The organism is Agromyces cucurbitae (assembly GCF_058349945.1).
Genome location: NZ_JBYRES010000003.1, coordinates 114,204 through 170,081, shown reverse-complemented (window position 1 = coordinate 170,081; position 55,878 = coordinate 114,204). Strand labels below are relative to the sequence as shown.

Here is a 55,878-nt window from a genome sequence, read left to right as displayed (position 1 = left end):
CCGCGGCGCGAGGTCAGTCGCGTCCACGGGCCGGTCTCGAAGAGCCGCACCGGGTCGTCGCCGAGGAACCCGAGGCTGAACGCGGCGAACGCCGCGCCGGTCGGCACGTACTCGAGTCCGTCGACGCCGCGGCCCCACACCTCGGAGCGCACGCGCTGCACGAGCTGCTCGCCCGTCCCCTCGGGGATGGCCTTCGCGACCTCGTCGATGCCGGCCCTGGCGGCGGCTTCGAGCCGCGCGGCATCCGTCTCACCGAGCGCCCGCCAGCCGCCCCTGGGCGGCGAGATGCCGGCCCAGGTGACGGTATTCACCTCGGGCGGGCGCGACATCGTCACCGGGCGGGACTCGTCCTCGTCGGCCAGTTCGCCGCGGGCGCGCACGATGCGCTCGACCAGCGAGCGCATCGGCACGACCGAGTCGAACTCCTCGTCGTCGGCGAGGGCGAACGTGCGCAGGCCGAGCACGGTCGGGCTCTCGTCGAGGATGCCGCGCGGATAGAGGATCGCGGTGTAGACGGCGAGGATTCCGGAGCCGGCGACGAGGCGCACCGACCCGTCTTCGACGCGGCCGGCCCGCTGCAGGTACGTGTGCAGGTCGCCGAGCGACAGGCTGTCGGCGAGCGTGAGTCGTTCAACCATCTCGTGTCTAAACTACCAAGAGCGCGGGCCGCTCTCGGCCGGCTTCCACGGCGCCGGCGGCGGCCGCCCACCGACACGGAGGACCGATGAACGGACCGATCGACGGCCTGCTGAGCACCCTCAACCTCACCGACACCGGCGCCCGCACGACCGAGGACATCTTCACGGGCCCCTCGCAGTGGATGCCGCTCGGACGCGTCTTCGGCGGCCAGGTGCTCGCCCAGTCGATCGTCGCCGCGTTGCGCACGGTGCCCGAGGACCGCAACATCCACTCGATGCACGGCTACTTCCTGCGGCCCGGCGACGTCGCGCACCCCATCACCTTCTCGGTCGACCGCATCCACGACGGTCGCTCGTTCTCGACGCGGCGCACGCAGGCGTACCAGCACGGCGAGCCCATCCTGTCGCTCATCGCATCGTTCCAGACCCACGACGAGGGCGTGGAGCACCAGCTCGAGATGCCGCACGACCTGCCCGACCCCGAGTCGCTGCCGTCGACCGCCGACGTGCTCGGCGAGTTCGACCACGATGTCGCCCGCTACTGGTCGAACGAGCGGGCGTTCGACGTGCGCCACGTGCCCTCACCGATCTACCTGTCGGTCGAGGGCGAACGGTCGCCGCGCCAGGCCGTGTGGATGAAGGCGTTCGGGCGGCTGCCCGACGACCCGAAGCAGCATCGGGCGGCGCTCGCCTATGCGAGCGACTACTCGATCCTCGAACCCGTGCTGCGCGCGCACGGCGTGGCGTGGGCGACGCCCGGTCTCAAGGTCGCGAGCCTCGACCACGCGATGTGGTGGCACCGCGACGCTCGCGTCGACGAGTGGCTGCTCTACGTCCAGGAGTCGCCGTCGGCCGGCGGCGGGCGCGGCCTCTCCCTCGGGCGCATCTACACGCGCGACGGCCTGCTGGTGGCGAGCGTCGCCCAGGAGGGCATGGTGCGCGTGCCGCGGCCTGCCGAATTCGACTGAGCGTCCGCGCTGAATCCGGGCGCGCCGCGCCCCCGTGGCCCACAATGGGGGCAGGGGCGCCGATCGGCGCCCGACGCGGACGAAGGGGTTCGGCGATGACGGTGCACCACGATCTCACCCGGCGCGCGGCGATCACGATCAGCACGGCGGGTGCCGCGGCCGGCGCCCTGGCACTGGCGGGATGCGCAGACGTCTCGGGCGACGGCTCGGACGACGGGGCCGGTTCGTCGCCCGTCGCGCCCGACGACTCGTCCTCGGCCGAGCCGCCGGCGGCGGGCGAAGAGGTCGCCGCGACCGCCGACGTTCCCGTCGGCGGCAGCATCGACGCGAAGCTCGGCGCCGACCCCGTGCTGGTGGCGCAGCCGACGCAAGGCGAGTTCGTCGCCTTCAGCGCCATCTGCACCCACCAGCAGTGCGTCGTCGCGGCGGCGGGCGCCGAGTTCCACTGCCCGTGCCACGGCTCGATCTACGATGCCGCGACGGGCGAGGTGCTGTCGGGCCCGGCACCCGAACCGCTCAGTCCGATCAAGGTGGTCGTCGCCGGCGACCAGGTCGTCACCGCGTCCTGAGATGGACTACGAGTTCGCCGGCCTGCCGGCGCACGTGCTGCTCGTGCACGCGGTCATCGTGCTGACCCCGCTCGTCGCGCTGCTGCTCGTCGTGATCGCCGCGTGGCCGGCCGCGAGGCGCGTGCTCTGGCTGCCGCTGCTCGCCGGAGCCGCGGTGCTGCTCGCGATCGGACTCCTCACCGTCGAGGCCGGGAAGTGGCTCGAGGTCCGCCTGCCGCCGGCGCCGCTCATCCAGGAGCACACCGCGATGGGCGAGGACCTCACGCCGTGGCTCGTCGCCATGCTCGTGGTCGCCGCGGCGAACGCGGCGTGGGCGCTCGTCGAGCGCGCCGCGGCGAACCGCACGCCCGCCGGTGAGCAGCGCGGACGCCCGACGCGCGGGCCGCGGCTCGCGATCGGCGCACTGCTGACCGTCGCCGCCGCGATCGTCGCCGTCGGGGCCACCTGGACCCTCGTGCAGATCGGCGAGGCCGGCAGCCGTGCCGTCTGGGAGGGCTCGTTCAGCGAAGACCCGGTCGATCGCTGACGCGACGGCGACACCGGGGCCGATACCGCCCCGGTCGCGTCGATCCGGCCCGTCAGCGCCGGCGGAACTCGATCGTGGGCTCGAGGTACGGCTCCCACGCGGCCCGCTCGTCGTCGCTCATGCGGCGGGGCCGTTCGGTCGCCGCATCGACGAGCACGATCGTCGTGACCGCCCGGGTGTACAGCACGCGCGGTTCTGCGCCGACCGGGGAGAAGACCTCGTAGCAGACATCGAGGCTCGCGCCGCCCATGTGACCGATCCAGAGCTCGATGTCGAGCGGCAGGCGCTGGTACGGGATCGGCGCGAGGTACTCGACCTCCTGCCGCGCGATGAGCGTGACGGTCGTCGACCCCGGCGTCGCGTCGAGCACGGCGGTCGAGGCGCCGACCGCGTGCTCGGCGGTGCCGTCGTCGTTCACCCAGAACGCCTGGATGCGAGCCTCCTCGAGGAGGCTCAGCATCCGGGCGTTGTTGACGTGCCCGTAGGCGTCGAGGTCGCTCCAGCGGAGCGGGGTGGGCACGTGCAGTCGCATGTCAGTCTCGCGTGAGCTTGCGGTAGGTGGAACGGTGCGGCTTCGCGGCGTCGGCACCGAGGCGCTCGACCTTGTTCGCCTCGTACGCCTCGAAGTTACCCTCGAACCAGTGCCAGTTGGACGGGTTCTCGTCGGTGCCCTCGTACGCGAGGATGTGCGTCGCGATGCGGTCGAGGAACCACCGGTCGTGGGTGATCACGACGGCGCAGCCCGGGAACTCGAGCAGTGCGTTCTCGAGGCTCGAGAGGGTCTCGACGTCGAGGTCGTTGGTCGGCTCGTCGAGCAGCAGCAGGTTGCCGCCCTGCTTCAGGGTGAGCGCGAGGTTCAGCCGGTTGCGCTCACCGCCCGAGAGCACCCCCGCCCGCTTCTGCTGGTCGGGCCCCTTGAAGCCGAACGTCGACACGTAGGCGCGACTCGGCACCTCGGTCTTGCCGACCTGGATGTAGTCGAGCCCGTCGGAGACGACCTCCCACAGCGACTTGTCGGGGTCGATGCCGCCCCGGGTCTGGTCGACATACGAGATCTGCACGGTCTCGCCGATCTTCACGTCGCCGCCGTCGGCCGGCTCGATGCCCACGATCGTCTTGAAGAGCGTCGTCTTGCCGACGCCGTTCGGCCCGATGATGCCGACGATGCCGTTGCGGGGCAGCGAGAAGCTGAGCCCGTCGATGAGCACACGGTCGCCGAAGCCCTTCTTGAGGTTCTTGACCTCGAGCACGATGTCGCCGAGGCGCGGACCTGCGGGGATCTGGATCTCCTCGAAGTCGAGCTTGCGCGTGCGCTCGGCCTCTGCGGCCATCTCCTCGTACCGGGCGAGACGCGCCTTCGACTTGGCCTGGCGGCCCTTCGCGTTCGAGCGGACCCACTCGAGCTCCTCTTTCAGGCGCTTCGCGAGCTTCGCGTCCTTCTTGCCCTGGACGGTGAGGCGCTCCTGCTTCTTCTCGAGGTACGTCGAGTAGTTGCCCTCGTAGGGGTAGAGCCGGCCGCGGTCGACCTCGCAGATCCACTCCGCGACGTGGTCGAGGAAGTACCGGTCGTGGGTCACGGCGAGCACGGCGCCGGGGTACTTCGCGAGGTGCTGCTCGAGCCAGAGCACGCTCTCGGCGTCGAGGTGGTTGGTGGGCTCGTCGAGCAGCAGCAGGTCGGGCTTCTGCAGGAGGAGCTTGCAGAGCGCGACCCGGCGCTTCTCACCGCCCGAGAGCACGGAGACGATCTCGTCTCCCGGCGGGCAGCGCAGCGCGTCCATCGCCTGCTCGAGCTGGGAGTCGAGGTCCCACGCGTCGGCCGCGTCGATCTCCTCCTGGAGGGTGCCCATCTCCGCGAGCAGCGCGTCGAAGTCGGCGTCGGGCTCGGCCATGAGCAGCGAGATCTCGTTGAAGCGGTCGAGCTTGGCCTTGATCGGGCCGACGCCCTGCTGCACGTTCTCGAGCACGGTCTTCGATTCGTCGAGCTCGGGCTCCTGCATGAGGATGCCGACCGAGTAACCGGGGGTCAGCTTCGCCTCGCCGTTCGACGGCTGGTCGAGGCCGGCCATGATCTTCAGGATCGTCGACTTACCGGCGCCGTTGGGGCCGACCACGCCGATCTTCGCCCCGGGGAGGAACGCCATCGTCACGTCGTCGAGGATGACCTTGTCGCCGACCGCCTTGCGGGCGCGCACCATCGAGTAAATGTATTCAGCCAAGTCTTTTCCTCACCGCGTTCGGCGGCCGCCGAGCACGGGCCGCCGCATGTCGGCTACCAGTCTATGGGTCGCATCTGCCCGATGAGGCAGCCGCCCGTGCCGAGCGCGGGGCGCACCGCGCCGTGGTAGCCGCCCGACTTGGGGCCGTACTGGCCGACGAGGCACTCGTCTTGGAAGAGCACGGCGAACTGCACCGAATCGGCCGGCTTGCCCTCGGTCGTCTCGTCGGACGTCACCTGCATCGCCGCCTTGTCGAACCCGGCGGCGACGAGTGCGTCGATGAAGTCGCGACCGCCGGCCTCGGCGTTCGCGGCGACGACCGCGGCGTTCACGGCGTTGAAGTAGTCGAGATTCTCACCCGCTGAGAGCTCGGGCCGCAGGGTCGGCGGCGCGGCGGGCTCGGTGGTCGACGGCGCCGACGCGGACGGACCGTCGGACGGCGAGGGGCCCGGCGTGGGGTCGCCGCCGAAGGTGCACCCGGCGAGTGCGAGCGCCGTCGCCGCCGCGACGAACGCGAGCGTCGCCCTCATGCCGATCCGCCGTGCCATGCTTCCCCTCACCGCGGTGTCGACCGCCCGAGCCGAGTCTATGCGTTCACTCCCGGCCCGAGCGGTCATGCGGGCTCAGTCGCGCACCGAGTCTGCGTACGCGACCTGCTCGAGGTCGTCGCCCGCCGTGGAGCGCTCGACGTCGTCGCCGTCGAAGGCGCCGGCTCCGTCGTCGCGCCCGACGTCGTCGCCGCCGGCGATCGCGGTGATCTCCCCCGTCGACAACGACAGCCCCGACCAGTCTGCGCCGCCCTCGAAGGCGGTCGCGGAGTCGGAGGCGTCGGGAGCGTCGGGAGCGTCGGCTCGACCGTCGGGATCGGCGGACCGGGATTCGGAGGGGTGGCGCGCGTACGACGAGATGCACCAGGCCATGTCGTGCCCGATCGCGTCGGCCTCGATGTCGACCGACGTGCCTGACTTGCCGCCCGCCTCCCACGCGCGCACGCGCAAGCGCCCCTGCACGATGACGTGCTGGCCCTTGCGCACCGAGAAGCCCGCGTTCTGCCCGAGCTGGCGGAACGCCGAGACGGTGAACCAGTTCGTCTCCGTGCTCTCCCATGAGCCCCTCGCCTTGTCGAAGTACCGCCGGTTGGACGCGAGCCGGAAGGTCGTGATGACGACGCCGTCGCCGATCACCTTCTGGGTCGGATCGGTGCCGACGATGCCGGTCACCGTGATGCTGTCGGTCATGTGCTCTCCTCGATCGATCACCGTCGCGAGTCGACGGCTCGTGGCTCCGGAGCGGCCTCGTGCCGGAACGCCGCCCCGGAACCACGTGCCACCAGCGTGTCCTCGCCCACGAGGCATCCACGTCGATCGCGCGGATCTGTGGACGCGCCCTGACCGGGCGCACCTGTCGAGGACGAGTGCGCACGGTCGGCCCCGAGTGCGCGCGCGTCTCCCTCCCGCGATGTCGGCGGGCGGACGTACGCTCGCCCCATCACCCGCGCAGGGCCGGCTGCGGTATCGAGAGGAGCATCATGACGACCATCACGGCCGACCTGCGCGAACCCTTCCCGCTCACCGTGCCCGGCCTCGCGATCGTGCCCGCCGGCCCAGGACTCTGGCGCGTCGCACGTCCCGGCGGAGCCGTACTCGGGCACGTCGAACGTCGCGGCGACGGCGCGGCCGCCCGGTTCGCCGCCCGACGATTCGCACCCGGCGGCCGGCCCCCGGTACCACTCGGCGAATTCTGGTCGCCCGAATCCGCGATCGAGCTCTTCCGGTGACCCGGCATGCGAATCGGGCCACGCCGTCGACGAACGGCGGCGGCGCGAGCCCCCCGCGCTAGCCTGCGGCCATGCAGTGGTGGAACGACTTCATCTCCTGGCTCTCCGAGAGCACCTCGCAGTCGACGGTGTTCACTGCGGCCGTGCTCTTCGTCGCGGTCCTGATCGCCGGCCTGCTCGCCGCGTGGATCTCGAGCGCCTCCGTCCGCCGCGTGGTCGCGCAGCGCGACCGGGAGGCGAAGGCCGCGGCGATCGCCGCGCTCGTGGATGCCGCGACCGAGGCATCCGTCTGGAACTCGCTCACCCCCCAGGAGCAGGTGCTGGCCGACCGAGCGGTCGGCCAGGCCGACATCGTCGTCCGGCTGCTTCCCATCCGCGGCTCCGACGTCGCGGCCAACTGGGCGGCGCACCAGCTGCACGAACTCAAGCGAGCGTCGGCGACGTTCGGCTACCAGCTCGACCCTGCGGTCGTCGAGTTCCGCGACCGGCTGCTCGAATGGCAGCGGCATCCCGGTCGTACCCGGCGACAGTTCCAGAACGACCTCGATCGCTGGCGCACGCAGCGGCAGGAGCCCGACCAGGGCACGATCGACGCGCAGGACACGTGGGTCGCCGAGCAGCACCACGACCGTTACCGCGGCGTCGGCGACACCGCCGATCCCGAGACCGCACCCACGCAGACCGTCGCGACCGAGCCGACCGTCCCGACCTCGGCGATGCCCGAGGCCGAGCCCCGGCGCTGAGCCCGACTGAGCGGGAGCTCCTCGCTCAGCGCCACCACTCGTCGTGCGGCGAAACCGGCACGGTGCGCTTGTGCCGCGTCGCCAGGTAACGCGCCTCGATGCGGTCGGCGACTCCGGCGTCGATCTCGTGACCCTCGAGGTAGGCGTCGAGGTCGTCGTAGCGAAGCCCGAGGTTCGCCTCGTCGGCCTGCCCGGGGTCGCCGTCGAGCAGGTCGGCGGTCGGCACCTTGAGGTACAGGCGCTCGGGCGCACCGAGCGCCTCGAGGAGTGCACGGCCCTGACGCTTCGTGAGTCCGGTGAGCGGCACGAGGTCGGCCCCGCCGTCACCGAACTTCGTGAAGAATCCGGTCAGCGCCTCCGCGGCGTGGTCGGTGCCGACGACGAGCAGGCCGTCCTCCCCCGCGAGCGCGTACTGGGCGATCATGCGCATGCGCGCCTTCACGTTGCCCTTGCCGAAGTCGCTGATGGGCGTGCCCACGGCCTCGGCGAAATCGCCCGCGAGCCCGTCGACCCCGCCCTTGATGTTGAAGACGACCGTCTCCTGCGGGTCGATGAACCGCAGCGCGAGCTGCGCATCGGCCTCGTCGTGCTGCACGCCGTAGGGCAGGCGCACCGCGACGAACCGGGCGTCGACGCCGTCGTCGACGAGCTCCGCCACGGCGAGACGGCAGAGACGGCCCGCGAGCGACGAGTCCTGGCCGCCGCTGATGCCGAGCACGAATCCGCGCGCTCCCGTCGTCACGACGTAGTCCTTCAAGAAGTCGACACGACGCCGCACCTCGGCGGCGGCGTCGATGTGCGGACTGACGTGGAGTTCGTCGATGATTCGCGCCTGCAGGTCTCGCATGCCCCGACGATACCGCCGTCGTGTTTCGCGGAGGAAACACGCGCGCTCCGTTAGCATCGCCGCAGGACGCTCGTCGCGCAGGAGGCCACGTGGAGTACTCGATCAGCACGATGGTGCTCGTCCCGGCGATCGCGGTCGCCGCACCGCTCATCGTGCGCGGTCTCGGGCGCTGGGTCGCGATTCCGCTCGTCGTGTTCGAGATCGTGCTCGGCCTCGTCCTCGGCCCCTCGGTGCTCGGCTGGGTGGTCCCCGAGGAGTTCATGGGCATGCTCGCGGAGTTCGGCCTCGCGATGCTCTTCTTCCTCGCCGGCAACGAGATCGACTTCCGCGCGATCCGCGGACGCCCGCTCAGCCGTGCGGCGATCGGCTGGATCATCTCGCTCGCCGCCGGCGTGGGCATCGCGGCGCTGTTCGCCCCGGATCTGCCGGCTGCGGCGTTCATCGGCGTCGCGCTGACGTCGACCGCGCTCGGCACCCTCATGCCCGTGCTGCGCGACTCGGGCGACCTGACCACGCCGTTCGGCCTGTCGGTACTGGCGATCGGCGCGATCGGCGAGTTCGGCCCGCTGCTCGCGATCTCGCTCTTCCTGAGCGGACGGTCGCCGCTGGTCGCCGCGATCGTGCTGCTCGTGTTCGCAGTCGTCGCGGGCTTCGCCATCTGGCTCGCCGCCAAGGGGCTCGGCAAGCGGATGCACGCGATCATCACCTCCACGCTGCACACGAGCGGGCAGTTCGCCGTGCGGCTCGTGATCTTCATCCTGCTCGCACTCGTCGCGCTCAGCATCGTGCTCGACCTCGACATGCTGCTCGGCGCATTCACCGCGGGCGTCCTGTATCGACTCGTGCTGAGCGGCGCACCCGAGCGCGACGCCGAGGCGATCGAGTCGAAGCTCGAGGCGGTCGGCTACGGATTCCTCGTGCCGGTGTTCTTCATCAACACGGGCGTCACGTTCGATCTCGAGGCGCTCTTCGCCGACGGCCGCACGATCGCGCTCCTCCCGATCTTCCTCGTCCTGCTCCTCGTCGTCCGCGGGCTGCCCTCGATGCTGGCCGCCCCCGCGGGCTCCAGTCGGCGCGACCTCGCCGCGACTGCGCTGTTCGGCGCGACCGGGCTGCCCATCATCGTCGCGGTGACCGCGATCGGCGTCGATGTCGGCGACCTCACGAGCGGCACGGCGGCGGCGCTCGTCGGCGCCGGCATGCTCTCGGTGCTGCTCTACCCGCTCATCGCGCTCCTGCTGCGACGCGGCGGCGGATCGTCGCGAGAACGCGCCGTGAGCGACGACGTGCACGTGCCGACCGAGGGCTGAACGTGCGGCACCGGTATGCTTGCCACGACCGCCCCCGTAGCTCAGCGGATAGAGCAGGAGCCTTCTAATCTCTTGGTCGCAGGTTCAATTCCTGCCGGGGGCACCGATGACCTGATGCCACGTCGATCCTCCGATCGGCACTGTCGGCGCCGCCGGATAGACTCGCCGCATGGCTTCATCGAGCGACAGACTGGTCTGGATCGACTGCGAGATGACCGGGCTCGACCTCGAGGTCGATGAGCTGGTCGAGATCGCGGTCGTCATCACCGATTACGACCTCCGCCCCGTCGACGGCGGCCTGAGCATCGTCATCAAGCCCGACTCGAGCGCGCTCGAGTCGATGGGCGAGTTCGTACGCCAGATGCACACGACCTCAGGGCTGATCGACGAGATCCCGAACGGCGTCTCCGTCGCAGAAGCCGAGTACCAGGTGCTCGAGTACGTGCTGAAGCACGTACCCGATGAGCAGAAGGCGCCCCTCGCCGGCAACTCGATCGGCACCGACCGCGCATTCCTCACGAAGTACATGCCTCGGCTCGACGCCCACCTCCACTACCGCAACGTCGATGTCTCCTCGATCAAAGAGCTGGCCAAGCGCTGGTTCCCCCGCGCCTACTTCAACTCGCCGCCGAAGAACGGCGGGCACCGAGCCCTCGCCGACATCCTCGAGTCGATCCGTGAACTGCACTACTACCGTCGCGCGGTCTTCGTCGCCGACCCGGGTCCCGCGAGCCACGAACTGCAGGCGCTCGCCGCCGAGGTCGTCGCCGAGTTCGGGGAGAGCTCGAACGTGTAGTAGGCTCTATCCGTTGTCCTGATCGCCTCGGCGATGACGACACATGGTGGGTATAGCTCAGTTGGTAGAGCGCCTGGTTGTGGTCCAGGAGGTCGCGGGTTCAAGCCCCGTTACTCACCCCAAGAGCGCCTGGTCGCGGTACTGGTTCAGACGCAGGGTCGCGGGTTTCAAGCCCCGTTACTCACCCCAAGCTGGCGAAGCGCGGGACCGGAAACGGCCCGCGCTTCGTGCATTCGCCCCGCTGGACGTGCAGATGGGAGAAGCCGTGGAACTCGATGCGGAAGCGTTCGAAGCGCTCGTGGTCGATGAGCTCGACCAACTGCCCGACGACATGGTCGACGGACTCGATAATGTCGTCTTCGTCGTCGAGGACCGCCCCGAAGACGGGTCGCTCGACCTCCTCGGCCTCTACGACGGCTGGGCATTGACCGAGCGCGACCGCTACGGCTTCGGCGAGATGCCCGACCGCATCATCCTCTACCGCGAGCCGCTCCTCGCCATCTGCGAGGACGAGGACGAGCTCCGCGACGAGATCCACGTGACCCTCGTGCACGAGATCGCGCACTTCTACGGAATCGACGACGACCGGCTGCACGAACTGGGCTGGGCGTGAGCTCCGCCGAGATACCCTGATCGTCATGAGTCTGTCCCCCGGCCGCATCGTCGGCATCGCCCTCGGCGCGGTCGCGATCCTCGCGGTTGGCGTCTACGGGCCCGCCATGCTGCTCGGTCCACTGCCCGCGGCGAAGATCCGCGTGTCTGCGGCCGACGCCACCCCGGCTGCGGCGGCGACGCCGATCGCGCTCCCCGACGACGGTGCGAGCGCCCTCGCCCTCCTCGACGACGACGGCACCACGTCGACGCTCGCGACTGCCGGTGAGACGGGTGTGGTCCCGATCGGCGGCGCGGCGAAGCTCGTGACCGTGCTCGCGACGATCGACTCGCTGCCACTCCCCGATGACGGCGGTCCCGGCCCGTCGATCAAGATCGGACCGGCCGACTACACGGGCTACCTCGACCACGCCAAGGCGGGCAATCGCACGCTCCAGGTCTCCCCCGGCGACAGCTGGACGGAGCGCGACGTCGTGCGAGCGACCCTCTTCGCCTCGAGCAACAACCACGCAGACACGCTCGCCCGATGGGCGTTCGGCAGCCTCGACGGCTACGTCGACGAGGCGAACGCGTGGCTGGCCGAGCAGGGCTTCGAATCGACGCGCGTCGCCGACGCGACCGGCCTCTCGGCCGACAACGTCGGCACCGCAGCAGAGCTCGCCCGGCTCGCCGGACTCGCGCTCGCGAACCCGCAGCTCGCCGCGCTCGTGGCCGACCCCGAGCGCAGCGACCCGACCTCGCGCAACGTGCCCGATGTGATCGCCCATCTCGGCGACCACGGCCTGCGGGCGCTCTCGCGCAGTTACACCGACGAGGCCGGCGTGTGCTACATCTTCACGGCGACCGTTCCGGGCGATGGCGACGAGCCGCGGGTCGTCGTCGGCGCGATGACGATGATGCCCGACTACGACACGCTCGACGCTGCCGCCGTCGCCGCGTACGACTCGGTCACGGCGTCGGCGGAGCCCGTCACCGTCATCGCGGAGGGCGCCAGCTACGGCACGGTGGAGACGGCTTGGGGCGACCGCGCCGACCTGCTCGCCCGCACTGAGCGGAAGGATGCCGCGTGGGGCAGCGATGCCGGGGAGGCATCCGTCGTCGTCGAGCCGTTCACGACGGCGCGCGCCGGTCGCACCGTCGGCACCGTGACGGTGCCCACGGCGAGCGGAGACGTCGGCAGTGAGCTCGAACTGTCGGCAGACATCGGTGATCCCGGCCCGCTGTGGCGCCTCGCGAATCCGTTCGTGCTGATCGACGCGTTCATCGACGGCCAGTCGAGCTGACCGGCTGACGGCCCGACGGATCGGCGGGTGCCCCGATCAGCCCCGCCGCTCGTCAGTCGTTCTCGTCGTCGGACTCGACCGGGTCGGAGTCGTCGGCGTCGAATCGGAACCGCACTCGGAGCTCGCCTCCGACCTCGCGCTCGTCGACGGCGTCGTACCAGAACAGCGACTCCAGTCCGTCGACGGCGGCCACCATCCCGACGCGCTCCTCGGGCTTGCCGCCGACGAGGGCGCGGTGGTCGAACTCGCCTTCGAGCGGTCCATCGATGAACTCTGCGACGTACTGGGCGCCGACCGAATCTGCACTCATAGCACTACCGTAGCCCTCGGGGTGCGGCCTCGGGCAGTGCCAGCACGAGGTCGGCCGAACGCAGCGGGGACGTCCGGCGCACATATCGACGCCACTCGGTCTCCCAGAGGTCCCAGTACGGATCGAATCCGCCCGCGTCGCGTTCGAGGGCCCGGCGCTTGCGCTCCGCATCCGGAGCGCGCAGCCAGACCCGCACGACCCCGTCGCGCCCCGCGGTAGCCTCGAAGGCGCCGCAGCCCTCGATGATGATCGGGTGCCCCGGCGCGATGATCGCCCGGTCGGCGGGGCGGTCTCCCGCCCAGTCCCAGCGGCGCCACCCGCCGGGGACACCGCGCGCGAGCGGGGCGACCAAGGTGCGGTCGAGCGAGCCGGATGCCGCGGCGAGACCATGCCAACCGGGATAGACCTCGTCGAGTCCGACCACGACGGCGCCCGCGTGCCTCCACGCCTGCGCGAGTGCGTCGGCGAAGGTGGACTTGCCGGCGCCGCTCGGTCCGTCGATCGCGACGACGACCCCGACCGGCGCCGCGTCGCGTTCGCGGATCGTCGCGAGCACCCGGGCGATCGCGGCCGTCGCCGCGCTCACGCCCACACCGGGTGGAACGTTCCGGCCCACATCGCGGCGGCCACCGCGGTCAGCGCGACGGCGATCGCGATGGCGACGAGCACCCAGTCCGGTCGGCCGACGCGCGACTCCCGTGCCCAGGTGCGCGGCGCGTCGTTGCCGAAGCCGCGCGCCTCCATCGCGGTGGCGAGCTTCGAGCCGCGCCGGATGGCGAGCACGAGCAAGGCGAACGCCATGGTCGCGAATCGGCGCAGCACGAAGGTGTCGCCGATGCCACGGGCGCGACGGCTGAGCGCCATCGCGCGCCAGTCCTCGATGAACAGTCCGATCAGGCGGGCCCCGGCCAGCGCGCCGAGCACGAACCGGCTCGGCAGCCGCCACACCTGCGCGAGGCCGTCGGCGAGCTCGGTCGGGTCGACCCGCAGGAACAGCAGGACCGCCGGCAACCCGATCGCGAGCACACGCACCGTCACCGCGATCGCGAGCTCGATCGAGCCGTCGGTGATACGGGCGAGCCAGAAGCTCCAGTACTGCTCCCCCGACGGTCGCCCGTAGAGCAGCATGCTGACGCCCGCGATCGGTGCAGCGATGAGGATCGGCCAGGCACGGCGCACGAGCATCCCCGGCCGCACCCCCGCCGCCGCGAAGAGCACGAGCTCGATGGCGAGGGCGGTCGCGGCGCTCACCCAGTCGAGCGTGAGGAGGAGCGGCACGGTGAGCAGCATCGCCGCCGCGAGCTTCGTGACGGGGTTCACGCGGTCGATGAGGTGCAGGCGCGGCGCATCCTCGATGCCGATCGCGCCGGTCATGCGAACTCCCGTTCGCCGGCGGTCTCGAGCCGGATGCCGCGGTCGCCGAGCGCCGCGATGTACGCGGCGTCATGGGTGACCGACAGGAGCGTGAGCCCGTCGTCGACGAGCCCGCGGAGCAGGGCGGTGAGCTCGAGCCAGGTCAGGCGGTCCTGCCCGAACGTCGGCTCGTCGAGGATCAGCACCGACGGCCGCGCGACGAGCACGGCGGCGACGGAGAGGCGGCGCTTCTCACCTCCCGAGAGCGTGAAGGGGTTCGCCAGGGCGATGCGATCGAGCCGCAGCCGGGCGAGCATCTCCTCCACCCGATCGGCGGTCTCGCGTTCACCCAGTCGCAGCGCCCGCGGCGCGACCTCGAGCTCGGCGCGCACCGTCGCCGTGACGAACTGGTGCTCGGGCTCCTGGAAGACGGTGCCGACGCGAGTCAACAGGTCTCGCGAACGCCATGCGATCGGGTCGCCGCGGAGCCCGGCGGTCAACTCGGGAGACGCTTCCACGCGACCCTCGATCGGCCGCAGGAGCCCGCCGAGGGTGAGCGCGAGCGTCGACTTGCCCGCACCGTTCGGCCCCGTGAGCACGGTGCTCGCCCCGCGAACGAGCGAGTGGTCGATCCCCCGCTGCACGGCTGTCCCGGCTCGGCGCCCCACCGCGAGCCGACGGGCCGCGAGGGCCCACTCGCCGCGTTCGTCCATCGCGGGACGCGATCGGGCGGGCGTCGTCGCCAGCGCGTCGGGAACCCAGACGCCCGCATCGAGCAGGGTCGCACGCTCCCGGGCCAGCACCACGTCGGGGGCCCCGTCGGCGACCAGGCGGCCGTCGTGGCCGAGCACCACGATCCGATCGACGAGTTCGCTCCACACGTCGACGCGGTGCTCGATCACCACGAACGTCGAGCCGTGCCGGTCGAGCACCCGCTCGACCGCGGCCCTGACCTCGCGCACCCCGTCGGGATCGAGGTTCGCCGTGGGCTCGTCGAGCAGCAGCAGTCCCGGACGCATCGCGAGTGCCCCGGCGAGTGCCAGCCGCTGCTTCTGTCCGCCGGACAAGGCGGAACTCGGGTGCTCGAACGGCACGTCGAGACCGACCTCGTCGAGCGCCTCGCGCACGCGGGGCCAGATCTCGTCGCGCGGGACGCCGAGGTTCTCGCAGCCGAACGCGACGTCATCGCCGACCCGCGCGAGGATGACCTGCGAGTCGGGATCCTGGAGTACGAGGCCTGCCCGACCACGGGCACGAACGGGGTCGACGCCGTCGACGAGGAGCTCGCCGAACGCCTCCCCCTCGTCGTCGCCGCCGTGCACGCCCGCCATCGCATGCAGGAGCGTGGACTTGCCCGCGCCGCTCGGGCCGAGCAGCAGCACCCGCTCGCCCGGCGCGATCACGAGGTCGAGGTCCTCCACTGCCGGCCGGAGGCGTGACGCATGACGCCAGCCCCAGCCGCGCGCCTCGACGGCGGCCGGGGTCGGCGATGCTGAACGGTCGGGCACGGTCAGACCCGTCGCGACGCTTCCTGTCCGGCAGCGAAGCGACTGAGCGCACCGGTCGCCGCGAGTGCACGGACGATGAGCCAGCCGAGCGCTCCGGCGAGCACGGCGCCCGAGATGACGACGGTCGCGAAGTAGAGCCCGAGGAACTCAGCGGACTTCTGCAGGTTGCCCGACGTGAACAGCTCGAGCGTCCACGCGCCGGCGCCGGCCGCCGCGCCCGCGAGGACCGCCTGCAGCAGTCCGAAGCGGCGATACATGAAGAGTGCGAAGACGAGCTCGGCGCCGAGGCCTTGGGCGAGTCCCGACAGCAGCACCTCGGGTCCCCAGACGTTGCCGATGATGGCCGAGACCATGGCTGCGACGAGCTCCACGAAGAGGGCGGCACCCGGCTTGCGGATGATGAGGCCGCCGAGCACGCCGCCGATGAGCCAGATCCCGACGGCGATTCCGCCGAGGCCGGGCGTGACCGCATCGGCGGCCATGAACCATGCGTAGCCGACGTTGTTCCAGAAGAGGAACAGGAGGCCGGTCGCCACGCCGACGACCGCGCCGACGACGATGTCGACGACGCGCCAGCGGAGATTGCGCTTGGGTGCGGCGCTCGCGGCGGACGAAGCGGTGGATGGTGCGGTTGCGTGCACTGTCGTGCCCTTTCGATCGTTGGAAAGAGGCACGGGATATTGAGATCGATTGCCCTCCCTGCGCTGGCATGACCCAGATCAGGTTCGACGGTCGAAGGTTGAGAACCTTCCTCTCAGCCCGGCTCACCGGACTCCCGTGTTCACGGTCGAGTATACGCGCGGCGAACGGGCATGACGGCGGGTGACGGACGGGCGGCGCCCGCGTCGCCGGAGTCAGTGCTTGAGCGCGCGGATCACGGCGCGGAGCGCCTTGCCGGTCACCCAGATGAGCGGCGTCGCAACGAGGAGGAGCCCGATCAGGTTCGGTTCGAAGCGCACGTCGCCGCCGCGCCCGACGTATGCGCCGAGCGGAATGGAGAGGCCGCCGCCACCGCCGCCACCGGCCTGGTCGCCGCCCGAGTCGCTGCCGCTGCCCGCGCCGAACCCGTAGTAGCCGAGCGCGACCGGCACCACCTTGGTGCCGTCGAGGTCGACCGTCTCGCCGTAGGAGGTCTTCACCCCGACGCCGGCGACGGTCTCTGCGAGTTCGAGGACGAGATCAGCCATGAGGGCCACGCTACCCGCCGAACTGCGTTCGATCCACCCCCGCGCGACCCTCTGCGGCCTCGGCCGCGGCCGCCGCCTCCCGCTCCCGCGTCGCCGCGTCGGCCGACCTGCGCCGCATCGAGTCGACGCGCGCGGCCGCCTCGCCGGGTCGCACGAGGGCGGCTGGGCGCACGGCACCGCGGCCGAAACGTGCGGTCACCTCGTCGATCGCGCGCTCGGCCTCGCGCCACTCCTCGTCGGGGTCCCAGAGCGCCGCGCCGCCGCCGGACGCGCGGAGCTGCTCGGCTCGGACACCGATCAAGCGGATACGGGCCCCGTCGCCGACGAGTTCGCCGAGCGCGGCCGACGCCTCGTCGTAGATGCGTCGTGCGACGTCGGTCGGCTCACCGAGCGTGCGCGACCGGGTGACGGTGCGGAAGTCGCCGTAGCGGAGCTTGAGCACGACCGTGCGGCCGACCACGCCGGCGCGGCGGAGGCGGACGGCGACGTCGTCGGAGAGTCGCAGCAACTCGCGACGGATCTGCTCGGGGTCGGTGAGGTCGTGATCGAAGGTGACCTCGTGCCCGATGCTCTTCTCGGACCTCGTGGTCTCGACGTCGCGCGGGTCGATGCCGTTCGCGAGGCGCGCGAGGCGTGCGGCGAGGGCCGGGCCGACCGCGCGCTCGAGCGCGTCGGCCGGCATCTCGGCCACGTCGCCGACGGTGCGCAGCCCGAGCCGCGTCAACGACTCCTCGGTGACCCGGCCGACCCCCCAGAGCGCGGAGACCGGGAGCGGGTGCAGGAAGGCCAGCGTGTCGGCCGCCGGCACGACGAGCATGCCGTCGGGCTTCGCACGGCTCGACGCCACCTTGGCGACGTACTTCGTCGCCGCGACGCCGATCGAGCACGACAGGCCCGTCTCATTGCGGACCCGCTCGCGGATCGTCCGGGCGATCTCGGCGGGGCTGCCGTGCAGCCGCCTGGCGCCGGAGACGTCGAGGAACGCCTCGTCGATCGACAGGGGCTCGACGAGCGGGGTGATCTGCTCGAAGATCTGCATGACCTGCTTCGAGTACCGGGAGTAGCTCGCGTAGTCGCCGCTCAGCACGATCGCGTTCGGGCAGCGCTGGAGCGCGATCGACATCGGCATGGCCGAGTTCACGCCGTACCGGCGCGCCTCGTAGCTCGCGGCCGACACGACGCCGCGCCCCGCAGCGCCGCCGACGAGCACGGGCCGGCCACGGAGCTCAGGACGGCGCAGGAGCTCGACGGAGACGAAGAACGCGTCCATGTCGACGTGCAGGATCGGGGTGGCCGAATCGTCGACCGGGCCGGTCGTGACCTGGCGCGACGAGCCGTCCTGCTTGCTCATGATGCGACCCTATCCCGGTCCGCCGACGTCGCCGGCGCACCGTCCCTGCGCGCGAACGCATCGGGCCGCATCGCGGGTGCCGCCGGATCGGGCGGGCACGGGTCAGAACCCGAAGTCACCGCCGAAGTCGCCGCCGAAGTCACCGCCGCCGAAGTCACCGCCGAAGCCGCCGAAGTCGCCGCCCGTGTCGCCCGCGGCCTCGACCGAACCTGCATCCGCCGCGCCGGGGTCACCGGCCGCGTCGAACGAGGCGGGGTCGGGCAGGATCGCGTCCGCGATCGCCGTGCCCACGACGACGCCCGCGATCGATCCGAGCAGCGAGCCGCCGAACATCGAACCGAACGACGGACCGGTGCGGCGCGGCGCGCCGGGCTGGCCGCCGGGGGCGCCGGCGTTCGCGAAGGCGCGCTCCATGCTTCCGGGCGCCCGGAGCTCCTGCCGGGTCGCCGCCCGGGCGAGGGCGCTCGGCTCGTCCGAGACGAGGCGCTCCCCCGCCGGCGCCTGGTCGGCGAGCGCACGGTAGACCTGCTGCCGCTGCTCGGGCGTGAGCTTCGCGAACGCTTCGGCGTGCACCTGCTCGATCGCCTCGGGCGGAGCGGTGCGCAGCAGGTAGCGGTAGCGCTCGATCGCGAGTTCGTCGTCGGTGAGCGGTCGCGCCGGAGCGGGTGCGGGTCGCTGCGGCTCGGGGGCGCCGAAGAGTCGATCGAAGAATCCCATGGTGTCCTCGCAGGTCGTGAAGGTGTTACCTGCATTCTCACTGCGCCCGCCTTGAAACGGCTGAGAGCCGGGCAGCGGCATCCGCCTGCCGCCCGGCTCTCGACCGGCGAGAAGCGCTACGCGTCGGTCGCGGCGGCCCGCTCGAGCACGAGCTCGCGCACGCGGGCGGCGTCGGCCTTGCCCTGCATCGCCTTCATGACCGCTCCGATGACGGCGCCGGCGGCCTGCACCTTGCCGTCGCGGATCTTCGCGAGCACGTCGGGCTGCGCCGCGAGGGCCTCATCGATCGCGGCGATGAGCGCGCCGTCGTCGGAGACGACCGCGAGACCGCGGGCGTCGACGATCTCCTGCGGCGAGCCCTCGCCCGCGACGACGCCCTCGAGCACCTGTCGCGCGAGGCGGTCGGTCAGCGTGCCCGCGTCGACGAGTGCGGCGAGCTCGGCCACGTGCTCGGGGGTTGCGAGCCCCGAGGCATCCGTCTCGCTCGCGTTCGCGAGCCGCGTGAGCTCGCCGGTCCACCACTTGCGGGCGGCGGCGGGCGTGGCACCCGCCTCGATCGTCGCGGCGACCTCGTTCAGAAGTCCGCCGTTCACGACGTCCTGGAACTCGAGGTCGGTGAAACCCCACTCGGTCTTCAGCCGGCGCCGACGGGCGGCCGGCGGCTCGGGCAGCGCAGCGCGCAGCGACTCGACGAGCTCGGCCGACGGCACCACGGGCACGAGGTCGGGCTCGGGGAAGTAGCGGTAGTCGTCGGCGTCGGACTTCGGTCGACCCGGGCTCGTCGTGCCCGTGTCCTCGTGCCAGTGCCGCGTCTCCTGCGTGATCGTGCCGCCCTTCGCGAGGATCGCGGCCTGGCGCTGGATCTCGTATCGCACCGCGCGCTCGATCGAGCGGAACGAGTTCACATTCTTCGTCTCCGTGCGGATGCCGAGCTTCTCGGCGCCCCGAGGGCGGAGCGAGACGTTCGCGTCGCAGCGGAGGTTGCCGCGCTCCATGCGCGCCTCCGAGATGCCGAGCGCGAGCGCGATGTCGCGGATCGTCGACACGTACGCCTTCGCGAGCTCGGGGGCGTCGCCCTCGGCCCCGAAGATCGGCTTCGTGACGATCTCGACGAGGGGCACGCCGGCGCGGTTGTAGTCGACGAGCGAGTACTCGGCGCCCTGGATGCGGCCGGTCGCGCCGCCCACGTGGGTGAGCTTGCCCGCGTCCTCCTCCATGTGGGCGCGCTCGATCGGCACCTGGAAGGTGCGACCGTCGGCGAGCTCGACCTCGACGGATCCCTCGAATGCGATCGGCTCGTCGTACTGCGAGATCTGGTAGTTCTTCGCGAGGTCGGGGTAGAAGTAGTTCTTGCGGGCGAAGCGGCTCGACGCGGCGATCGAGCAGCCGAGTGCGAGGCCGAGCGAGATCGACTTCTCGACCGCCTCGCCGTTCACGACGGGCAGCGAACCGGGCAGGCCGAGGCACACGGGCGAGACGAGCGTGTTCGGCTCGGCCCCGTGGTACTTCTCGTTGGCCGGGTTCGGCGCCGGCGAGAACATCTTGGTCTCGGTGTTGAGCTCGACGTGCACCTCGAGGCCGATCACCGGCTCGAAGAGCCCGAGGGCCTTGTCGTAGTCCATCAGTTCGACGCGCGCCATCAGAGTGCGCCCTCCTCGGTCGCGGTGAGCTCATGGGTCGAGAGGTCGGGCGCCTTCGCGAGGATGGGCCCGCCCCACTCGGCGACGAGCAGCTGCTCGAGCGCGCCGCCGACGTTGTAGAGGCGTGCGTCCTCGCGCGCGGGTGCGAGGAACTGGATGCCGACGGGGAGGCCGTCCTCGGGCGCGAGTCCCGACGGCAGCGAGATGCCGGGGACGCCCGCGAGGTTCGCCGGGATCGTCGCGACGTCGTTGAGGTACATCGCGAGCGGGTCGTCGAGCTTCTCGCCGAGCTTGAACGCGGTGGTCGGCGCGGTCGGGGTGGCGAGCACGTCGACCTTCTCGAAGGCCGTGTCGAAGTCGCGCTGCACGAGCGTGCGCACCTTCTGGGCGCTGCCGTAGTAAGCGTCGTAGTAGCCCGCCGACAGGGCGTAGGTGCCGAGGATGATGCGGCGCTTCACCTCTGGGCCGAAACCGGCCTCGCGCGTCGCCGCCATGACCTGCTCGACCGTGCCGCCGCCGTCGGGGGTCACCCGAAGGCCGAATCGCACCGAGTCGAACTTCGCGAGGTTCGACGAGGCCTCGGCGGGCAGGATCAGGTAGTAGGCGGCGATCGAGTACTCGAAGTTCGGCGCGGAGACCTCGACGATCTCTGCGCCCTGGCGCTCGAGCAGGTCGAGCGACTCGTGGAAGCGCTGGCGGACGCCCGCCTGGAAGCCGTCGGAGTCGAGCTCCTTCACGACGCCGATGCGAAGGCCCTTCACGTCGGCGTTGCGCGCGGCCTCGGCCATCGACGGCCACGCCGTCGGGATCGAGGTCGAGTCGTGCGGGTCGTGGCCGGCGATGACGTCGTGCAGGAGCGCGGCGTCGAGCACGGTGCGCGTGACGGGACCGATCTGGTCGAGGCTCGAGGCGAGCGCGATCGAGCCGTACCGGCTGACGGCGCCGTACGTCGGCTTCACGCCGACGGTGCCGGTGACGTGCGCGGGCTGGCGGATCGAGCCGCCCGTGTCGCTGCCGAGCGCGAGCGGCGCCTCGAACGCGGCGACCGACGCCGCCGAGCCGCCGCCGGAGCCGCCGGGGATGCGGTCGAGGTCCCACGGGTTGTGGGTCGGGCCGTACGCCGAGTGCTCGGTCGACGAGCCCATCGCGAACTCGTCCATGTTGGTCTTGCCGAGCGGGATGAGTCCTGCCTCGCGGACCTTGCGGACGGGCGTCGCGTCGTACGGGGGGATCCAGCCCTCGAGGATCTTCGAGCCCGACGTCGAGGGCATGCCCTCGGTGACGAGCACGTCCTTGATCGCGATCGGCACGCCGGCGAGCTCGCCGAGCGACTCGCCGGCCGCGCGGGCGCGGTCGACCTCGGCGGCCGCCGCGAGGGCGCGCTCCGAATCGACGTGGAGGAAGGCGTGCACGGCGCCGTCGACGGCGGCGATGCGGTCGAGGTGCGCACGAGTCGCCTCGACGGACGAGACGTCGCCGGCGGCGAGGCGGCCGGCGAGGTCGGCGGCGTTCAGCCGGATGAGGTCGTCGGCGTGGCTCACTGCTCCTCCCCCAGGATCGCGGAGACGACGAAGCGGTCGCCGTCTCGCTCGGGAGCGCCGGCGAGCGCCTGCGCGGGAGTGAGCACGTCGTCGGTCACGACGTCGGCGCGGAAGACGTTCTGCATCGGGATGGGGTGGCTCGTGGGCGGCACCTCGGGGGTCGCGACGCGGTTCACCTGCTCGACGGCCTGCATGATCTGGCCGAGCTCGGTGGTGAGGTGCGCGATCTCCTCTTCGGTGAGCGCGATGCGAGCGAGGGTCGCGAGATGCGCGACCTGCTCGGCACTGATTTCAGGCATGCTGCTCCGAACGTGTCGTGACGGGATTCACCGATTCTATCGGGGCGCGTTCGGTCAGGACGCGCCGAAGAGCCCGCGCCCGTGGCGCTCGAGCACGTCGAGCGCGTCGGCGTAGGTCTCGGGCACGGGCTCGTTCGGCGCGTACTTCGCGAGCAGGAGTCCGAGGAGTCCGCGGGCCGGCGGGCTCAGGGGGCGATCGGGATGCCTCGTCGCCGGGTGGCCCCCGGCCTCGGGGTTCGGCGGAACGAACTGCGGCGTCGGCGACGGCCAGGTCTCGGGCGCTCGGGGGTCGTCGAGGTTGATCGCCGCCTCGAGCCGCCGTGCGCCCCGGTCGCGGTCGGTGAGCTCGTCGAAGCCGTACTCGTGCGCGAGGGTCGCGACGAGGGCGGCGTGGTGGAACTCGTCGTTCACGACCGTACCCGCCCGCGTGTAGGCCGAGACCGCGACCGCGGGGACCCGTACGCCGAGCCGGTCGAACTCGAACCCCATCTCGCCGGGCTCCCGTCGACCGGGCGGCGTCGCGCGGGGCGGGGCGACGTGGTCGTAGGTGCCGCCGTGCTCGTCGAACGTGATGAGCAGCAGGGTGTTGAGCGCGTTCGACCCGGTGGGCGACGATGCGTTCTTCACCGCCTCGTAGACGCGGTGCACGAGGGCGTCGCCGGCGCGCACGTCGGAGATCGCGCTGTCGATGACGAGCTCGCCGTCGGCCTCGCCTTCGCGGAGGCGCCCGACGGGCGGGTGGAAGTCGTTGTGGTCGTAGACCATGCGGGGCTCGATGAAGGCGTAGACGGGCAGCGTGCCGGCAGCGGCATCGCGCTCGAAGTCGGCCATCGTCGCGAAATGCTCCGTGCGCCAGTAGCGCTCGAGCGCAGGCGCGTGCAGGAATCCGGTGAACGAGATGAGCTGCAGTTCGTCGAAGTAGACGCGCCAACTGAGCCCCGCCGCTTCGAGCCGGTTGAAGACCGTCGGCGACGCCGGCGCATCGAGCCACTTGCGGTACCCGCCGTTCTCGACGTTCGTCACGAAGCCGTGCGACGTCGAGGCATGGAAGAACGAGCGGTTGCAGAACGTCTGCGACGGGACCGCGCAGTGCCAGTGGTCGAAGACCGCGAACTCGCGCGCGAGCGTCGACAGTACGGGCAGCATCTCGGGCGAGAAGCCGCCCATGATGCGCTGCACCTCGGCCTCGCTCGGCTCAACCCCGCGCCGGAGCGCCAGGAGGTGCGACCGGTAGTCGCGGACGAAGCCGCTCATCGCGGGCGCCGTCAGGTCGACCGGCGCGTTGTACGGCGGCCGCATCGCGCCGACCTCGGCGCCGTCGTTGGCCACCGGGTCGATCACGTCGAACAACTGGGTGTTGACGTGCGGATACTCCTCGCCCGGGTCGGGATCGGGGCTCCCCATGACGACGTCGGTCGGTCCGTCGTAGACATGTGCGGGGATGCTGCGACCGTCGCGGTCGCGGTTCGCGTAGTCCCCGAACGCCAGGCCGTCGAACCGGCCGTCGGGTGGCTCGTCGCCCGGCTGGTACAGCCGGCCGAGCAGGTTGTCGAACGAACGGTTCTCGCCCATCAGCACGACCCAGTGGGCGATCGGGCCGCCCGACGGCCCGCGCTCGGCACGGTCGGTCGCCATTCCCTCACCGGAGAGGCCCGCGGCGATCGCCGCCCCCGCGGCCCCGCCGACCACGGCACCAGCCGCGGCCGCACCACCGAGCTTCAGGAAGTCGCGCCGGCTCGCCGACCGCGCGTCACCGTTCGCATCATCCATCCGCTCCCCCTCTGCAGACGCCGCGGGCGACGGTCACCCGTCGAGAGCGCCCGGCCCCTCGGTCACGAGCACCGCGAACTGCGCGGCGTCGAGCACCCGGATGCCGAGCTCTTCGGCCTTCGCGAGCTTCGACCCCGCGCCCGGCCCGGCCGCGACGAAGTCGGTCTTCTTCGACACGCTCGACGCGGCCTTGCCGCCCGCGGCGATGATCGCCTCTTGGGCGCCCTCGCGCGTGAAGCCGTCGAGCGAGCCCGTGGCCACGACGGTGAGCCCCGCCAGGACACCGCCCGCCTCCGCCGCGGCGCCGGGCCCCGGGTGCCCCGGCGTCGACCACTGCACCCCCGCCGCCGACCACCGATCGACGATCTCCCGGTGCCAGTCGGCCTCGAACCAGTCGATGAGCGAGTCGGCGATGATGCCGCCGACGCCGTCGACCTGGGCGAGCTCGTCTCGGCTCGCCGCGCGGATGGCGCCGAGCGAGCCGAACCAGTCGGCGAGCGCGCGAGCCGCCACCGGACCGACGTGACGGATGTTGAGCGACACGAGCAACCGCCAGAGCGGCTTCGTCTTGGCCTTCTCGAGCTCGGCGAGGAGCTTCGTCGCGGCCTCGGACGGGCCGAGCTCCCGGTGGTCCTTCTTCACGCCGGCGGCGCGTCGCTCGGCGGCCGTCAGCTGCTCGGTGCCCGGCGGGTAGGTGATGCGCACCTTCTGGAACGGCGCGCGCTTCACGGGCACGCCGGTCGACTCGTCGACCTTCGGTTCTCCGGTCTCGGCATCGCGGACGACGACCTCGATGGGCACGAGTTCGTCGATCGTGAGCTCGAACAGCCCGGCCTCGGTCGGCAGCGGCGGTTCGGCCGGGAACGAGGGCTGCGTGAGCGCCGCCGCGGTCACCTCGCCGAGCGCCTCGATGTCGAGCCCCCCGCGCGAGCCGATGTGCTCGATGCGGCCGCGCACCTGCGCTGGGCACGACCTGGCGTTCGGGCAGCGCAGGTCGATGTCGCCCGCCTTCATCGCCCGCAGCGGCGTGCCGCACTCGGGGCAGAGCTCTGGCATGTGCCACTCGACCTGAGTGCCGTCGCGCAACTGCTCGACCGCTCCGAGGATCTCGGGGATCACGTCGCCGGCCTTTCGGAGCACGACGGTGTCGCCGATCATGACGCCCTTCGCGCGCACGACCTGCTGGTTGTGGAGCGTCGCCTGGCGAACGGTCGATCCGGCGACCTTCACGGGCTCCATCACCGCGTACGGGGTCGCCCGACCGGTTCGCCCCACTCCGACGACGATGTCGAGGAGCTTCGTGTGCACCTCTTCGGGCGGGTACTTGTAGGCGATCGCCCACCTGGGTGCGCGGCTCGTGGCGCCCAGCTCGCCGTGCAGGTCGAGCTCGTCGACCTTGACGACGATGCCGTCGATCTCGTGCTCGACCGAGTGGCGGTGCTCACCGCGTTCGGCGATGTAGTCGGCGACCTCGTCGACCGCGTCGAACACGCGGGAGTGGGGTGAGACGGGCAAACCCCAGCCGGCGAGCAGGCCGTAGGTCTCGGACTGGTTGCGGACATCGGGGTGAGCCCACGCGCCGATGCCGTGGAGGTAGAGCGCGAGTCGCCCCAGCCGCTCGCGCATCAGCTCGAGCTCGAGCCCGGTCTTCTTCTCGCGGCGCTGCCGCAGGCTGCCGGCGGCGGTGTTGCGCGCGTTCGCGAACTCGGGGTACTTCGTGGGGATCTGGTCGGCGGGCCGCCCCTTGGCGAGCTGATCGGCCTCGTAGGCGGCCTGGAGCTCGTGCTGGCGCGCGTTGAGGGCCTCGAAGTCGGTCGTGCGCAGGAACACCTCGCCGCGCACCTCGAAGAAGTCGGGATAGCCATCGCCGGTGAGTCGGCGCGGGATGGCCGGGATGAAGTCGACGTTCTCGGTGATGTCTTCGCCGACCCGGCCGTCGCCGCGCGTCGTCGCCGTCTCGAGCACGCCGTTGCGATAGGCGAGGCTGATCGCGAGCCCGTCGATCTTCAGCTCGGACAGCCAGCGCACGGGTCGCCCCGCGGCCGCCTGCGTCTTCGCGGCCCAGTCGCGGAACTCGTCGATCGAGAAGACGTTGTCGAGGCTCAGCATGCGCTCGGCGTGCTCGTGCTCGGGGAACCCGGCCGAGACCACCGCGGCACCGACCTGCTGGGTGGGGCTGTCTTGACCGGCGAGCTCGGGGAACGCCCGCTCGAGCGCCTCGAGCCGATGGAAGTCGGCGTCGTACTCGGCGTCGGACAGCGGCGAGTCGCCGTCGCCGTAGTAGGCGACGCGGGCCCCCTCGATGCGCGCGGTGAGCCGATCGGCCTCGGCGCGGGCCGTCTCGAAATCGGTCGGAAGGTCGTTCTCGGCGGGAGTCTCGCTCACAGGCCAATCCTAGAGAGGCCGACCGACAGCGGTGCGTGCGATCGACGGCCCCGGCGCGCCGCCGGCTCCTGCGCCCGGCACCCGATGCCGGGCCGGGCGCAGGGACCGATCAGGCCCGGGGTCCGCTACGCGTCCAGACCGAACGCGTCGACGCGTCGGTGGTACCGGACGCCGACGGCACCGCCCAGGAGGGCGCCGCCCATGGTCACGAGGACGAGGGCCACGAGGGCGACGATGCCGGCGAGCGTCAGCAGGTCCTCGGGGAGCGGGAGCCGCGGGAGGGCGTCGAGGGCGCCGAGCACGGCGCCGCTCGTCGCCGGCACGAGGCCGACCACGGCGACGACGATCGCCGCGAGGAGGGCCCAGGCCCAGACGGCGAGTCCCTGCACGAGCCCGCTGAAGCGGGCCATGCGACCGGCGACGTACCCGCCGCAGTAGAACGCCGCCAGCAGCAGGGCGAGCAGCGCTCCGACGCCGATCCACACGACGACGTCGGCGTCCATCGGGAAGTCGCGCGACAGCGCCTCGGGGCTCTGCGTCACGTCGAGCCCGATCATCGACCCCGTCGCCGCGGCGAGGCCGACGACGATCAGCGGCACGGCCATGGCGATGATCCAGCCGAAGAAGGCGGAGCCCACCTTGATGCCGCCGAATCGCCGGCGCTGGCGGTCGACGACCTCCTCGATCGTGAGGACGTCGGGATCGGCGGGGTCGTCCCACGCCGCGGGGCGGGCATCGGCGGCCGTCAAGGGGCTCGTGATGGGCCCGGTGTCGAGGTTCCGGAAGGGGCTCGCCGGGTCTTCGCCGGCGGCCGCCCGGTAATCCATGGGGTCGATAGAGTCACGTGGGTAGGACACGGAGTCTCCTCATCATTCGGACGGCGCCGGGGGTAGCGCCGCCGAGGCGAATCTACGTGAAGCCCGTCGCGAGGTCGAGGGAGGACGCCTACGCGTCGACGGGGACGGCGCTCACCGTGCGGTCGATCGTGAACTGCCCGAGCACGCGCGGGCCGACGTAGATCACCGCGGTCTGCCCCGGGGCGACGCCGCCGAGCGGCTCGGCGGGCGTCACGACGACCTCGCCGTCGATGACGACGGCGACGGCCGGAACCGGGTCGGCGTGCGCGCGGATCTGCACGTCGCACGGGAACGACTCCCCCGGTGCCGCGATGATGCCCGAGGCCACCGGATCGAGCCCGGCCCACGAGAAGCGGGAGCCCGCGATCTCGGCGACCGCGAGGGCCGCCTTGGGCCCGACCACGACGGTGTTCTCCTTCGGCCGCACCTCGAGCACGAACCGCGGCTTGCCGTCGGCCGCGGGGGTGCCGAGGCGCAGGCCCCGTCGCTGGCCCACCGTGTACGCGTGCGCGCCGTCGTGGGAGCCCACCACCGCCCCCGTGCGATCGACGATGTCACCGGTCGCGGTGCCCACCTTGTCGGCGAGCCAGCCCTTCGTGTCGCCGTCGGGGATGAAGCAGATGTCGTACGAGTCGGGCTTCTGCGCGACGCTGAGCCCCCGCCGCGCCGCCTCGTCGCGCACGAGCTGCTTGGAGGCGGTGTCGCCGAGCGGGAAGTACGCGTGGGCGAGCTGCTCGGCGGTCAGGACGCCGAGCACGTACGACTGGTCCTTCGCCTCGGCGTTCGCCCGGTGCAGCTCGAGCGCACCGGAGGCGCCCGTGACGACCTTGGCGTAGTGGCCGGTCGCGACGGCGTCGAACCCGAGGGCGAGCGCCTTCTCGAGGAGCGCGGCGAACTTGATGCGCTCGTTGCAGCGCATGCACGGGTTCGGGGTGCGTCCGGCCGAGTACTCGGCGATGAAGTCGTCGACGACGTCGGCCTTGAACCGCTCGGAGAAGTCCCACACGTAGTAGGGGATGCCGAGCACGTTGGCGGCGCGTTGCGCGTCCATCGAGTCCTCGATGGTGCAGCAGCCGCGGCTGCCGGTGCGCAGCGTGCCCGGCATTCGACTGAGCGCGAGGTGCACGCCGACGACGTCGTGCCCGGCTTCGACGGCGCGCGCCGCCGCGACGGCGCTGTCGACGCCGCCCGACATCGCTGCGAGGACCTTCACCCCTCCAGTGTAGGCAGGGCTGCCTGAACGGATGCCCCGGGGCGGGGCGTCAGCGGTCGAACGAGGTGGCCCGCCCGGCGAGCCCCGCCTTCGCCGCCTGGGCGTGCGCCGCCGGCAATGCGGCGAGGAACGCCTCGACATCGGCCTCGGTCGAGACGTGGCCCAGCGTGATGCGGAGCGCGCCGCGCGCGTCGGCCTCCGACCGCCCCATGGCCATGAGCACGTGCGACGGCTCGGGCACGCCGGCCTGGCATGCCGAGCCCGTCGACACCGCGACCCCGGCGGCGTCGAGCAGGAACAGCAGCGAGTCGCCCTCGCAGCCCGGGAACGAGAAGTGCACGTTGCCCGGCAGCCGCGCGCCCGGTCCGACGTCGCCCGAGAGCCGCGCCGACGGCACCGCGTCGCGCACACCGGCGATCAGGCGGTCGCGGAGACCCGCCATGCGGGCGGCGTCCGCGTCGAGTCGCGCGGCGACGGTCTCGGCCGCCGCGGCGAAGGCCGCGGCCGCGGCCACGTCCTGCGTCCCGGAGCGCACCTTGCGCTGCTGGCCGCCGCCGTGGATGAGCGGCTCGACGGCGGCCGACCGGTCGAGGACGAGCGCACCGATGCCGGCCGGCCCGCCGATCTTGTGCGCGGAGACGCTGAGCGCGACGAGGCCCGCGCCGCGCGGGGCGTCGCCGGCCCGGCGCAGGGCGCGCACGTCGATCGGCACCTGCCCGTACGCGGCGATCGCGTCCACGTGGAGGGGCACGCCGGCGCGCGCGGTGAGCCGGGCGACCTCCTCGACGGGCTGCACGGTGCCGACCTCGTTGTTGGCCCAGAGCATCGTGACGAGCGCGATCGACGATGCGTCGGCGAGCTCGCGCTCGAGCACGTCGAGCCGCACCCGGCCGACCTCGTCGAGCGGGATCACGACGACGTCGGCGCCCTCGTGCTCGGCGAGCCAATCGACCGTGTCGACGGTCGCGTGGTGCTCGCCGGCCGGCACGACGATGCGCCGCCGCTCGGCACCGGTCGCCGCATCCGAGCGCCGCTGCCACCACAGGCCCTTGATCGCGAGGTTGACCGCCTCGGTGCCGTTGCCCGTGAACACCACCTCGATGCCGTCGACGCCGAGCGTCGCGGCGACGCGCTCGCGCGACTCCTCGAGCAGTCGCTTCGCCTGCTGCCCCGCGCTGTGGATCGACGAGGGGTTGCCGACCACGGCGAGCGCGGCGGTCATGGCCTCGATCGCCTCGGGCAGCATCGGCGTGGTCGCCGCGTGGTCGAGGTAGACCATTCGCCCGCCTTCCTGATCGTTCGCTGCCGGTCGGATGCCGCGGCGCGCCGCCTGCACGCGCTTGCAGCCGTCTCGTCCGCAAGAACTACTGTAGATCGCATGTCTGCGCCCGATCCCCTCGACGAGCTCGGCGTCCGCGCCGACGCCGACGGCGGGCGCATCCGGGTCTGGTCGGAGCATGCGACGAGCGTCGACCTCGTCGTGTTCGATGCCGACGACCTCGACTGGGCCGCCGCGCGCGTGCCGCTCGTCCGCGACGCGGACGGCGTCTGGTCGGGCGCCTCGCAGGCGCTCGTTCCCGGCGCCCACTACGGCCTCCGCGTCGACGGCCCGGCCGGATTCGACCATGCGTTCAACGCCGTGCACACGCTGCTCGATCCCTACGCTCGGGGGCTCGCGCGAGCCGACGACGGTTCGTGGCGGGGCGTCGTGGTCGGCGGGCTCGAGGAGGCGGGCTTCGACTGGGGCGGCGTCCGCAAGCCCGCGGTGCCGCTCGACCGCACCGTCGTGTACGAGGCGCACGTGCGCGGCTTCTCGAAGCTCAACACGGCGATCCCCGAGCCGCTGCGGGGCACGTACGCGGGGCTCGCGCACGACGCGTCGCTCGAGTACCTGACCGGCCTCGGTGTGACGACGGTCGAACTCCTCCCGGTCCACGCGTTCGTCTCCGAGCAGCGGCTCGTGCGCCAGGGCAAGCCGAACTACTGGGGCTACAACTCGCTCGCCTTCTTCGCCGTGCACGCGCCGTACGCGAGCGCCGCCGCCCAGGCCGAGGGCGCGCACGCCGTGCGCCGGGAGTTCGCCGGCATGGTCCGGCGCCTGCACGAGGCGGGCCTCGAGGTCGTGCTCGACGTCGTCTACAACCACACCGCCGAAGAGGGGCGCGAAGGGCCCACCTACAGCCTCCGCGGCATCGACAACGCGAATTACTACCGGCACGACGCGCACGGCCGGTACGTCGACACCACGGGGTGCGGCAACACCGTCGACTTCGGCCGGGCCGCGCCCGTGCGCCTCGTGCTCGACTCCATGCGGTACTTCGCCGACGAGCTGCAGGTCGACGGGTTCAGACTCGACCTCGCGGCGACCCTCGGCCGGGACGCGCACGGCGCGTACACGCGCGAGCACCCGCTCCTGCGCGGCATGCTCGACGACCCGGTCATCGGCGCGTCGAAGCTCATCGCCGAGCCGTGGGACGTCGGCCCCGACGGCTGGCGCACGGGCGACTTCCCGGCCGGGTTCAGCGAGTGGAACGACCGGTACCGCGACCGCATGCGCGACTTCTGGCTCGGCGACCTCCGTCGCGAGCGCGAGACCGGGTCGGCCGGCAGCGGCATCGGGCGCTTCGCGACCCGCCTCGCCGGCTCCTCCAACACGTTCTCGGCCGAGCGGGGGCCGCTCGCGAGCCTGAACTTCGTCACCGCCCACGACGGGTTCACCCTCGCGGACCTCACCGCCTTCGACGTCAAGCACAACCTCGGCAACGGCGAGCAGAACCGCGACGGAACCGACCACAACAACTCCTACAACCACGGCGTCGAGGGCGAGGCGGCCGACCCCGCGATCCGTGCGGCGCGGCGGCGCAGCATCCGCAACCTGCTCGGCACCCTGCTGCTGTCGGCGGGGGTGCCGATGCTCACGGCCGGTGACGAGTACGGCCGCACGCAGCGCGGCAACAACAACGCGTACTGCCACGACTCCCCCCTCACCTGGCTCGCGTGGGACCCCGCCGAGCGGCCGCGGTTCGCCCCCGAGCTGGCCGCGACCGCGAAGCACCTCCTGCGGCTGCGCCGCGAGAACCCGGCGCTCCGGCCGATCCGGTTCGGACGCGACGGCCAGACGACGCCGAGCGCCTCGAGAATGGACTGGTACAACGCCGACGGCGAGACCATGGGCATCGACGACTGGAACTCCCCGGCCGAGCGCACCCTGCAGTTCCTCGCGGCCTCGACCCCCGAGACGGAGGCGTTCAACCGCATCCTGCTCGTCGTGCACGCCCGTGAGACCGAGGCCGAGGTCATGCTGCCGGCCGTCGACGGGGTCACCGGGTACCGACCGCTGTGGGACTCCGCCGAGGAGGCTCCTCCGACGGGGTCAGACTCGGCCGAACCGCTCCCGCCCGGCGCGCGCGTGCGCATCCCCGGCCCGTCGATGCGCCTCTTCCGCGCAGAGGGCGGCGAGTGATGGCGAAGAAGCCGGATGCCTCGTCTGCGGGCACCCCCGCGACCGTCGCGCTCGCCCGCGCCGGGGTCGCGTTCACCCCGCTCGCCTACGAGCACGACCCGAGGGCGACGGCCTACGGCCTCGAGGCGGCGGAGAAGCTCGGCCTCGACCCCGATCGGGTGTTCAAGACCCTGCTGGCCGACGTCGACGGCGCGCTCGCCGTCGGCATCGTGCCGGTCGCGATGCAGCTCGACCTCAAGGCCCTCGCCGCCGCGCTCGGCGGCAAGCGCGCCGAGATGGCCGACCCGCGGGTCGCCGAGCGCAAGACCGGTTACGTGGTCGGCGGCATCAGCCCGATCGGGCAGAAGACGGCGCTGCCGACCGTGCTCGACGAGTCGGCGATCCTCTGCGACACGATCTACGTCTCCGGCGGCCGGCGCGGGCTCGATCTCGAGCTCGCGCCCGACGACCTCGTCGCCGTGACCGGCGCTCGCTACGCGGCCATCGCCCGCGCGCGCTGACGGACGTCGTCGTGCCCGGCGAAGCCCTCAGGAGGCGACCGCCACGAGCCCCAGCTCGGCGGGGTTCGTCATGAGCGGATGCGACGGCACGACCCTCACCGAGTAGCCGAACGCACCGGCACGGTCGAGCGTGACCACGCCCTCGTACCCGCCGCCGGCCACGGGCGAGAGCGGAGTGCGGACGGGCTCGCCGATCGAGTCGTCGGCGAGGCTGCGCCCCGAGACGAGCTCGACCGCGACGTCGGACGCGTCGAGACCGCCGAGCGAGACCTCGGCGCGGACGTGCAGTTCGTCGCCCACCGCCGGCTGGTCGAGCCCGCCCGACTCGACGTGCAGCACCTTCACCTGCGGCCACGCGGACCGCACCTTCGCCGCCCAGGCCGCGAACTCGCGGGATCCGCGCGCGTCGTCCGCGCGCATGCGGGCGAACGTCGCACCCGCATGCCGGTAGAGCCGCTCGACGTACTCGCGCACCATGCGGTCGGCGCCGAGCTCGGGCGCGAGGCGGCTCAGCGTCGTCCGCAGCATCCGCACCCATTCAGTCGGCACGTCGTGGGCGTCGCGCTCGAAGTACCCGGCCCGGCCGTCGGCGTCGACCGGCCGGTCGTAGAAGGCCGGGACGATGCGGTGCTCGAGCAGGTCGTAGAGCGCCGCGGCCTCGCGGGCGTCGCGCTCGCCCGCGTCGCCCGCGGCGTCGGCCGACGGGATGACCCAGCCGTAGTCGTCGCCCGCGTACTCGGCCCACCACCCGTCGAGGATCGAGAGGTTGAGGGCTGCGTTCATCGCCGCCTTCATGCCCGAGGTGCCGCACGCCTCGAGCGGGCGCAGCGGATTGTTGAGCCAGACGTCGCAGCCGGGGTAGAGCGTCTCGGCCATCGCCATGTCGTAGTCGGGCAGGAACACGAACCGCTCGCGCACCTCGGGCTGCGCCGCGAACTGCACGAGCCGCTGGATGAGGCGCTTGCCCTCGTCGTCGGCGGGGTGCGACTTGCCGGCGACGACGAACTGCACCGGCCGTTCGGGGTCGGTGAGGATGGCCTTCAGCCGCTCGGGGTCCTGCAGCATGAGCGTCAGCCGCTTGTACGTCGGCACGCGTCGCGCGAAGCCGACGGTGAGGATCTCGGGGTCGAGCGCGCGGCCGATCCAGTCGGGGGCGGACGCTCCCGGATGCTGCTCCCGGAAGCCCGCGGAGAGCCGTCGGCGGGCGTCGTCGACGAGCCGGGCGCGCATCTCCCGCTTGACCGACCAGAGCTCGGCGTCGCCGACGGCCGGGCTCAGCCAGTCGGCGTGCTCGCTGTCGTCGGTGCCGAGCGCGCGCTCGGCGAGCGCGCTGAGCGCCGGGTCGGTCCAGGTGGGCGCGTGCACGCCGTTCGTGATGGAGGTGATCGGCACCTCGTCGGCGTCGAAGCCGGGCCACAGGTCGCCGAACATGCGACGGCTGACCCGCCCGTGCAGTTCGGAGACGCCGTTCGCGTGACCCGCGAGGCGGAGACCCATCACGGCCATGTTGAAGGCGCTCGTCGCCGGGTCGGCGCCGGGCTCCACGCCGAGCGCGAGCGCCGCGTCGGGTTCGACGCCCGGAAGGAGCTCCGCGGTCACGTAGCGCTCGACGAGTGCGCGGTCGAAGCGGTCGATCCCGGCGGGCACCGGGGTGTGCGTCGTGAACACGGTGCCCGAGCGCACGAGCTGCAGCGCCTCGGCGAAGGCCAGGCCCTCGCCGACGTAGGCGGAGATGCGTTCGAGCCCCAGGAAGCCCGCGTGACCCTCGTTCATGTGGAAGACGTCGGGTGCGGGCGCGCCGACGAGCTCGGCCCAGACGCGCAGGGCCCGCACGCCCCCGATGCCGAGCAGGAGCTCCTGCAGCAGCCGGTGCTCGCTGCCGCCGCCGTACAACCGGTCGGTGATCGCCCGGTGCTCGTCGCTGTTCGCGGGCACGTCGGTGTCGAGCAGCAGCAGCTCCACCCGGCCGACCGCGGCCCGCCAGACCCTCGCGTTCAGCGTCTCGCCCTCGGGCAGTGCGAGGGAGACCTGGACCGCGCTGCCGTCGGCGCGCCGCAGCACCGTGAGCGGGAGCCCGTCGGGGTCCTGCAGCGGATAGCGCTCCTGCTGCCACCCGTCGGCCGAGATCGACTGCGCGAAGTACCCCGCCTTGTAGAAGAGGCCGACGGCGACGATCGGGACCCCGAGATCGGAGGCCGCCTTGAGATGGTCTCCCGCGAGGATGCCGAGTCCGCCCGAGTACTGGGGCAGTGCTGCGGCGATGCCGTACTCGGGCGAGAAGTACGCCACGAGTGCCGGCCGTTCGCCCTCGAGCCCCTGGTACCAGCGCGGCTCGTCGAGGTACCGGCGAAGCCCGTCGCGCTCGCGCTCGGCCCACGCCACGTAGTCGTCGTCGGCGGCGAGCGCATCGAGCTTCGCCGGGTCGACCTCGCCGAGGAACGTGACGGGGTCGTGCTCGGATCGCGCCCACGCGTCGGGGTCGATGTGCTCGAAGAGGCGCCTGGTCGGCTCGTGCCACGCCCAGCGCAGGTTCGCCGCGAGCTCCTCGAGGGCGGCGAGGCGGCCGGGGACGACGGCTCGGACGGTGAACTTCCGGATCGACTTCACGGCTCCACCCTAGGTCGCGCCCATGTCGGGCGTGTGAACCGCCCGCGACATCGGCGTGGTGGACACCGACCCGCGCCGACCGATTCGGTGCCGTGCGAACGCCGACGCGCTACGGTCGGAACGTGACCACCGCCGCACCGCTCGCCGGCCGCATCCCCGTGACGCGGCTCACCCCCGCCGTACCCGACCCGCGCTGGCATCCGAAGGCGTTCGAAGGCGAGGTCGTGCCGTTCCGCGCGACGGTGTTCCGCGAGGGGCACGACCGGGTCGGCGCGATGCTCGTCATCACGAGCCCCTCCGGGCAGGAGCAGCGGCACCGCATGCGCGCACTCGCCGCCGGCACCGATCGGTGGGAGGCGCTCGTACGCGTCGACGAGCTCGGCGAATGGCGATGGCACGTCACGGGCTTCGACGACGAGATCGCGACCTGGCGGCACGACGCCGCGATCAAGGTCGACGCGGGCGTCGACGTCGAGCTGATGTACGAGCTCGGAGCCCGGCTCGCCGAGCGGGCAGCGGCCGAGTCGACGCGCCCGCGCCTCGTGCGCAAGCGCCTCACGGGCCTCGCGGCGGCACTGCGCGACGGCGAGGCATCCCCCGCCGACCGCCGTGCCCTCATCGACGCGCCCGTCCTCGCGGAGTTCGACGAGCGTCCGCTCGCCCGCCTCGCGAGCGACTCGGCCGGGCAGCGCCTGCTCGTCGAGCGCCGGCGCGCGGGCGTCGGCGCCTGGTACGAGTTCTTCCCGCGCTCCGAGGGGGCCAGGCGCCAGAAGGACGGCTCGTGGCGCAGCGGCACCTTCCGCACGGCGCAGAAGCGCCTCGAGGGCGTCGCGGCGATGGGCTTCGACGTCGTGTACCTGCCGCCGATCCACCCGATCGGCGTCACGAACCGCAAGGGCCGCAACAACACGCTCGACCCCGGCCCCGGCGACCCGGGCTCGCCGTGGGCGATCGGCGGACCGCTGAAGGACGGCTCGGCGGGCGGCCACGACGCCGTGCACCCCGACCTCGGGACGCTCGCCGACTTCCGCGCGTTCGTGCGCCGCGCGAACGAGCTCGGCATCGAGGTCGCGCTCGACCTCGCCCTCCAGGCCTCGCCCGATCACCCGTGGGTGACGGAGCATCCCGAATGGTTCACCGTGCTGCCCGACGGCAGCATCCGGTACGCGGAGAACCCGCCCAAGAAGTACCAGGACATCTACCCCGTCAACTTCGACGACGACCCCGCGGGCATCTTCGACGAGGTGCTCCGCATCGTGCGCCACTGGATGAAGCAGGGCGTCCGCATCTTCCGCGTCGACAACCCGCACACGAAGCCGCTCGTGTTCTGGGAGCGGCTGATCGCCGCGGTGAACGCGGAGGACCCGGGCGTCGTGTTCCTCGCGGAGGCCTTCACCCGACCGGCCATGATGCAGGCGCTCGCGATGGCGGGGTTCCAGCAGTCGTACTCGTACTTCACCTGGCGCAACACGAAGGCCGAGCTCGAGGAGTTCCTCACCTCCGTCTCGCAGGAGACGGCCGACTTCATGCGGCCGAACCTGTTCGTGAACACGCCGGACATCCTCACCGAGTACCTGCAGTTCGGCGGGCCGGCCGCGTTCACCGTGCGCGCCACGATCGCCGCGACGGCGGCGCCGCTGTGGGGCGTCTACTCGGGCTTCGAGCTCTTCGAGTCCGTCGCCCGGCCGGGCGCCGAAGAGGCGATCGACAACGAGAAGTACGAGTACAAGCCCCGCGACTTCGCAGCCGCAGAGGCCGAGGGCCGCTCGCTCGCCCTCTACCTCGGCATCCTCAACCGGATCCGCGCGGAGCACCCCGCGCTCGGGCAGCTCCGCAACATCCGCTTCCACGCGAGCGACGACGACTCGGTGCTCGTCTACTCGAAGCACCTCGACGGCCGCTTCACCCACGACGGCGTCGACGACACGCTCATCGTCGTCGCGAACGTCGACCCGCACTCGGTGCGGGAGACGACCGTGCACCTCGACCTCGAGGCGATCGGACTGGTGCCCGGCGCACGGTTCGTGGTCGACGACCTCGTCACCGGATCGCGCTGGGAGTGGGGCGCCTCGAACTACGTCCGGCTCGACGCGTTCACGCGCCCCGCGCACATCCTGCACGTGAGAAGAGGCCACGATGACTGACCTGCCCGCCGGCACCGTGCTCGCGCCTCCCGTCCCCGACGACGTGCTCGCGGCCGTCGCCGGAGGACGGCACAGCGACCCGCACTCGGTGCTCGGCCAGCACGGCTTCGACGCGCCGCAGGAGCCCGGCCCGCTCACGGTGATCCGCACCCTCCGCCCCCTCGCGGCCGGCGTCGACGCGGTGCTCGCCGACGGGGCCGCGCTGCCCCTCGAGCACGTCGGGCACGGCGTGTGGGCGGGCGCCGGTCGCTTCGGCCCGACCGACTACCTCATCGAGGCCCGCTACGACGACGGCTCGGAGTGGACCGCCGACGACCCGTACCGGTTCGCCCCGACCATCGGCGAGCTCGACCTGCACCTCATCGGCGAAGGGCGCCACGAAGAGCTGTGGCGCGTACTCGGCGCCCGCTTTCGCGAGCACTGGGGGGTCGACGGTCGCGTGAGCGGCACCGCGTTCACGGTGTGGGCGCCGCACGCGCGAGCCGTCCGCGTCGTGGGCGGCTTCAACCGCTGGGACGGCACCGCGCACGCCATGCGGAGCATGGGCGCGTCGGGAGTCTGGGAGCTGTTCGTGCCCGAGCTCGAGCCGGGAGCGCTCTACAAGTTCGAGCTGCTCACCGCCGGGGGCGAGTGGATCATGAAGGCCGATCCGATGGCGCGCCGCGCCGAGATCGCGCCCGCGACGGCTTCCGTCGTCGACGACAGCCGGTACGAGTGGGGCGACGCCGCCTGGCTCGAGCAGCGGGGCGCGGCCAACGCGCACGAGCGACCGATGTCGATCTACGAGCTCCACCTCGGGTCGTGGCGCCCGGGCAAGGGGTACCGCGACGTCGCCGACGAGCTCATCGAGTACCTCGACTGGCTCGGCTACACCCACGTCGAGTTCCTGCCGCTCGCCGAGCACCCGTTCGGCGGCTCGTGGGGGTACCAGGTCACGGGGTACTACGCCGCGACGAGCCGGTTCGGCTCCCCCGACGATCTCAGGTACCTCATCGACCGGCTGCACCGCGCCGGCATCGGCGTCATCATGGACTGGGTGCCCGGGCACTTCCCGAAGGACGAGTGGGCGCTCGCCCGCTTCGACGGGGAGCCGCTCTACGAGCACGCCGACCCGCGCCGCGGCGAGCAGCAGGACTGGGGCACGCTCGTCTTCGACTTCGGCAACCCGAGGGTGCGCAACTTCCTCGTCGCGAACGCGCTGTTCTGGCTCGAGGAGTTCCACGTCGACGGCCTCCGCGTCGATGCCGTGGCATCCATGCTGTATCTCGACTACTCGCGCGCCGAGGGCGAGTGGCTGCCGAACGTGCACGGCGGACGCGAGCACCTCGAGGCGATCACCCTCCTGCAGGAGGCGACGGCCACGGCGTACAAGCGCAACCCGGGCATCGTCATGATCGCCGAGGAGTCGACGTCGTGGCCGGGCGTGACGGCGCCGACGAGCTCGGGCGGCCTGGGCTTCGGCTACAAGTGGAACATGGGCTGGATGCACGACTCGCTCCAGTACATCCAGAACGACCCGCTCTACCGCTCGCACCACCACCACGAGCTCACGTTCTCGTTCCTCTACGCCTTCAGCGAGCACTTCATCCTGCCGATCAGCCACGACGAGGTCGTGCACGGCAAGGGTTCGCTCGTGCGCAAGATGCCGGGCGACCACTGGCAGCAGCTCGCGAACGTGCGCGCCTACCTCGCGTTCATGTGGGCGCACCCCGGCAAGCAGCTGCTCTTCATGGGCCAGGAGTTCGGCCAACTCAGCGAGTGGAGCGAGGAGCGCGGCCTCGACTGGTGGATCCTCGACCAGCCGTCGCACCGGCAGCTCGCCGAGTTCGTCGGCGCGCTCAACCGGCACTATCGAGCGACGCCGGCGCTCTGGCAGCTCGACGACGACGCGTCGGGATTCGAGTGGGTCGAGGGCGGCGCCGCCGCCGAGAACGTCGTCGCGTTCCTGCGCTACGACCGCGAGCGACGACCGCTCCTGTGCATCGTGAACTTCGCGGGCACTCCGCACGAGCGGTTTCGGCTCGGCCTGCCGTTCACGGGGCGCTGGCGCGAGGTGCTCAATTCGGATGCCTCGGAGTTCGGCGGCTCGGGCGTGGGCAACCTCGGCGGGGTCGAGGCCGAAGCCGTGCCGTGGGCGGGCCGCCCCGCCTCGGCGACGTTCGCACTGCCACCGCTCGGTGCGGTGTGGTTCGCGCTCGACGGGGCGTGAGCGTCCCGTGCGGCGTCGGTGACGCGCACGGGATCCTGACCGCGCCCGACCGGGCCGGCCGCCCGCGTCAGTAGAGCAGGCTCGCGAGCCGGGCTCGCGCGGCGGCGACCCGCGGGTCGTCGGTGCCGACGACCTCGAACAGCTCGACGAGCCGTTCGCGCACCGTCTTGCGCCCCTCGCCGTCGAGCTCGGGGAACAGCGTGAGCAGTCGGTCGAACGCGTCGTCGACGTGCCCGCCCGAGACGTCCAGGTCGGCGACGTCGAGCTGGGCGGCGAGGTCGTCGGGGGCCGCGGCCGCGGCCGCGCGGATCGAGTCGAGGGTCTTGCCCGAGAGCCGGCCGAGGAGGCTCACCTGCGCGAGGCCCGCGACCGCGAGGGCGTCGCGCGGATCCTGCGCGATCGCCGTGCGGTAGGCGGTCGCGGCGGCGTCGTAGTCGCGTCGCTCGATCGCGTCGTACGCCTCCTGGTGGAGGGGCGGCAGCGGCTGCTCGGCGGGCGCCTCGGCGGTCGGCTCGTCGCCCGTCTCGATCCGCCCCGCCGCGCCGTGCTGCGCACCGAGCTCGAGGAGCTGGTCGAACAGCTGCGAGATCACCTCGTCGGGCTGGTCGCCCGCGAACAGCGGCACCGGCTGCCCGGCGACGAGCGCGACGACGGTCGGCACCGACTGGACCTGGAGCGCCTGCACGAGCTGCGGGCTGCGATCGGCGTCGGCGGCCGCGAGCACGAGCCGGCCCTCACGCGCGCGGACGAGCCGTTCGAGGGCCGCGAGGAGCTGCTGCGACGGCTCGCTCCACGACGCCCACACGGCCACGACGACGGGAAGGGTGCGCGAGAGCTCGAGCACCTGGCCGAACGAGGCGTCGTCGGTCTCCACGACGATCCGGTCGCCCGACGCCGGGGCGTGGGCGCCGGTATGCTCGGAGGACGCCTGCTGTCGCTGCACGAGCGCAGTGAGGTCGACGGCACCGCGCAGGGAGGCGCCGGAGGGCGGGGTCGGGTTCGTCATCACTTGACCTCCGATGCTGAGACGAGGCTCTCGGACCATCCGAGCAGCTCGATCTTCGACGAGTCACCGGTCGAACCGACGCCGGGCACGTAGAAGAGCATCTGGATGCTGCTCGCACGCGCGACGCCCTTCGCGCTCTGCCCGGTGAAGCCCGACAGCGCAGCGGCACTGCCGCCCTCCTGGAAACCGGTGGTGCCGCCGTCGTTGGGCACGCTCTTCTCGCCGCGTCGCACCTCGACCGACACGATGGCGCCGGCGTCGATCGTGCCGAAGCCGATCGCGGGCGAGTCGCCCGCCGCCGTCGAGACCGTCAGCGTCGCGGTCGGGTTCGCCTTCTCGGCCTCCGCCTTGCGGTTGGCCGCGTTGAGCGCCTCGTCGAGGTCGGACGCCTCGAGGTCGAACTTGTCGGCGAACTCGCTGTCGGCGCCGTTCTGCAGGATGTCGGCGTACGCGGCGGCGACCTCGCCCGTCGGCATCACGAGACCCTTGAACTCGGGCGAGATCGGCGGGGCGCCGATCGAGGCGGGCGCCACCTCGGGCACGTCGGTGTCGGGCACGAGGGCCGACTGGTACATCACGTGATAGTTGTCCCGCGGGGTCTCCTGCACGAGCACGAGGGCGGTCGGCGCGATCGTCTCGTCCTCGGAGTTCTTCGCGATCGTGAGGACGGTGCGGGGCCATCCCGTCGACTGCTGCGGCAGCGTGAGGGTCAGCGGCGACGCCGGGATCGCGGGCGGAAGGGGGTGATCGGTCAGCGTGCCGCGAATGGTGTAGTTCGCGGTCCGCGCCTCGAGGGCGGGGCCGGCGAAACGCTCGGCCGCCTTCTTCGCGTCGCGCGCCTCGTCGACCTCGCTCGTGAAGACCGCGATGCGCCGCATGATGCGCTCCATCTGCGGAACCGTCACGGCCGGCTCGACGACCGGCTCGGCGGGATCGGGCTCGTCGGTCGCGTCGGTCGTCGCCTCGGGCGTCGCGGGAGCCGTCGTGGCCGGCGCCTCGCCCTCGAAGCTCGGCCAGTAGTCCGCCGAGCACGCGCTGAGCGCCAGGGCGGGCACGAGCAGTGCGGGCACGAGCGCGACGCGCTTCGCGCGCCCGATCGAACGGCGACCGCCGCCGGCGACCTGATTGCGCCGCGACGGCTTCGGGGCGCTCGGCAGCTTGCCGCGCGGGCCCTTCGGCAGGTTGCGGCGCGGACCGCGCGAACGGCGGTGGCGCACGAAGCCGGAGATGAGCAGGCCCAGTCCCACGAGGAACACGAGCGCGCCGCCCACGATGAGCGGGCCGACCCAGGGAGTGCGGGTGTCGCCGGGCCAGTCGAGCGCGACCCGCGCCGGGGCGGGGTTCACGCCGTCGGAGGCGATGAGCACCGAGATGCCCTCGGGGACGTCGATCGTGGTCGTCACGAACCGCTCGCCCGTGAACTCGTCGAGCCACAGGTCCGATCCAACGGGCGTCGCCGCGGCGAGCACCTCGGGGTCGACCGGGGCGGGCGTCTCGGTGGCCCCGGGAGTCGTCGTCGCGGGCGCGGTCGCCGCGGGCGTCGCCGTCGGGGACTCCTCGGGTGCGTCGGGCAGCGGGTCGTCGACGGGCTCGGTCGTGATGACCTCGCTCACGAGCGACTTGGTCTCGGCGTCGTAGTGGACCGACTGGTACGGGGTCGTGCCCAGCCACGCCGCCATGTCGGAGCTGCGACCGTAGGAGATGAAGATCGCGCCGTCGCCGGACACGGTGATCTCCTGCTTTCCGGAGTTCGCCTCGAGCGCGTCGGACTCGAGGACGACGAACGCCGTCGCCCCTTCGGTCTCGACGGCCATCGACGCACGGTCGGGCTCCATGAGGACCGTGCGCTGGGCGACCCCGAGCCCGATCATCACGGCCGCGGCGATGAACGCCACGATAGCGAAGACGAAGCGCACGAAATTGACCTCCCAAGCCGCTGACGCGGCATCCGACACAGACATTCCACACTACCGGCAGAGTCTGGGAGTCGTCTGCTCACCCCCTGAACGAACGCGCGCCACGCGGCATCCAGAACCCCCGTACAATCAGAACGATTCCCGCATGAGCCCCCACAAACGCGGGACACGACCCGGAGGAAGCATGGCCGTCGAAGAGACCGAGTTCACACAGGTGTTCCGCGGATACGACAAGGACGAGGTCGACAAGGCGATCAACGGCCTTCGTCGCGACATCATCGCCGCGAACAACCAGTCCGCGGACACGGTGAAGGAGAACAAGCGGCTCCTGGCCCGCATCGACGAGCTCACGGCAGAGCTCGAAGAGGTCGGCAGCCCGACCTTCTCCGGGCTCGGCACGAAGCTCGAGAACACCCTCCGCGTCGCCGAGGAGCAGTCGACCCGCCTCATCGCCCAGGCCGACATCGACGCCGAGAAGCTCCGCCGTGCCGCCGAGGACGAGGCGCACCTCATGCGCTCCGACGCGCAGGAGTTCGCCGAGCGCACGCTCGGCGAGGCTCGTGCGCAGGCGAGCCGTCTGGTCGAGAACGCCCGCGCGGAGGTCGACGACATGGTCGCCCGTGCGCACGAGACGAGCGAGCAGCTCCGCCAGGACGCGGCCCGCGACGCCGCGGCGATCCGGGGCGCCGTGGCGACCGAGACCGCCGAGCTGCGCTCGAGCGCGAAGCGCGAGTCGTCCGCCGTCATCTCCGCGGCGGAGCGCAAGGCGTCCGAGATCCTCCTCGCCGCCAACACCGAGGCGAGCGAGGCCCGGGCCACCGCGGCCGGCCTCACCCAGGAGACCGAGCAGACGCGCGCCGAGGTCGCCGTCGAGCTCGACCGCGCGCGCGCCGAGCTCGCGAAGGAGACCGAGCAGGCCCGCATCGACCTCGCCCGCGAGACCGAGCAGTCGCGACTCGACCTCGAGCGCGAGTCCGCCGAGGGGCGCGCGGCCATCGAGGCCGAGATCGAGGAGCGGCGCGCCGCACTCGTGCACGAGCTCGAGCAGGCCCGCACCGACCTCGAGCGCGAGCTCGCCGCCGGGCGCGCCGACCTGGCGGAGGAGCGCGAGCAGTCGGCCGTCGACCGCGAACGCGAGGCCGAGGCCGCCCGCCTGAAGCTCCAGCACGAGCTCGAGCGCATCCGCGCGAAGCACGCCGCCGACCTCGACCAGATGCGTGCCGACCTCGCCCTCGAGCAGGAGCAGGCCCGCGCCGACTTCGAGGCCGAGTCCGAGCAGGCCCGCATCGACCTCGACAACCAGCTCACCGCGATGCGCAAGAAGACCACGCACGAGGTCAACCGCATGCGACGCGAGATCGAGAAGAGCCGTCTCGACCTCGAGTCCGAGCTCACCGCGAAGCGCGACGAGGCCGAGCAGGAGCTGCTCGCGGCCCACCAGGAGGCGGTCGCCCAGACCCAGCAGTTCCTCGACGACGCGAACGCCGAGCTCGCCGAGACGACCGCTCGCACGGCCGAGAGCCGCGCCGAGTCCGACCGCCTCGAGACGGAGGCGCGGTCCGCGATCTCGGGCATCCGCGAGAAGGCCGAGCAGGAGGCGTCCGACCGCATCGCGGCCGCGCACGACCAGGCCCGCAAGCTCATCGCCGACGCCGAGGAGCGCACCCGCGCCCTCGTCGCCGACGCCGAGGACCGGCTCTCGCAGATTAGGATCGAGCGCGACGCCGTCGCCGGATACTTCGAGAGCCTGCGCGGCGTGCTCACGCAGGCCGAGCAGGTGGCAGCCGACACGAAGAAGTAGTCCGGAAGGGGCGCGGTGGTTCCGTGAAGATCCTGAACGCGTTCCGCATCGGCCTCGTCGGCACCCTGGGTGTCGGCGCGGGCCTGTTCATCCTGACCTCGATCGTCAGCCTCTCGACGATCATCACCTACATCGGAGCGGCACTCTTCCTGGCCCTCGGCCTCGATCCGGCGATCAGCTGGCTCGAGCGCCGAGGGCTTCCGCGTTGGTCGTCGATCCTCATCGTGATGAGCGGCGTCGGGCTCATCGTCGCGGGGCTCGTGCTCGCCGTCGTGCCGATCATCGTCGACCAGATCGGCCAGCTGATCGAGGAGATCCCGAGGATCGTCGAGCAGTTCGACGCCCAGGTCTGGCTCGCGAACCTGCAGGAGCAGTTCCCGCAGCTGCAGGTCCAGGAGATCTACGCGCAGGTCACGACCGCACTCACCGACTTCTTCACGAACCCCGACAAGCTGTCCGAGCTCGCGGGCGGCGTGCTGCAGGTCGCGGTCGCGATCGGCTCCGGCATCTTCGCCGTCGTCATCGTGTTCATCCTGATGCTGTACTTCGCGGCTTCCCTCAACACGATGAAGCGGGCGACGTACCAGCTCGTGCCGGCATCGCGCCGGGCGCGATTCGCCGATCTCACCGAGCAGATCACCCAGTCGGTCGGTCGCTACGTGCTCGGGCAGGTCTCGCTCGCAGCCGTGAACGGCGTGCTGAGCTTCATCTACCTGTCGATCATCCGAGCGCCGTTCCCGGCGGTGCTCGCGTTCCTCGCGTTCATGTTCTCGCTCGTGCCGCTCGTCGGCACGCTCTCGGGATCGATCGTGATCGTGCTCGTGTGCCTCATCCCGGGCCTCGGTTCGCCCCTCACGGCCCTCGCCGCCGCGATCTACTACATCGTGTACATGCAGGTCGAGGCCTACATCCTCAGCCCGCGCATCATGCACCGCGCCGTGCGCGTGCCCGGCGCCCTCGTCGTGATCGCCGCGCTCGCGGGCGGCGCGCTCGGCGGCATCCTCGGCGCGCTCGTCGCGATCCCGGTGGCGGCGGCCATCCTGCTCATCATCAAGCAGGTGGTCATCCCCCGGCAGAACGAGCGATAGCCGCGCTCAGGCGCGATCGACCGGCCACTCCGTCGGCAGCGGCGACGCGGCGGGGTTCACGGCGGCGACGATCTCGTCGAGCACGCGCCGGGTCTGCGTCTCCCCCACCCACAGGTGCCGTCCGCCGGCGACGTCGATGCGGCGGAGCTTCGGCAGCCCCGCGAAGCGCTCAGCCGCCTCGGCCGGCCGCAGGTAGTCGTCGTGCTCGGGGATGAGGGCGACGAGCGCCGGACTCGCCCCCGACCACCGGGCGAGCTCCGCGTCGCTCGTGCGGTGCAGCGGCGGCGACAGCAGCACGGCGCCGTCGATGCCGTGCTCGAGGCCGTACTTCAGCGCGAGTTCGGTGCCGAACGACCAGCCGACGAGCCACGGGTGCGGCAGACCCCGCTGCTCGACGAACTCCATCGCGGCCGCGACGTCGGCCCGCTCGGCGACGCCGTCGCCGAACTCGCCGTCGCTGCGCCCTCGCGGCGAGACCGTGCCGCGCGTGTTGAACCGAAGCACGGCGAGGTCGGCGAGCGCCGGCAGGCGCGCCGCCGCCTTGCGCAGGATGTGGGAGTCCATGAAGCCCCCCGCGGTGGGGAGCGGATGCAGCGTGACGAGCGTCGCGACGGGCTCGCGGTCGAGCGGTTGCGCGAGCTCGCCCACGAGCCGCAGGCCGTCGGCTGTGTGCAGCTCGATCTCCTCGCGTCGCGCAGGGAGCTCGATGCCCGAACGGATCTCGACCGTCTCGTCCGACGTGCTCATCGTGCGCCCAACCTCCAGCAGTGCGTGTGCCAGTGCCGGCGCGCCGCCAGGTCGGCGGCGTCGCCGAGCACGCCGTCGGCCCGCCACGCGACGAGGTGCGCGACACCGGGTGCGACCTCCAGACCGCAGCCGGGACACACGTACGCCTTCACGGCCTGCGTCTCGGAGACGGGCTGCACGTTCCATTCCCGACCTGCGTGCACCTCGGTCCGGCGCCAGCCGGCGGTCAGCCGCTCGACGTCGAGTTCGGGGTGCGCCTCGCGTGCACGGGCGGCTCGCGACCGGGGTCGGTTCGAGCGTGCCATGCCACCAAGTCTAGGGCGGTCGTGACGACCGGCCGCATCGGCGAGGATGCCTCGACCGACGACGCGCGTCAGTACCAGCCGACCGACTCGGAGTGCCCCCATGCGCCGCAGGGTGTGCCGTAGCGGCCCGAGACGTACCCGAGACCCCATTCGATCTGGGTGGCGGCGTTCGTCTCCCAATCGGCGCCCGCCGTCGCCATCTTCGATCCGGGGAGCGCCTGCGGGATGCCGTACGCCCCGCTGCCGGCGTTGTAGGCGTTCACCCGCCAGCCGGACTCCTTGTTCCAGAGGGCGACGAGGCAGTCGAACTCGGAGGTCGGCCAACCGCGCGCGGCGACCGCGCCTGCGGCGTACGCCTGCGCCGAGCCCGGATCGGGTGTGACCGCGGGCGGCGCCCACCCGGCCCCGGAGGAGGCCGCGACCACGACGGGCTCGGGCTTCTCCTCCACGACGTACTGCTCGTGGCCGTCGACCGTGACTTCGTACTCGTTGCCGGCGGCGACCGACTGCACGGCCTCGCCGCCGAACCGGTCTCCCCGCGCGAAGTCGGGCGAGGCCGTCGCACCCGAGTACGGGTCGACGATGTTCACGAGCACGAAGCTCGCCGAGGCCAGGAAGGCGAAGACGACGGTTGCGGCCTGCTTCACCGGGCCGCGGGTGCTGCGGGGAACGGTCGACGACGACGGCTGCGCCGCGTCGCCCGAACCTGCATGTCTACCCACGATTCGTCGAGCATAGCGGAGCGAGCCCTCGCCGGGCCAATGCCGCGCGGGCGATCACCGGACGGCCAGCATGACGTCGACGACGGCATCGAGCACGAGGTCGACCTGCGCCTCGCGATAGCCGCCCCGCTGGGTTGCGAAGACGACCGAACGCACGTCCTCCACGGAGATCGGCCAGCCGTCGCGGAAGTACCGCGTGAGCTTGTCGGCGAACTTGTCGACCTCGCGGACGCTGTAGCCGAGCACGAGCGGGTTCATGCGCTCGAACCGCTCGCCCTCTGGCCGCGCCAGCCGGTTGGACACGACCTGCGCGGTCAGCCGCGCCTCGCGAAGCCAGGCCTCGTTCCCGTGCAGCCGGGCCGCGTCCTGGCGCTCCTGGGCGGCGAACGCGTCCTCGAGGCGGGCGAGGGCCGCGTCGACGTGCTCGGTCGAGTAGCCGCCTTTCTGCATGGCGAACGCCGTCAGCCGGATGCGTTCGCTCGTCATCGGCTCGTCGCCGGGCTCGGCCGTGCCGTCGTAGGCGCGGCGAGCGAGCTGCAGGAACTCCTCGACCTGATCGATCTTGTAGCCGAGGCGGGGCTTTCTCGCGTGCGGGAACGTCGAATCCACGGCACCAGTATCGCGCACGCTCATCCGAAGATCCGGAACGCCACGAAGGCGACGGCCGCCGACGGCAGGATCGAGTCGAGCCGATCGAGGAAGCCGCCGTGGCCCGGCAACCACGAGCTCATGTCCTTGATGCCGATGTCGCGCTTGATGAGCGACTCGACGAGATCGCCGAGCGTCGCGGTCAGGAAGATCGCACCGCCGAACACGAGCCCGAACCACCAGGGCTCGCCGAGCATGAACAGGGCGAGCAGCACGCCGGCGACGAGACTCGTCGCGGCGCCGCCGGCGAAGCCCTCCCAGGTCTTCTTCGGGCTGATGACCGGGGCCATCTTGTGCTTGCCGAACATGAGCCCGAACGCGTAGGCACCCGTATCGGCCGCGACCGCCGCGACGATGAACGCGAGCGTCCACCATTGGCCGCCCTCGGCGGCGGTGAGCACGACGGCGAACGTCGCGAGGAAGGTCACGTAGCCCTGCACGAACGCGATGGCGGCGAGGTCGCCGACGAGCACCCGCCCACCGGTCCGGCGCGAGGGGGCCGCCTGCTCGGCGAGCCGCCACAGGACGACCACCACGACACCCGCGACGACCGCGAGCAGCTGACCGCCCGCGCCGCCGTAGTAGGCGGCCGGCACCGCCGCGACCGCCACCGCGACGGTCGGAACGCCGGGGACGCGATACTCCGCCTTGCGGAGCGCCTGTGCGAGCTCGTAGCTCGCGAACCCGGCGATCACGACGGCGAAGAGCATGAAGAGCTCTTTGACGACGAGCAGGCTCAGCAGCAGCGCACCGCCGAACACGAGCCCGATCAGGATCGCGAGCAGCAGATTGCGGCCCGTGCGGGCCTTGATCTTCTCCTGCGCCTCGTCGAACTGCGCCTTCGACGCCTCGAACTGACGCTCGAAGTCGGCCTTGCGCGCGTTCACCTGCGCGCGGAACTCACCGCGTGCGGCCCGTTCGTGCCCCCCGGCGTCCGCCTGACCCTCTTCTGGGACGCCTGACATGGCCCTCCCTCAGACCCCGACCCCTCAGACCTCGAGGAGCTCGGCTTCCTTGCGCTTGAGCGCCTCGTCGATCGCGTCGACGTTCGTCTTCGTGATCTGCTCGAGCTCCTTCTCGCCGCGCGCCACCTCGTCGTCGCCGACCTCGCCCTTGAGCGCGTCGAGGTCGTCCTTCGCCTTGCGGCGGATGTTGCGGACCGACACCTTCGCGTCTTCGGCCTTCGAGCGGACGATCTTCACGAACTCCTTGCGGCGCTCCTCGGTGAGCTCGGGGAGCGTCACCCGGATGAGGTTGCCGTCGTTCGACGGGTTCGCGCCGAGGTTCGGGGTGTCGCGGATCGCCTGCTCGATGTCCTTCAGCGCGCCCTTGTCGTAGGGCGTCACGACGAGGGTGCGGGCCTCGGGGTTCTGCAGCGACGCGAGCTGCGCCAGCGGCGTCGGCGTGCCGTAGTAGCTCACCATGATCTTCTGGAAGAGCTGGGGGTTCGCCCGCCCCGTTCGCACGGTGGCGAAGTCGTCTTTTGCGACTTCGACCGCCTTCTGCATGCGTGCGGTGGCATCGGAAAGTACATCCGCGATCACGGGAACTCCTTTACGGTTCGCTACTCGTGTCAGTCTATCGGCCGGTCGAGGCCACGCCGTTGCTCACCACGGTGCCGAGATCGGCGCCGAGGATCGCCGCGGTCACGTTGCCGGCCGGCTCCATGCCGAACACCTGCATCGGCATGCCGTTGTCCATGCAGAGGCTGAACGCCGTCGAGTCGACGACCTTCAGCCCGCGCTGCAGCGCCTCCTGGTAGCTGATGCGATCGATCTTCGTCGCGTCGGGGTTCGTGCGCGGGTCGTCCGAGTAGACGCCGTCGACGCCGTTCTTCGCGACGAGCACGACGTCGGCGTCGATCTCGAGCGCGCGCTGGGCGGCGACGGTGTCGGTCGAGAAGTACGGAAGCCCCGCACCGGCGCCGAAGATCACGACCCGGCCCTTCTCGAGGTGCCGCTCCGCGCGGCGCGGGATGTAGGGCTCGGCGACCTGGGTCATCGAGATCGCGGACTGGACGCGCGTCTCGGCACCCGCCTGCTCGAGGAAGTCCTGCAGGGCGAGCGAGTTCATGACCGTGCCGAGCATGCCCATGTAGTCGGCCCGACCCCGGTCCATGCCGCGCTGGCTGAGCTCGGCGCCGCGGAAGAAGTTGCCTCCGCCGACGACGATGGCGACCTCGACCGTCTTGGCCGCATCGGCGATCTCGCGCGCGAGGGCGCTCACGACGTCGGGGTTGACCCCGAGCGAACCACCGCCGAAGGCCTCTCCCGAGAGCTTCAGCATCACCCTGCGCTTGCGTTCCGTCATCCCCGCCGTCCTTCCGGTGCCCGTGTCAAAACTAGTGCTTCACCTCCCCCGGTGCACAGCACCGAGTCGGGCGCGCGGCGCCCGGTCGTCGAGGACGACCGCGGCGAAGCATCCGCGCATGGAAAAGGGAGTCCGGATCGACTGGACGATCCGGACTCCCTCACTTCGGCGTTACGCCGTGGCCTTGAACCGGGCGAACGCGGTCACGGTGAGACCGGCGTCCTCCAGGACCTTCTTGACCTGCTGCTTGTCGTCGCGGGCGTAGCCCTGCTCGAGCAGCACGATCTGCTTGAAGAAGCCGGTGAGACGGCCGTCGACGATCTTCTCGAGCATCGCCTCGGGCTTGCCCTCGTTGCGGCTGATCTCGGTGACGATGTCGCGCTCCTTCTCGACGAGCTCGGCCGGCACGTCCTCACGGGTGAGGTACTGCGGGTCGAACATCGCGATGTGCTGCGCGACGGCGCGAGCCGTCTCGGCGTCGTCACCCGTGTAGGCGACGAGGACGCCGATCTGCGGCGGCAGGTCCTTCGAGGTCTTGTGCAGGTACACCGCGAACTCGTCGCCGGGAAGGGTGACGGCCTTCGCGAGCTCGACCTTCTCACCGAGCGTGGCGGCCTGCTCGTCGATGACCTCGGCGACGGTCTTGCCGTCGGCGGGCGCCGCGAGGGCGGCCGCGACGTCGGCGGCACCGGCAGCGGCGACCGCGTCGAGCACCTTGTCGGCGAGGGCGATGAACTTGTCGTTCTTCGCGACGAAGTCCGTCTCGCAGGCGAGCTGGATCATCGTGTAGCCGGCGGGCGACGCCTTGGCGGCGACGAGGCCTTCGCTCGTCGAGCGGTCGGCGCGCTTCGCGTTGCCCTTGGCACCCTTCAGGCGCAGGATCTCGGTGGCCTTCTCGAGGTCGCCGTCGGCCTCCTCGAGCGCCTTCTTGGTGTCGACCATGCCCGTGCCGAGCTGCTCGCGCAGGGCCTTGATGTCAGCGATGCTGATTGCCATGTCTGGCTGTCTCCTTCGGGGACTTATTCGGCGGGGGTGGCGGCGGCCTCGGCGGCCTCGGCGTCGGCGGCCGACTCGGTCGCGGCGACCTCGGTCGCAGCCTCGTCGACGACCTCGGCGGCCTCGGCCTTGGCCTCAGCCTCGGTCTCGGCGGTCTTCTCGGTCGCGGCGCCCTGCTGGAGGAGCTCCTGCTCCCACTCGGCGAGCGGCTCGACGGCCGAGACGTTGCCGGCCTCCTCGGGCTTCTGGTGGCGCTCGATGAGGCCCTCGGCCGCGGCGTCGGCGATGATGCGGGTGAGCAGGCTCACCGAGCGGATCGCGTCGTCGTTGCCCGGGATCGGGTACTGGACCTCGTCGGGGTCGCAGTTCGTGTCGAGGATGCCGATGACGGGGATGCCGAGCTTCTTGGCCTCGTCGATCGCGAGGTGCTCCTTCTTGGTGTCGACCACCCAGAGGGCCGACGGCGTCTTCGACAGGTTGCGGATGCCGCCGAGCGACTTGTGCAGCTTGTCGAGCTCGCGCTTCTTGATGAGCAGCTCCTTCTTGGTGAAGCCGCTCGTGGTGCCCTCGAAGTCGAGCTCCTCGAGCTCCTTCATGCGGGCGAGGCGCTTGGAGACCGTCTGGAAGTTGGTGAGGAGGCCGCCGAGCCAACGCTGGTTGACGTAGGGCTGGCCGACGCGGGTCGCCTGCTCGGCGATCGACTCCTGGGCCTGCTTCTTGGTGCCGACGAAGAGGATGGTGCCGCCGTGGGCGACCGTCTCCTTGACGAAGTCGTAGGCCTTGTCGATGTAGGCGAGCGACTGCTGCAGGTCGATGATGTAGATGCCCGAGCGCTCGGTGAAGATGAAGCGCTTCATCTTGGGGTTCCAGCGGCGGGTCTGGTGCCCGAAGTGCACGCCGCTGTCGAGCAGCTGGCGAATGGTGACGACGGCCATGAGCCGTTCTCCTTCTGTTCTCAGTTGTCGCAACCGGCCGGCGGCCGGGAGCCCTGGTGCCCGGCACGGCTCCGCCGATCTCGCTCGTGGGGAGCGGTTCGGACTGAGTGGAGTCGGTCGCCGATTGGGCACGCGTAGTCACCTCGACATGCGAGGCGCTCCGGACACTCTATCATCGGCACTCGTCCTCCCCAACCGCGGGCGAGCCGTCACCGTCCACGACGGGCCGTCGGCGCAGCCGGGATGCCGCGTGGCCGGCGCATCATCGGCGCATGGATCATCTCGCACGTTCCGCTCCCCCGAATCGTTCGCGGCGTCGACTCGCCGGCTGGGCCGTCGCCGTGCTGCTCTGCATCCTCGTCGTCGGCCCGCTCGCCGCGCTCGGCTCGGCGTCGCCGCCGTCGGCCTCGGCGGCGGGACTGGACGTCGCCGATCGTGCACGCGGTGCGACGCGGTTCCCGCTGCAGTGGGTCTGGCCGACCGCCGCCCCCGTGCGGGTCGTCGCCCCGTTCCGGGCGCCGCCGACGCCGTACTCGGCCGGGCATCGCGGCATCGATCTCGCGGCGCGGGAGGGCAGCCGGGTCGTCGCCGCCTCGGCGGGCACCGTGCACTACGCCGGCATGGTCGCCGGCCGCGGGGTCGTCTCGATCGACCATGGCGACGGGGTGATCAGCTCGATCGAGCCGGTCGACGCGCTCGTACGCGAGGGCGACGCGATCGAGCCGGGCGACGCGATCGGCGTCGTCGGCCGGGGCGGCCACTGCGAGGGCGACTGCGTGCACTTCGGCATCAGGGTCGACGGCGAGTACGTCTCGCCGTTCCTGTTCTTCGGTGGACTGCCCAGGTCGGTTCTGCTGCCGCTGGACTGAGCGCGCGCCGTGAGTGCGGCGGTGCGCGGGCGCTGCGGTCGGTCGCGGGTGCGGTCAGGCCCGCGGGTGCGCGGTCCGGTAGCTCTCCTTCAGGCGCTCGGCCGACACGTGCGTGTAGATCTGGGTGGTGCCGAGGCTCGCGTGGCCGAGGAACTCCTGGACGGCACGCAGGTCGGCGCCGCCGTCGAGGAGGTGCGTCGCAGCCGTGTGCCTGAAGGTGTGCGGGCCGCTGGGGCCGCTGCCCGGTATCTCGGCGAGGAGGCCGGCGACCAGGCGGTAGACGCTCCGCGCACCCATGCGGCCACCGCGTGCGCCGACGAACAGCGCCTCGGTCTCGGCCCGATCGGGCGTCGCAGCGCCCGGGTCCGCGGCAGCGCGTCGCTCGTCGGCGGCGCTGAGGATCTGAGCACGAGCGATGTCGACGTAGCGGTCGAGCGCCCTCGCAGCCGGTGCTCCGTAGGGCACGACGCGCTCCTTCGACCCCTTGCCGAGCACCCGCACCGTCCGTCGTCGCCGGTCGAGCCGGCCGCGGTCGATGCCCACGAGCTCCGAGACGCGAAGCGCCGACGCGTACAGCAGTTCGGCGATCGCGACGTCGCGTGCTGCGATCGGATCACCCGTGGACGCGGCGCGGGTCTCGAGGGCTGCGAGCGCCTCCGCGAGCGCCGGTGCCGCGACGACCCGCGGGAGCGCCCGCTGAGCGCGGGGCGCCCGCAGTCGCGCACCCGGATCGGCCGCGAGCTCGCCGCGCCGCGACAGCCATGCCGTCAGCCCGCGTGCCGAAGCCGCCCGCCGCGCGATGCTCGCTCGGGCGAGGCCGCGCTCGGTCGCGGCCCAGAGCCAGTCGCGGAGGAGCGCGAGGTCGAGGTCGCCCGCGTCGACGACGCCGTGCGACTCGGCGAATGCGGCGAGGTCGAGCAGGTCGGCGCGGTAGGCCGCCACGGTGTGCTCGGAATAGCCCCGCTCCGCGCGGACATGACCGAGGTAGTCGTCGATCGCCGCATCGAGCTTCATGGCGCGGGCTTGCGGGAGAAGCGATCGAGGCGGTCGTCGGGGGCGAGCGCTTCGACCTCGACGAGGAAGGCCTCGTCGAATCGGGTGACGACGGGTGCCGACGGGAGCGGCACGACCGAACTCGTGATCATGTCGTCGAAGACGTGGATGAGCGAGAACGAGCGACCGCCGTCGACCCCGACGAGTTCGCGCGGCGGCGCCGACAGGTCCATGGTGTACGACGTCGCGCCTGCGACCGACACGGGCACCCCGGCGAAGCTGCCCTGGGTCGGATAGTGGAGGTGGCCGCCGAGGACGAGCCGCACGTCGCGACCGCGGATCACCTCGGCGAACTCGGTCTGCCCGCGGAGCTCGAGCACGTCCATGAGCACGAGCGGCGTCGGGATCGGCGCGTGGTGGAGCGCCAGGACGGTGCCGCGCGGTGCCGGCGTCGAGAGCACGTCGTCGAGCCACGCCAGCGACGCGGCGTCGAGCTCACCGTGATGGTAGCCGGGCACGCTCGAGTCGAGCGCCACGATGCGCAGCCCGCCGACGTCGACGACGTGGTGCACCGGCTCGTCGGCCGCCGGCTCGCCGAGGAGCTCGGTGCGGAACGGTGCGCGTTCGTCGTGGTTGCCCATGACCCAGACGAGGCGCGCGCCCGTCTCTGCCGCGACCGGTTCGAGCGCGGCCCTGGCGCGGGCGTAGGCGTCGGGTTCACCGAGGTCGGCGATGTCGCCCGTCACGACGATCGCGTCGAGTCCCGCGCCGAGCCTGCGCAGCTGGGTCGCCGCCTGCTCGAGGGCTCCCTCGGTGTCGGCGACCCCGCCGAGCGGCGCGCCCCCCGCGAGCAGGTGCGTGTCGCTCACGTGCGCGATGACGGTCTGTGCGGCCGGATAGCGACCGAGTCGTGGGTGCACGGGACCTCCTCGACGAAAGCCTAGACGCGGCCGGCGACACCGTCGCCGACACGATCGGCGCGCCGGGGACTCGTCCTCGACCGGCACTCGACTCGTCCTCGACAGGCGCGCCGAAGCCGGATCCGCCCACCGATCACGTCTCCGGGCCGAACGCGCCGCCGACGGCGTCGACGCTGGGTGCGGAGGTGGTGCCGATGAGCCACAACACGGAACTGGGCCGACGGGGCGAGCAGCTCGCCGCGGAGCACCTCGAGGCCGCGGGAATGCGGGTCGTCGACCGCAACTGGCGCTGCCGCCACGGCGAGGTCGACCTCGTCGCGAGCCTCGGCACGACGCTCGTGTTCGTCGAGGTGAAGACGCGCTCGGGCGACGGCTACGGCCACCCGTTCGAGTCGATCACCCCGCGCAAGCTCGCCCGGCTCCGGCGGCTCGCCGCCGCCTGGTGCGAGGCGTCGGGCGTGCACGCCGAACTCATCAGGATCGATGCCGTGTCGGTCATCGCTCCCCGCTCCGGCCCGGTCGTGCTCGAGCACCTCGAAGGAGTGAGCTGATGTCGGTCGCCCGCACCCGCTCGGTGGCCCTGTTGGGCCTGACGGGCTCGATCGTCGAGGTGGAGGCCGATCTCTCCTCCCAGCTGCCCGCCGTGGTCATCATCGGCCTGCCCGACGCCGCGCTCGGCGAAGCCCGCGACCGGGTGCGCTCGGCCGCGAGCAACGCCGGGTGCCCGCTGCCGACCAGACGCCTCACCGTCAACCTCTCCCCCGCCGCGTTGCCGAAGCACGGCTCGGGATTCGACCTCGCGATCGCACTCGCGTGCCTCGGCGCCGCCGGCGAGGTGCCGGCCGCGTCCATCGACCGGGTCGTGCACCTCGGCGAACTGGGGCTCGACGGAAGGCTCCGGCCGGTCGACGGCATCCTGCCGGCGGTGCTCGCGGCCGCCCGGGCGGGGCACGATCTCGTCATGGTGCCGACCGGCAACGCACCGGAGGCCGCGCTCGTGCCCGGCGTGCGCGTCATCGGCGTCGCCTCCCTCCTGGAGGCGGCGATCTGGCACGGCGCCGCGTACCCGCCGCGCGAGGTCGAACCCGTGCTGGCCCCGGTCGCCGACGAGATCCCCTCCGCAGCGCCCGGCGACCTCGCCGACGTCGCCGGCAACACCGACGCCGTCGACGCGATGCTCGTCGCCGCAGCGGGCGGGCACCACCTCTCCCTGCTGGGTCCGCCCGGTGCCGGCAAGACGATGCTCGCAGCGCGACTGCCCGGCCTGCTGCCCGATCTCGACG

At 71.9% G+C, this 55,878-nt stretch carries 54 protein-coding genes, 2 tRNA genes and 1 riboswitch (2 of these 57 running past the window's edge); of the genes, 20 read left to right on the top strand and 36 right to left on the bottom strand.

What is annotated here, in order from left to right; genetic code table 11:
- Positions 1 to 638, bottom strand: partial view of a DUF8185 domain-containing protein gene (locus tag AC3RJ6_RS12015; RefSeq protein ID WP_491427307.1) — the 5' portion only. 43 nt of this gene lie to the left of the window's left edge; 638 of the gene's 681 nt are visible here — the first part of the coding sequence; the start codon lies at positions 636 to 638; its stop codon lies off the left edge, out of view.
- 86 nt (positions 639 to 724) lie between these two features.
- Between AC3RJ6_RS12015 and AC3RJ6_RS12010 the strand changes: the two genes are divergently transcribed.
- From AC3RJ6_RS12010 to AC3RJ6_RS12000, 3 genes are all read left to right on the top strand, one after another.
- Positions 725 to 1,606 (top strand): acyl-CoA thioesterase, encoded by an 882-nt coding sequence (locus AC3RJ6_RS12010; RefSeq protein WP_491427305.1) that lies wholly within the window; start codon positions 725 to 727, stop codon positions 1,604 to 1,606.
- A gap of 95 nt (positions 1,607 to 1,701) precedes the next feature.
- Positions 1,702 to 2,175 carry a Rieske (2Fe-2S) protein gene (locus AC3RJ6_RS12005; protein WP_491427304.1) on the top strand — a complete coding sequence of 158 codons (474 nt, stop codon included), beginning with the start codon at positions 1,702 to 1,704 and terminating at the stop codon, positions 2,173 to 2,175.
- Between the two features lies 1 nt (position 2,176).
- Positions 2,177 to 2,701 (top strand): hypothetical protein, encoded by a 525-nt coding sequence (locus AC3RJ6_RS12000; RefSeq protein ID WP_491427303.1) that lies wholly within the window; start codon positions 2,177 to 2,179, stop codon positions 2,699 to 2,701.
- 52 nt (positions 2,702 to 2,753) lie between these two features.
- Here AC3RJ6_RS12000 and AC3RJ6_RS11995 read toward each other — a convergent pair whose 3' ends face one another.
- The 4 genes from AC3RJ6_RS11995 to AC3RJ6_RS11980 form a co-directional block, all read right to left on the bottom strand.
- Entirely contained in the window at positions 2,754 to 3,233 is a 480-nt protein-coding gene (locus AC3RJ6_RS11995) for an acyl-CoA thioesterase (RefSeq protein WP_491427302.1), read from the bottom strand.
- A gap of 1 nt (position 3,234) precedes the next feature.
- Complete coding sequence (ettA, locus tag AC3RJ6_RS11990; RefSeq protein ID WP_491427301.1) at positions 3,235 to 4,917, bottom strand: energy-dependent translational throttle protein EttA; 1,683 nt, start codon at positions 4,915 to 4,917, stop codon at positions 3,235 to 3,237.
- Between the two features lie 53 nt (positions 4,918 to 4,970).
- A complete protein-coding gene (locus tag AC3RJ6_RS11985) occupies positions 4,971 to 5,465 on the bottom strand; it encodes a DUF6993 domain-containing protein (protein ID WP_491427300.1) in 495 nt (164 codons plus the stop codon).
- 75 nt (positions 5,466 to 5,540) lie between these two features.
- Complete coding sequence (locus tag AC3RJ6_RS11980) at positions 5,541 to 6,155, bottom strand: single-stranded DNA-binding protein (protein WP_491427299.1); 615 nt, start codon at positions 6,153 to 6,155, stop codon at positions 5,541 to 5,543.
- A gap of 290 nt (positions 6,156 to 6,445) precedes the next feature.
- Between AC3RJ6_RS11980 and AC3RJ6_RS11975 the strand changes: the two genes are divergently transcribed.
- Positions 6,446 to 6,694: a hypothetical protein gene (locus AC3RJ6_RS11975; protein ID WP_491427298.1), complete on the top strand. Its 249-nt coding sequence runs from the start codon at positions 6,446 to 6,448 to the stop codon at positions 6,692 to 6,694.
- A 71-nt stretch (positions 6,695 to 6,765) separates the two neighbouring features.
- Positions 6,766 to 7,437 (top strand): hypothetical protein, encoded by a 672-nt coding sequence (locus AC3RJ6_RS11970; protein ID WP_491427297.1) that lies wholly within the window; start codon positions 6,766 to 6,768, stop codon positions 7,435 to 7,437.
- 25 nt (positions 7,438 to 7,462) lie between these two features.
- On the opposite strand, the gene nadE is transcribed toward AC3RJ6_RS11970, so the two are convergent.
- The gene (gene nadE / locus AC3RJ6_RS11965) at positions 7,463 to 8,284 is read right to left on the bottom strand and encodes an NAD(+) synthase (RefSeq protein WP_491427296.1); all 822 of its coding nucleotides are present in this window, start codon (positions 8,282 to 8,284) and stop codon (positions 7,463 to 7,465) included.
- An 89-nt stretch (positions 8,285 to 8,373) separates the two neighbouring features.
- Between nadE and AC3RJ6_RS11960 the strand changes: the two genes are divergently transcribed.
- The 6 genes from AC3RJ6_RS11960 to AC3RJ6_RS11935 all read left to right on the top strand — a co-directional run bounded on the left by AC3RJ6_RS11960 (position 8,374) and on the right by AC3RJ6_RS11935 (position 12,285).
- Positions 8,374 to 9,594, top strand: a complete 1,221-nt coding sequence (locus AC3RJ6_RS11960; protein ID WP_491427295.1) for a cation:proton antiporter — start codon at positions 8,374 to 8,376, stop codon at positions 9,592 to 9,594.
- Positions 9,595 to 9,624: 30 nt separating this feature from the next.
- Positions 9,625 to 9,697, top strand: a tRNA-Arg gene (locus AC3RJ6_RS11955).
- Positions 9,698 to 9,763: 66 nt separating this feature from the next.
- Positions 9,764 to 10,390, top strand: coding sequence for an oligoribonuclease (gene orn / locus AC3RJ6_RS11950; RefSeq protein WP_491427294.1), 627 nt, complete (start codon positions 9,764 to 9,766; stop codon positions 10,388 to 10,390).
- Positions 10,391 to 10,436: 46 nt separating this feature from the next.
- Positions 10,437 to 10,512, top strand: a tRNA-His gene (locus AC3RJ6_RS11945).
- A gap of 143 nt (positions 10,513 to 10,655) precedes the next feature.
- The gene (locus AC3RJ6_RS11940) at positions 10,656 to 11,003 is read left to right on the top strand and encodes a metallopeptidase family protein (RefSeq protein WP_491427293.1); all 348 of its coding nucleotides are present in this window, start codon (positions 10,656 to 10,658) and stop codon (positions 11,001 to 11,003) included.
- Between the two features lie 25 nt (positions 11,004 to 11,028).
- Positions 11,029 to 12,285: a D-alanyl-D-alanine carboxypeptidase family protein gene (locus tag AC3RJ6_RS11935; protein ID WP_491427292.1), complete on the top strand. Its 1,257-nt coding sequence runs from the start codon at positions 11,029 to 11,031 to the stop codon at positions 12,283 to 12,285.
- A 52-nt stretch (positions 12,286 to 12,337) separates the two neighbouring features.
- Here the strand turns inward: AC3RJ6_RS11935 and AC3RJ6_RS11930 are convergent, their stop codons facing one another.
- The 16 genes from AC3RJ6_RS11930 to AC3RJ6_RS11855 form a co-directional block, all read right to left on the bottom strand.
- A complete protein-coding gene (locus AC3RJ6_RS11930; RefSeq protein WP_491427291.1) occupies positions 12,338 to 12,595 on the bottom strand; it encodes a hypothetical protein in 258 nt (85 codons plus the stop codon).
- A gap of 4 nt (positions 12,596 to 12,599) precedes the next feature.
- On the bottom strand, positions 12,600 to 13,181 hold the full coding sequence (locus AC3RJ6_RS11925; RefSeq protein ID WP_491427290.1) for an AAA family ATPase: 582 nt from the start codon (positions 13,179 to 13,181) through the stop codon (positions 12,600 to 12,602).
- Positions 13,178 to 13,969, bottom strand: coding sequence for an energy-coupling factor transporter transmembrane component T family protein (locus AC3RJ6_RS11920; protein WP_491427289.1), 792 nt, complete (start codon positions 13,967 to 13,969; stop codon positions 13,178 to 13,180). The genes AC3RJ6_RS11925 and AC3RJ6_RS11920 overlap by 4 nt, the downstream gene beginning before the upstream one ends.
- Positions 13,966 to 15,456 (bottom strand): ABC transporter ATP-binding protein, encoded by a 1,491-nt coding sequence (locus tag AC3RJ6_RS11915; RefSeq protein ID WP_491427288.1) that lies wholly within the window; start codon positions 15,454 to 15,456, stop codon positions 13,966 to 13,968. Before AC3RJ6_RS11915 ends, AC3RJ6_RS11920 begins: the two co-directional genes overlap by 4 nt.
- A gap of 2 nt (positions 15,457 to 15,458) precedes the next feature.
- Positions 15,459 to 16,097: an ECF transporter S component gene (locus AC3RJ6_RS11910; protein WP_491427287.1), complete on the bottom strand. Its 639-nt coding sequence runs from the start codon at positions 16,095 to 16,097 to the stop codon at positions 15,459 to 15,461.
- Between the two features lie 38 nt (positions 16,098 to 16,135).
- A riboswitch (TPP riboswitch) is annotated at positions 16,136 to 16,245 on the bottom strand.
- A gap of 65 nt (positions 16,246 to 16,310) precedes the next feature.
- Positions 16,311 to 16,643, bottom strand: coding sequence for a hypothetical protein (locus AC3RJ6_RS11905; RefSeq protein ID WP_491427286.1), 333 nt, complete (start codon positions 16,641 to 16,643; stop codon positions 16,311 to 16,313).
- A gap of 10 nt (positions 16,644 to 16,653) precedes the next feature.
- Entirely contained in the window at positions 16,654 to 17,994 is a 1,341-nt protein-coding gene (locus AC3RJ6_RS11900) for a DNA polymerase IV (RefSeq protein ID WP_491427285.1), read from the bottom strand.
- A gap of 102 nt (positions 17,995 to 18,096) precedes the next feature.
- Positions 18,097 to 18,711, bottom strand: a complete 615-nt coding sequence (locus tag AC3RJ6_RS11895; protein WP_491427284.1) for a hypothetical protein — start codon at positions 18,709 to 18,711, stop codon at positions 18,097 to 18,099.
- Between the two features lie 116 nt (positions 18,712 to 18,827).
- Positions 18,828 to 20,351 carry an Asp-tRNA(Asn)/Glu-tRNA(Gln) amidotransferase subunit GatB gene (gene gatB, locus AC3RJ6_RS11890; RefSeq protein WP_491427283.1) on the bottom strand — a complete coding sequence of 508 codons (1,524 nt, stop codon included), beginning with the start codon at positions 20,349 to 20,351 and terminating at the stop codon, positions 18,828 to 18,830.
- The gene (gatA, locus tag AC3RJ6_RS11885; protein ID WP_491427282.1) at positions 20,351 to 21,892 is read right to left on the bottom strand and encodes an Asp-tRNA(Asn)/Glu-tRNA(Gln) amidotransferase subunit GatA; all 1,542 of its coding nucleotides are present in this window, start codon (positions 21,890 to 21,892) and stop codon (positions 20,351 to 20,353) included. The genes gatB and gatA overlap by 1 nt, the downstream gene beginning before the upstream one ends.
- Positions 21,889 to 22,191, bottom strand: a complete 303-nt coding sequence (gatC, locus tag AC3RJ6_RS11880) for an Asp-tRNA(Asn)/Glu-tRNA(Gln) amidotransferase subunit GatC (RefSeq protein ID WP_244853770.1) — start codon at positions 22,189 to 22,191, stop codon at positions 21,889 to 21,891. The genes gatA and gatC overlap by 4 nt, the downstream gene beginning before the upstream one ends.
- 54 nt (positions 22,192 to 22,245) lie before the next feature.
- A complete protein-coding gene (locus AC3RJ6_RS11875) occupies positions 22,246 to 23,961 on the bottom strand; it encodes an alkaline phosphatase family protein (protein WP_491427281.1) in 1,716 nt (571 codons plus the stop codon).
- Between the two features lie 33 nt (positions 23,962 to 23,994).
- Entirely contained in the window at positions 23,995 to 26,346 is a 2,352-nt protein-coding gene (gene ligA, locus AC3RJ6_RS11870; RefSeq protein ID WP_491427280.1) for an NAD-dependent DNA ligase LigA, read from the bottom strand.
- 125 nt (positions 26,347 to 26,471) lie between these two features.
- On the bottom strand, positions 26,472 to 27,173 hold the full coding sequence (locus AC3RJ6_RS11865) for a hypothetical protein (protein WP_491427279.1): 702 nt from the start codon (positions 27,171 to 27,173) through the stop codon (positions 26,472 to 26,474).
- A gap of 118 nt (positions 27,174 to 27,291) precedes the next feature.
- Complete coding sequence (gene mnmA, locus AC3RJ6_RS11860) at positions 27,292 to 28,416, bottom strand: tRNA 2-thiouridine(34) synthase MnmA (protein ID WP_491427278.1); 1,125 nt, start codon at positions 28,414 to 28,416, stop codon at positions 27,292 to 27,294.
- Positions 28,417 to 28,465: 49 nt separating this feature from the next.
- Positions 28,466 to 29,695 (bottom strand): cysteine desulfurase family protein, encoded by a 1,230-nt coding sequence (locus AC3RJ6_RS11855; RefSeq protein ID WP_491427277.1) that lies wholly within the window; start codon positions 29,693 to 29,695, stop codon positions 28,466 to 28,468.
- Positions 29,696 to 29,794: 99 nt separating this feature from the next.
- On the opposite strand from AC3RJ6_RS11855, the gene glgX reads away from it, so the two are divergent.
- Positions 29,795 to 31,879: a glycogen debranching protein GlgX gene (gene glgX / locus AC3RJ6_RS11850; protein ID WP_491427276.1), complete on the top strand. Its 2,085-nt coding sequence runs from the start codon at positions 29,795 to 29,797 to the stop codon at positions 31,877 to 31,879.
- The gene (ybaK, locus tag AC3RJ6_RS11845; RefSeq protein ID WP_491427275.1) at positions 31,879 to 32,379 is read left to right on the top strand and encodes a Cys-tRNA(Pro) deacylase; all 501 of its coding nucleotides are present in this window, start codon (positions 31,879 to 31,881) and stop codon (positions 32,377 to 32,379) included. Before glgX ends, ybaK begins: the two co-directional genes overlap by 1 nt.
- 27 nt (positions 32,380 to 32,406) lie before the next feature.
- Here ybaK and glgP read toward each other — a convergent pair whose 3' ends face one another.
- Entirely contained in the window at positions 32,407 to 34,986 is a 2,580-nt protein-coding gene (glgP, locus tag AC3RJ6_RS11840) for an alpha-glucan family phosphorylase (RefSeq protein WP_491427274.1), read from the bottom strand.
- A gap of 122 nt (positions 34,987 to 35,108) precedes the next feature.
- Here glgP and AC3RJ6_RS11835 point away from each other — a divergent pair, with 122 nt between their 5' ends.
- Together AC3RJ6_RS11835 and glgB are read left to right on the top strand one after the other, a co-directional pair.
- Complete coding sequence (locus tag AC3RJ6_RS11835; RefSeq protein WP_491427273.1) at positions 35,109 to 37,130, top strand: alpha-1,4-glucan--maltose-1-phosphate maltosyltransferase; 2,022 nt, start codon at positions 35,109 to 35,111, stop codon at positions 37,128 to 37,130.
- The gene (glgB, locus tag AC3RJ6_RS11830; RefSeq protein ID WP_491427272.1) at positions 37,123 to 39,339 is read left to right on the top strand and encodes a 1,4-alpha-glucan branching protein GlgB; all 2,217 of its coding nucleotides are present in this window, start codon (positions 37,123 to 37,125) and stop codon (positions 39,337 to 39,339) included. Before AC3RJ6_RS11835 ends, glgB begins: the two co-directional genes overlap by 8 nt.
- 67 nt (positions 39,340 to 39,406) lie before the next feature.
- Here the strand turns inward: glgB and AC3RJ6_RS11825 are convergent, their stop codons facing one another.
- Positions 39,407 to 40,345 (bottom strand): tetratricopeptide repeat protein, encoded by a 939-nt coding sequence (locus AC3RJ6_RS11825; protein WP_491427271.1) that lies wholly within the window; start codon positions 40,343 to 40,345, stop codon positions 39,407 to 39,409.
- On the bottom strand, positions 40,345 to 42,261 hold the full coding sequence (locus AC3RJ6_RS11820; protein ID WP_491427270.1) for a DUF8094 domain-containing protein: 1,917 nt from the start codon (positions 42,259 to 42,261) through the stop codon (positions 40,345 to 40,347). Before AC3RJ6_RS11820 ends, AC3RJ6_RS11825 begins: the two co-directional genes overlap by 1 nt.
- A gap of 145 nt (positions 42,262 to 42,406) precedes the next feature.
- Between AC3RJ6_RS11820 and AC3RJ6_RS11815 the strand changes: the two genes are divergently transcribed.
- Together AC3RJ6_RS11815 and AC3RJ6_RS11810 are read left to right on the top strand one after the other, a co-directional pair.
- On the top strand, positions 42,407 to 44,062 hold the full coding sequence (locus AC3RJ6_RS11815) for a DivIVA domain-containing protein (protein ID WP_491427269.1): 1,656 nt from the start codon (positions 42,407 to 42,409) through the stop codon (positions 44,060 to 44,062).
- A gap of 23 nt (positions 44,063 to 44,085) precedes the next feature.
- Complete coding sequence (locus AC3RJ6_RS11810; RefSeq protein ID WP_491427268.1) at positions 44,086 to 45,150, top strand: AI-2E family transporter; 1,065 nt, start codon at positions 44,086 to 44,088, stop codon at positions 45,148 to 45,150.
- 6 nt (positions 45,151 to 45,156) lie between these two features.
- Here the strand turns inward: AC3RJ6_RS11810 and AC3RJ6_RS11805 are convergent, their stop codons facing one another.
- The 9 genes from AC3RJ6_RS11805 to rpsB form a co-directional block, all read right to left on the bottom strand.
- A complete protein-coding gene (locus tag AC3RJ6_RS11805) occupies positions 45,157 to 45,897 on the bottom strand; it encodes an alpha/beta hydrolase (RefSeq protein WP_491427267.1) in 741 nt (246 codons plus the stop codon).
- A complete protein-coding gene (locus AC3RJ6_RS11800; RefSeq protein WP_491427266.1) occupies positions 45,894 to 46,202 on the bottom strand; it encodes an Rv1322 family protein in 309 nt (102 codons plus the stop codon). Before AC3RJ6_RS11800 ends, AC3RJ6_RS11805 begins: the two co-directional genes overlap by 4 nt.
- Before the next feature lie 68 nt (positions 46,203 to 46,270).
- Positions 46,271 to 46,924, bottom strand: a complete 654-nt coding sequence (locus AC3RJ6_RS11795; RefSeq protein ID WP_491427265.1) for an aggregation-promoting factor C-terminal-like domain-containing protein — start codon at positions 46,922 to 46,924, stop codon at positions 46,271 to 46,273.
- A gap of 54 nt (positions 46,925 to 46,978) precedes the next feature.
- Complete coding sequence (locus tag AC3RJ6_RS11790) at positions 46,979 to 47,533, bottom strand: DivIVA domain-containing protein (RefSeq protein ID WP_491427264.1); 555 nt, start codon at positions 47,531 to 47,533, stop codon at positions 46,979 to 46,981.
- A gap of 20 nt (positions 47,534 to 47,553) precedes the next feature.
- Positions 47,554 to 48,537: a phosphatidate cytidylyltransferase gene (locus tag AC3RJ6_RS11785; protein ID WP_491427263.1), complete on the bottom strand. Its 984-nt coding sequence runs from the start codon at positions 48,535 to 48,537 to the stop codon at positions 47,554 to 47,556.
- Between the two features lie 24 nt (positions 48,538 to 48,561).
- Entirely contained in the window at positions 48,562 to 49,116 is a 555-nt protein-coding gene (frr, locus tag AC3RJ6_RS11780) for a ribosome recycling factor (protein WP_491427262.1), read from the bottom strand.
- Between the two features lie 34 nt (positions 49,117 to 49,150).
- Positions 49,151 to 49,882: a UMP kinase gene (gene pyrH, locus AC3RJ6_RS11775; RefSeq protein ID WP_491427261.1), complete on the bottom strand. Its 732-nt coding sequence runs from the start codon at positions 49,880 to 49,882 to the stop codon at positions 49,151 to 49,153.
- Between the two features lie 171 nt (positions 49,883 to 50,053).
- Positions 50,054 to 50,878, bottom strand: coding sequence for a translation elongation factor Ts (tsf, locus tag AC3RJ6_RS11770; protein WP_491427260.1), 825 nt, complete (start codon positions 50,876 to 50,878; stop codon positions 50,054 to 50,056).
- Positions 50,879 to 50,901: 23 nt separating this feature from the next.
- Positions 50,902 to 51,813, bottom strand: coding sequence for a 30S ribosomal protein S2 (gene rpsB, locus AC3RJ6_RS11765; protein ID WP_491427259.1), 912 nt, complete (start codon positions 51,811 to 51,813; stop codon positions 50,902 to 50,904).
- Between the two features lie 272 nt (positions 51,814 to 52,085).
- Between rpsB and AC3RJ6_RS11760 the strand changes: the two genes are divergently transcribed.
- Positions 52,086 to 52,682: a M23 family metallopeptidase gene (locus AC3RJ6_RS11760; RefSeq protein ID WP_491427258.1), complete on the top strand. Its 597-nt coding sequence runs from the start codon at positions 52,086 to 52,088 to the stop codon at positions 52,680 to 52,682.
- 54 nt (positions 52,683 to 52,736) lie between these two features.
- Here the strand turns inward: AC3RJ6_RS11760 and AC3RJ6_RS11755 are convergent, their stop codons facing one another.
- Positions 52,737 to 53,696, bottom strand: a complete 960-nt coding sequence (locus AC3RJ6_RS11755) for a tyrosine-type recombinase/integrase (RefSeq protein WP_491427257.1) — start codon at positions 53,694 to 53,696, stop codon at positions 52,737 to 52,739.
- On the bottom strand, positions 53,693 to 54,595 hold the full coding sequence (locus AC3RJ6_RS11750; RefSeq protein WP_491427256.1) for a phosphodiesterase: 903 nt from the start codon (positions 54,593 to 54,595) through the stop codon (positions 53,693 to 53,695). The genes AC3RJ6_RS11755 and AC3RJ6_RS11750 overlap by 4 nt, the downstream gene beginning before the upstream one ends.
- Before the next feature lie 194 nt (positions 54,596 to 54,789).
- On the opposite strand from AC3RJ6_RS11750, the gene AC3RJ6_RS11745 reads away from it, so the two are divergent.
- Together AC3RJ6_RS11745 and AC3RJ6_RS11740 are read left to right on the top strand one after the other, a co-directional pair.
- Positions 54,790 to 55,146 carry a YraN family protein gene (locus tag AC3RJ6_RS11745; protein WP_491427255.1) on the top strand — a complete coding sequence of 119 codons (357 nt, stop codon included), beginning with the start codon at positions 54,790 to 54,792 and terminating at the stop codon, positions 55,144 to 55,146.
- A protein-coding gene (locus AC3RJ6_RS11740; protein ID WP_491427254.1) for a YifB family Mg chelatase-like AAA ATPase crosses the window boundary here: on the top strand, positions 55,146 to 55,878 show its beginning. The gene runs 803 nt beyond the window's last position; only the first 733 of its 1,536 coding nucleotides appear in the window; it begins with the start codon at positions 55,146 to 55,148; its stop codon lies beyond the right edge, outside the window. Before AC3RJ6_RS11745 ends, AC3RJ6_RS11740 begins: the two co-directional genes overlap by 1 nt.

Bases quoted from the DNA above. Each gene is read 5' to 3' on its own strand.
- gatC (WP_244853770.1), bottom strand. From the start codon at position 22,191: ATGCCTGAAATCAGTGCCGAGCAGGTCGCGCATCTCGCGACCCTCGCT.
- tsf (WP_491427260.1), bottom strand. From the start codon at position 50,878: ATGGCAATCAGCATCGCTGACATCAAGGCCCTGCGCGAGCAGCTCGGC.
- orn (WP_491427294.1), top strand. From the start codon at position 9,764: ATGGCTTCATCGAGCGACAGACTGGTCTGGATCGACTGCGAGATGACC.
- AC3RJ6_RS11865 (WP_491427279.1), bottom strand. From the start codon at position 27,173: ATGGATTACCGGGCGGCCGCCGGCGAAGACCCGGCGAGCCCCTTCCGG.
- AC3RJ6_RS11755 (WP_491427257.1), bottom strand. From the start codon at position 53,696: ATGAAGCTCGATGCGGCGATCGACGACTACCTCGGTCATGTCCGCGCG.
- AC3RJ6_RS11920 (WP_491427289.1), bottom strand. From the start codon at position 13,969: ATGACCGGCGCGATCGGCATCGAGGATGCGCCGCGCCTGCACCTCATC.
- AC3RJ6_RS11895 (WP_491427284.1), bottom strand. From the start codon at position 18,711: ATGGGATTCTTCGATCGACTCTTCGGCGCCCCCGAGCCGCAGCGACCC.
- AC3RJ6_RS12010 (WP_491427305.1), top strand. From the start codon at position 725: ATGAACGGACCGATCGACGGCCTGCTGAGCACCCTCAACCTCACCGAC.
- glgX (WP_491427276.1), top strand. From the start codon at position 29,795: ATGTCTGCGCCCGATCCCCTCGACGAGCTCGGCGTCCGCGCCGACGCC.
- AC3RJ6_RS11815 (WP_491427269.1), top strand. From the start codon at position 42,407: ATGAGCCCCCACAAACGCGGGACACGACCCGGAGGAAGCATGGCCGTC.
- AC3RJ6_RS11785 (WP_491427263.1), bottom strand. From the start codon at position 48,537: ATGTCAGGCGTCCCAGAAGAGGGTCAGGCGGACGCCGGGGGGCACGAA.
- AC3RJ6_RS11855 (WP_491427277.1), bottom strand. From the start codon at position 29,695: ATGGTCTACCTCGACCACGCGGCGACCACGCCGATGCTGCCCGAGGCG.
- rpsB (WP_491427259.1), bottom strand. From the start codon at position 51,813: ATGGCCGTCGTCACCATTCGCCAGCTGCTCGACAGCGGCGTGCACTTC.
- gatB (WP_491427283.1), bottom strand. From the start codon at position 20,351: ATGGCGCGCGTCGAACTGATGGACTACGACAAGGCCCTCGGGCTCTTC.
- AC3RJ6_RS11970 (WP_491427297.1), top strand. From the start codon at position 6,766: ATGCAGTGGTGGAACGACTTCATCTCCTGGCTCTCCGAGAGCACCTCG.
- AC3RJ6_RS11995 (WP_491427302.1), bottom strand. From the start codon at position 3,233: ATGCGACTGCACGTGCCCACCCCGCTCCGCTGGAGCGACCTCGACGCC.
- AC3RJ6_RS11980 (WP_491427299.1), bottom strand. From the start codon at position 6,155: ATGACCGACAGCATCACGGTGACCGGCATCGTCGGCACCGATCCGACC.
- AC3RJ6_RS11825 (WP_491427271.1), bottom strand. From the start codon at position 40,345: ATGACGAACCCGACCCCGCCCTCCGGCGCCTCCCTGCGCGGTGCCGTC.
- AC3RJ6_RS11875 (WP_491427281.1), bottom strand. From the start codon at position 23,961: ATGGATGATGCGAACGGTGACGCGCGGTCGGCGAGCCGGCGCGACTTC.
- AC3RJ6_RS11900 (WP_491427285.1), bottom strand. From the start codon at position 17,994: ATGAGCAAGCAGGACGGCTCGTCGCGCCAGGTCACGACCGGCCCGGTC.
- AC3RJ6_RS11760 (WP_491427258.1), top strand. From the start codon at position 52,086: ATGGATCATCTCGCACGTTCCGCTCCCCCGAATCGTTCGCGGCGTCGA.
- nadE (WP_491427296.1), bottom strand. From the start codon at position 8,284: ATGCGAGACCTGCAGGCGCGAATCATCGACGAACTCCACGTCAGTCCG.
- AC3RJ6_RS11930 (WP_491427291.1), bottom strand. From the start codon at position 12,595: ATGAGTGCAGATTCGGTCGGCGCCCAGTACGTCGCAGAGTTCATCGAT.
- AC3RJ6_RS11805 (WP_491427267.1), bottom strand. From the start codon at position 45,897: ATGAGCACGTCGGACGAGACGGTCGAGATCCGTTCGGGCATCGAGCTC.
- AC3RJ6_RS12000 (WP_491427303.1), top strand. From the start codon at position 2,177: ATGGACTACGAGTTCGCCGGCCTGCCGGCGCACGTGCTGCTCGTGCAC.
- AC3RJ6_RS12005 (WP_491427304.1), top strand. From the start codon at position 1,702: ATGACGGTGCACCACGATCTCACCCGGCGCGCGGCGATCACGATCAGC.
- AC3RJ6_RS11800 (WP_491427266.1), bottom strand. From the start codon at position 46,202: ATGGCACGCTCGAACCGACCCCGGTCGCGAGCCGCCCGTGCACGCGAG.
- AC3RJ6_RS11985 (WP_491427300.1), bottom strand. From the start codon at position 5,465: ATGGCACGGCGGATCGGCATGAGGGCGACGCTCGCGTTCGTCGCGGCG.
- AC3RJ6_RS11905 (WP_491427286.1), bottom strand. From the start codon at position 16,643: ATGGCTGATCTCGTCCTCGAACTCGCAGAGACCGTCGCCGGCGTCGGG.
- pyrH (WP_491427261.1), bottom strand. From the start codon at position 49,882: ATGACGGAACGCAAGCGCAGGGTGATGCTGAAGCTCTCGGGAGAGGCC.
- AC3RJ6_RS11975 (WP_491427298.1), top strand. From the start codon at position 6,446: ATGACGACCATCACGGCCGACCTGCGCGAACCCTTCCCGCTCACCGTG.
- glgB (WP_491427272.1), top strand. From the start codon at position 37,123: ATGACTGACCTGCCCGCCGGCACCGTGCTCGCGCCTCCCGTCCCCGAC.
- ybaK (WP_491427275.1), top strand. From the start codon at position 31,879: ATGGCGAAGAAGCCGGATGCCTCGTCTGCGGGCACCCCCGCGACCGTC.
- AC3RJ6_RS11935 (WP_491427292.1), top strand. From the start codon at position 11,029: ATGAGTCTGTCCCCCGGCCGCATCGTCGGCATCGCCCTCGGCGCGGTC.
- AC3RJ6_RS11745 (WP_491427255.1), top strand. From the start codon at position 54,790: ATGAGCCACAACACGGAACTGGGCCGACGGGGCGAGCAGCTCGCCGCG.